We start from the raw sequence: 56151 nt of genomic DNA, 5'->3' as shown, positions 1-56151 counted from the left end.
TGTCCGGCAGTTCCCCCTGCTCGTACCAGTCGGCGACGTGGGGCAGCACGCGGTCGGCGGCCCACGAGCGGACGGTGTCCCGGACGGCGAGGTCCTCGGGGGCGAGCAGGTCGTCGAGGCCGAGGGGGTCGGCGGGGTCGAACGCGGGGGGCTTCGAGGACGAGGCCATGTCATATCCTCCCGGAACTTGTTAACTAGCACCGCTAGCTAAAGCGCTGGTCCCGACGTTACGGCGCCGACGCATCGCCCGTCCACTCTCCCCTTGGCCTCGTCCGTGGGGGTGCGCCCATCGCCGGCGGGTGCGGGCCGTCGGTCGTTCGCCTCGCCCACCCACGCCCACCCGTTCACCGCCAACCGGCAGGCCGGCCTCGCCCGTGGGGGCGGGGCATTCGTCGGCGGCTGCGGGCCGTCGGTTCGGGTCGTTGCTCGTCGCGGCCGCCCGCACGGTGCCGTCTCCCGTGTCCGTCGAGCGGGTGGGCCGGGTGCCCGGGGAGGATCGGTCGGCCTCCGCCGCCGCCCACGCAGCGCAAGCCGCCGGCGAGACGCGCGCCACCGCGGGCGACGGTTCGTTGCCGGATGGCGGTGAACGGGTGGTGCGCGGGTGGGAGAACACCCCGGCGGTCACACCGAGACGCGGGAGTCCACCGCGTCCCTGGGCGCCGGCACGCTCACCGCCGCCGCCTCGCACTGCATCGCCCGCGGCAACCGCAACGCCATCACCGCCCCCAGCAGCAACAACCCCGCACTCACCAGCAGCGTCACGTGCAGCCCGTGCACGAAGGAATCCCGCGCCGCCTCCCGCAGGGCGACCCCGACCGGCCCCCCGAGCTGCGCGGCGACCTCGTACGCCTCCCCCAGCGAATGCGCCGCCGAGGCGGACGCCGACGCCGGCACCCCGGCGACACCCGCCAGCCCGGGCGCGTACGCGGCGTTCATCACGCTTCCCAGCAGAGCAATGCCGATACCCGCTCCGAGCTGGTACGACGTCTCGCCGATCGCCGCCGCCCCGCCCGCCTGCTCCGGCGGCGCCTCGCTCAGCATCGACTCGTACGCGCCGAACAGCGTCGTCTCCAGCCCGAACCCCAGCAGCACGAACCCGGTCAGCAGCAGCGCGCAGTTGTCGTCCCGCCCCATCGCCGTCAGCAGCACCACGGCCCCCGCCGTCAGGCAGAACCCGGCGCACACCATCCGCCGCGGCCCGAACCGCCGCAGCATCCGCGCCCCGGCCAGCCCGGCCGCCATCGCCGCGAAGGTCAGCGGCAGCAGCCGCAGCCCGGTCTGGAGCGGCGACAGCCCGAGCACCAGTTGCAGGTACTGCGCCGCGATCAGCTCCAGCCCCACCAGCGCGAGCATCGCCAGCACGATGCACCCGACGGACGTGCTGAACGCGGCCCGCTTGAACATCCGCAGGTCCACCAGCGGATGCCGGCGCCGGCGCTGACGCCGTACGAACGCCGCCAGCAGCCCCGCGCCCGCCACCAGCGGCACCACCGTCAGCAGGCTCGCCACCGGCTCCCCGCCGCCGAGCCGCTTCACGCCCAGCACCACGCCGAACAGCCCGGCCGCCGCCATCAGCGCGCCGACCACGTCCCAGGGCCCCTCGCCGTCCCCCTTCGACTCGGGCAGCAGCAGCCGCCCGACCGGCAGGCTGACCAGCATCAGCGGGATGTTCACCAGGAACACCGAGCCCCACCAGAAGTGCTCCAGCAGGAAGCCGCCCAGCAGCGGCCCGACCGCGGCGCCCACCGCGGCGACCGCGCTCCAGATGCCGATGGCGAGCGCCCGCTCCCGCCGGTCGGGGAAGACCTGCCGCAGGATGGACAGCGTCGCCGGCATGATCATCGCCCCGCCGACGCCGAGCAGCGCCCGGGCCACGATGAGGACCTGCGCGCTGTCGGCCACGGCGGCCATCGCGGACGCGACACCGAAGAGGGCGTACCCCAGCAGCAGGACCCGTCTGCGGCCCACCCGGTCACCGAGCGTGCCGAACAGGATCAGCAGCGAGGCGCAGACGAGCGGGTAGACGTCGACGATCCAGAGCAGTTCGATCGCGCCGGGCCTGAGGTCCTCGGTGACGGCGGGCACCGCCACGTGCAGCACGGTGGCGTCGACGGCGACCAGCAGCAGGCTGACGCAGAGGACGACGAGCACCACCCAGCGGTTGGCACCGGCCCCGGCCGCCCGACGGCGCAGCCCGACGGCAGCCGTGGTCGTCCCGGACATGTACGTACCTCCCAGATGTCCCCTCGCGTCCGGCGGGGCGGTGCGGGGTGGGGACTCCCCGCCGCTCGCCCGGAGCGGAGCGGGGGGCTCCGGGCCGCGCACGCAACGCGAGTGACTCGTCAGCGTACGCGAGTCCGAGCGCCGCTCGCGTGGCGGACCTCTCACCGGTTGCGGGTGACGCGTGTGGTGTACGCCACTGCGCACATCGGTCCCGCGCTCCCGCGCGCGCCACCCGGCGCCACCCGGCCGACCGGCCGGTTCCGGGCTGCGCCGATAATCGGGGCCGTGACCGATCTTGACGCGCGTACGACGGCCGGCCGCCCCTCGGCCCTGCGCCGGGCCGCCCCGGCGCTCCTGGGCTACGCGGCCGTGCGCGCCCTGGGCCTGGTCGCCCTGGCCCTGTGGAGCGCCGCGCGCGACAAGAGCGCGTACACGCTGCTGACCGCCCGCTGGGACGCGCTCTGGTACACGAGGGTGGCCGAGCTGGGCTACGGCTACGAGGTGCGGCTGCCCAACGGCGACGTCCACTCCAACCTGGCGTTCTTCCCGCTGCTGCCCTGGCTGGAGCGGCTGGGCGCGGCGGTGTCGCCGCTGTCGCACGCGGACGCCGGTTTCGTCGTCGCGCTGCTCGCCTCGCTCGCCGCCGCGTGGGGGATCTACGCCGTGGCGGAGCACGTGTACGGCGGCCGGGCGGGGGTGTGCGCCGTGCTGCTGTGGGCGGTGCTGCCGGTGGGGATCGTGCAGTCGATGGCGTACAGCGAGTCGCTGTTCACGGCGCTGGCCGCCTGGTCGCTGTACGCGGTCCTGACGGGCCGCTGGGTGACCGCGGGGGTCCTGGCCCTGCTGGCGGGGCTGACCCGGCCGGTCGGTCTCGCGGTGGTCGCCGCGGTGTGGGCGGCGGGGATCGCCGCGTTCGTGCGCGAACGCCGCGGGGGTCCCGCCGGGGAGGTCCCTTCCCCCGGCGGGCGCGGCCGGCGCGTCACCGGCATGCTCCTCGCCCCCCTGGGTGCCGCCGGGTACGTCCTGTGGGTCGGGCACCGCACGGGCGGGGGCCCGCTCGGCTATCTCGACGTGCAGGCCGGCTGGCGCAACGGGTTCGACGGCGGGTACGCCTTCGCCCGCTTCGTCGCGGAGAAGTTCACGTCGTTCCCGTCCGCCCTGGCGGGGGCGGGCCTGGTGGCCGGCGTCGCGTTGGTGCTCTGGCTGTACGTCGTCTGCGTACGGCAGCGTCAGCCGCTCGCGCTGCTGGTGTACGCGGGGATCGTCACCGCGCTCGCCCTGTGCGCGTCGAGCTACTTCGGCTCCAAGCCCCGGCTGCTGCTGCCGGCCTTCCCGCTGCTGCTGCCCCTCGCCGTGGCCCTGGCGCGGCTGCGAACGCCCAGGCCCGCGCTGGTGCTGGGCGGGGCGGCGGTGGTGTCGGCGCTGTACGGGGCGTTCTGGCTGAACGGCTCGGGGCCGCCCTGACCCGCCGCCGCCCCGCCGGTGAGCAGCCGGTGAGCGGCCGGCGAATTCCGTCCCAGCATTCGGTGAACGAATTCATAAGGGCCGATAAACCCGTCGGCCGGAATGATCAGAATAAATGCGGGCCGTCGTCGGCCCGCATTACGGAATCCCGGGAATTGGTTCCGCCCTGAGAGGAATCCCACATCACATCGTCATCACAAAGCCGTTGATTCGTCGGGGTTCGCTCCTCACTCGCTGTAACGTCGATTGGGTGCGTACCGAACGGAAGCTCACCCGTCTGGACCGGGTGTTCGCAAGACTGGACCGGGAGCCCGAGCGCCCGGTCCTGCTCGATGTGCCGAAGATGAGCCGGCACAGGATTGCGTTGCTCGCCGGCACCCTCGCGTTCTATGTGGCGATCGTGTGGGCCGTGCTGATCACCTCCTGGCTCGTCCGGCTCGACTGGCAGGTCATGTTCTTCCGGCCCTACCAGCAGTGGCCGGAGCTCCACGCGTTCGTCGACTACTACGTGGTGCTGGGCCAGCGCGGCCCCACCGCCGTGATGGTCGCGGCCTGGCTGGGCTGGCGCTCCTGGCGCCAGCACACACTGCGGCCGCTGCTCGCGCTCGCCGTCTCCCTGCTGCTGCTGAACGTCACGGTCGGCGCCGCCAAGATCGGCATGGGCCGGCTGGGACCGCACTACGCGACCACGATCGGCTCGAACGAGATGTGGGCCGGCGGCGATATATTTCCGAGCGGTCACACCGCCAACGCCGTGGTGACCTGGGGAATCCTGGCCTATCTGGCCTCCACGCCCCGGGCCCGCCGCTGGCTGTCCGCTCTCTCGGCGGTCGTCTCGCTCGGCGTCGGGATGTCCACGGTCTACATCGGTACGCACTGGCTGAGCGACGTGCTCCTGGGGTGGGCCGCCGGTCTGCTGATCCTGCTGGCGCTGCCGTGGTTCGAGCCGCTGATCGCCCGCTCCGAGTCCTGGATCCTGGCCCTGCGGGACCGCGGATTCGCCCGGCTGCGCGGCGCGGCGCCGGCGAGACGGCCGGCCGGCGGCCCGGTGGTGTTTCCCCCGCCGGCCTCGGACCGGGCGGACGCCCCGGCCTGCGAGCCGGTGCCGGCGACCCGTGCCCGGACCCCGGCGTACCTGGCTCCGGGACCGCACACGACGCGTGCGGAGCGCACGCCGGTCACCCCGGCCGGCAGCCGTCGCCCGCAGCACGGCGACCGCCACCCGCGCAACTCCTCCCCCACCGCCCGGCACACGACCGGCTGATCCTCCTCGCGGTGCGGGCCCCGGTACGTCCGGTACGCACAGCCCGCCCCGCACCCGCACCCGCACGACGGCCCCGGCGCCCCTTCGGCGAGCCGGGGCCGTCGTCGTGTCAGCCCTTCCAGGCGCGGGCCACCCGGCCGTCCTTCACCTCGAAGTTCAGCCGGCCCACGCGGTACTCCATGGTGATGATCGCTCCCGGTGGCAGGGCCCGGACGGTCGCCCAGCCGCGCTCGCGCGCGAGCCGTTCCGCCGTGTCGGAAGCGAGGCCGACGTATGCGTCCGGGCTGTCCTGGGGTTCGGATGGGGGTGTCGGAATCGGCGCCATGCCGCCACGCTATGCGCTGCTCCGCGGCCGGGGAAGCCCGCTCCGGTAACAGGGGCGCGGAAGCCCGTCCCGTCACGCTTCTGTCACAGGTGCGCGACAGGCTTTGGCCGAAATCCGCTCACTCGGACGGGCGGTTCCTCGTGCGGGGGACGCCCTTCCCGCGGGGGCGGGAGAGAAATTCCCACCGGGGTGCGAACGGCTTTCGAAAGGCCGGGCGAAACGGCCGCGCAAAACGCCGACGAGTCATTCCGCGGGTTCCGGGCGAAGGGCACCCGGGATCGGGGTATTCACAGAAAGCACATCTTCGGATCGCACGATCTCCACACCGGATCACGGCACTTCCGGCGCCTGCGGCCCCTGCGGTTCCTCCGGCGCGCCCGGGTCCTCCGGTGCACCCGGGTCCGACCGGGCCAGCGCGCGGGCCAACCGGTCGCGGGCCGTCCTGACCGCCCCGGTCAGCTCGGCCGGCTCCACCACCTCGAACTCGAAGCCGAGCATCATCACGTGGAGGACCATGACGTCCAGGGTCGCCGCGCCGGTGCGCAGCAGGCAGCTGCGCGGCCCCTCGGGCTCCAGCACGCCCGCGGAGGGCGAGATCCCCTCCATGGCCTCCTGAAGGGGAACGAGCAGGCGCACGACGGCGTGCTCGGCGTACACGCGGGTGGACACGCCCCGGGAGACGTAGGCGGCAAGGTCCTCGGCGGGCGGCTCGCGCGGGGTGAAGCGCGGCCCGTGCGGTGGCTTGGGGGTGATGCGGTCCACCCGGAAGGTGCGCCAGTCCGCGCGGTCGAGGTCGAAGGCGACGAGGTACCAGCGGCGCTCGCTGCACACCAGCCGGTACGGCTCGACCGTGCGCCGGGACTCCGCGCCGTCGTGTCCCCGGTAGGCGAACCGCAGCCGCTCGGCGTCCCGGCACAGGTGGGCCAGTTCGGTGAGGAGGGCCGGGTCCACGGCGGAGGACCGCGGCTCGCGCAGCATCGGCACCGTGAAGGCGGTGAGCGCGCCCACCCGGCGGCGCAGCCGGTGCGGCAGCACCTGCTCGAGCTTGGCCAGGGCCCGCACGGAGGTCTCCCCGATGCCCTCGACGGCCTGCCCGGCGGCCGTGCGCAGTCCGACCGCGACGGCGACGGCCTCGTCGTCGTCCAGCAGCAGCGGCGGCAGTTCGGCGCCCGCGCCCAGCTGGTAGCCGCCGCCGGTGCCGGGGCTGGCGTTGACCGGGTAGCCCAGCTCGCGCAGCCGGTCCACGTCCCGGCGGACGGTGCGCGCGGAGACGCCCAGGCGTTCGGCCAGCTCGGTGCCGGACCATTCGCGGTGGGCCTGGAGGAGGGAGAGCAGGCGCAGGAGCCGTGCCGAGGTCTCGAGCATGAACCGAGTCTGCCAGTCGTCGCGGACAGGTTCTGTCCGCGATGGACTTCCGGCTCCGGCAGTCCACGAGCCGGCGGCCTGGACGGCCCGCTCCCATGGGGGAGGACCCGCCCCCGGCAGGACCCGCCCACGCGCCCCCTGCGGGCGTCAGGACGCCGGGCCGGTCACGGACACCGACAGGTCGTTGTCCCGTGTGTAGTACGGCCGGGCCTCCACGGGGCCGGACGGGGTGTCCACGCGCGCGGTGGGGAAGGTGAGGACCGGCTGCTTGTCGGCGACGTCGTCCAGCAGCCGGGCGACCCGTACCCGCTCGCCGCCGGCACCGGCGGGCCTGACCCACAGGTCCCACACGCCCGGCGCCAGGTCGCCGTACTCCACGGTGCAGCGGAACTCCGTCCGGTCGGCGACCACGTCGGCCCGGCGGACGCCGCCCGTGCCCGTGCCGGGCCGGACGTGCAGTTCGGCGTGGGCCCCGGCGCCGGGCTCGGCGCCGTAGAGCCGGCCGCGCACGGTCAGGCCGGTGGCGCCCGCCCGTACCTCGACGGCCTCGGCGTGCGGTGCCCGCAGCCAGGACCGGACGGTGAGGTTGCCCTGCCGGGTGGCGTACGGGATGCGGACGGCGACGTGGCCGAGCAGTCCGCCGGGGGTGCGATCGGCCAGGGAGCGCAGGTCGGTGGCGCCCGGCACCAGGCGGCGCGGTTCGTCGTCGGCCACGCGCGCGTAGGCGTCCCAGCGGCCCTCGGGCAGGGCGACGGTGCTGGGCAGGGCGGCGCGCAGCCGGTCCTGTGCGACCGGGGCCAGGGGCAGGCCGACCTCGTCGTCGCCGCCGCGGCGGCGCAGCAGCAGATGCGCCACGCCTGCGTTCCCGGGCGCGGCCACGTCGAAGGTCAGTCCGCCCGCGGAGTCGGCGATGCAGTCGGCGCGCAGCGGTGCGGCCTGCCGGGCCGGCGACGTCATGCGGTGCGGTTCCTCCCTGAGGTGTTCGTCGTCCGGTGAGACCCGGAACGCGGTCTTCTGGTTGCCTTCGGGGCGGTTGCGATGCGGTCACGGCTCGTAGGCCAGCAGCGGGACCTCGAAGCAGGTGCGGTTCATGTCGCCCTGGGAGACCCAGCCCCGCCCGTCCTTCCAGCGGGCCACCGACAGACAGGCCCGGCGCTGCTCCGGCGGCTCGGGGAGCCGGGCGAACTCCACCGGGAGCAGCAGGCCCCCGGCGGTGTAGCCGTCGCCGCGGTCGACGTGGGCGTCGACGCACGCGCGCGTGATGCCCGTCGCGGCGCAGGAGCGGGCGGCGTCGGCGAACCAGCGGGCGGCGGCCCAGCCCTCCAGCTGCCACTGGGAGTGCGTCTTCAGTCCCTCCGTGGCCGCGCGGAACTCCCGTACGGCCGGATGCCCGGTGTCGTCGAAGTTGCGGCTCGCCCCGGTCGCCCAGAGGGCGTTGCGGCAGCGCGGGGCGTTCCGGTAGTCCTCGGCGACGGCGGAGGTCCAGTTCTGCACGTTGGTGACCTTGGCGAGGACGTCCGCGCCGACCTGGTCCATGGCCTCGCACAGCCGGGCGTTGCCGTGCCGGTCGATGGCGTCGAACACCAGGTCGGCGCCCTGTTCCTTGAGGTCGGCGGCGACGGCCCGGAAGTTGGGCAGCGCGAAGTCGACCTGCGCGGTCACCACCCGGTAGCCCTCGGCGTTCAGGCCCCGCTCGACGAGCCGGGCGTAGGCGGCGGACGCGGACTGGTTGTAGGAGACGACGGCGGCGGTGCGGGCGCCGTGCTCGCGCTTGAAGTAGCGGTAGACCTCGGTGCCGCCGTACAGCTTCCCGTCCCAGCCCGGCGTGCCCCGCCGCGGCGCCAGGCTGCCGTAGATGCCGTACAGGTGCGGCCAGGTGTCGTAGGCGGGCCCGATGGGCTGGCCGCCGATGTCGGGCACGCCCGCGCGGGAGACGCGGGAGGCGCCGGCGTAGTCGAGGACGGTGGTCGCGACCAGCGCGACGACGTTCTTCTCGTCCACCAGTTCGTGCACGCACTCCTGGTTGCCGACGCCGCTGCCGCCGTCGTCGCACCGGTGCACCTCGACGCGGCGGCCGTCGATGCCGCCGCGCGCGTTGAGCCGGTCGACATAGGCCTGCGCGCCGTCGCGCGGCCCGGTGAACGCGTCGCCGCCCACCGGGCTGGTGGCGCTCGTGATGATGCCGACGCGGACCGGCCCGGCCTCGGTGCGGCCGGGCGCGGGCGTGCGGTCGTCGCGCTGGAAGTCGCCCTCGGGCAGGCGGCTGCCGCACGCCGCGCTCACGGCGAGCAGCAGCACGGCGGCGACGGCCTCAGCAACCCGGAATCGGTGACGCCGCCCCATTGCCGCTCATCTGCACCAGTGCGCACAGCGTCTTGGCGGACACCTTCCAGGTGCCGTCCTGTTCGACGGCGGTACCGGAGGCGTCGGGCAGGACGGTGGCGCCCTTCAGGGTCAGGTCGTACGTCACGTTCGCCTCGGTCGGCGAGGTGAACTCCACGCGGGTGACGTCGGCCTGGACCTGGCCGCCGCGTTCGTCGCCGCTGAACGCCTGGAGCACGGGCGCCATCCGCTCGCCGTTCTCCAGCACGGTCTGCTTGTCCTCCAGAGAGGTCTTCGGGTCGAAGAACTTCTGCCAGTTCTCCCTGATCTCCTGCTCGGCCGCGGCCCGGTCCGCGGGCGCGCTGGCCGGCGCGCTCGTCGTGGGCCGTTCGGCGGTCGGGGTCGGAGGCGGGCTGGTGCCTCCGCCGCCGTCGTCGTCACTGCACGCCGCGAGGGCGGGACCGAGGACCAGGACCAGGGCCGCGGCCAGCGCCGTGCCCCGCCCCGCGTTCCTCCGCCCGGGGAAGGTGCCGAGAACCATCTGGCTCACCCCACCGGATGTCGGTCCGGGCCATCCGCGCCCGGTGCTTTCAGGGTCAGCTTCCGCAGGGCATAGTGCAAGCCATCGGCGAGCTTGGACAGACGGACCGGAGACAGCCGCGGCGGCCCGAGGGCGGCCGGAGGGAGCCAGCGATGCGGACAGCCCGACCGGGGAGGGTGCATCCCGTCCTGTGGGCCGGCTGGGCCGCGCTCGCGGCGGGGGCCGTCCTGTGCGTCCTGGGCTGGTACGGCGTCTCCGGCGAGCGGTTCGCCGAGCGGCAGCTGCCCTACCTGGCGTCCTGCACGGTGCCCGGGGCCGCGCTGATCGTCGCCGGGGCGGTACTGCTCACGCACGGCCGTGCCACCGTCGCCGCCACGCGCGTGGAGGAGCTGTACGCCCTGCTGGTGGAGGCCGAGCCCGCCGACGTCGACGCCTCGGGGCGGGCGGCGGGCACGCCGGTCGCGGTCAGCGGGGAGCTGCGGGCGGTGCCGGGCGGGACGCTGTTCCACCGGGCCGACTGCCCGCTCGTCGCCGGGAAGCCGGAGGCGGTGCCGGTGGACGCCGGCCTGCCGGGCGGCGGTGAACTGGACCCCTGCCCGATCTGCGCGCCCGGCGACGCCACCGGCTGATGGGGTCGCTGACGTACGACCTCACCCTGGCCGGCCTGGCGGTCGGCAGCGCCGCCGCCCTCACCGGGATCGGCCTGATCGTGACGTACCGGGCGACGGGCGTGCTGAACTTCGCGCACGGCGCGATCGCGATGGTGTGCGCCTACGTGCTGCGGCAGCTGGTGGTCGAGTGGGGCTGGCCGCTGTGGCCGGCCGCCGCGCTGACGCTGCTGGTGCTGGCGCCGGGCGTCGGACTGGTCCTGGAGCGGTTCGTCTTCCGGCCGCTGTCGGTGCTCGGCAGCGGTCCGGCGCAGACGCTGGTGGCCTCGCTCGGGGTGTTCGTGCTGCTGGTGGGCGGGGCGGTGCTGCTGTGGGGGCAGGGCGCCCGGGACGACGCGCCGGAACTCCTCCCGCGCGAGCCGTGGGTCCAGCTGGGAGTGGTGCTGACGCTGGCCGCGGCGGTGGGGGCGGTGAGCCGCTTCGGACGGTTCGGGCGAGAGCTGCGGGCGGTGGTCGACGACCGGCGGCTCGCGGTGCTGAGCGGCATCGACGCGGACCGGGTCGCGGCGGCGGGGTGGGCGTTCGGCTCGTTCACGGCGGGTGTGACGGGGGTGCTGCTGGCGCCGTACGTGCGGCTGGACCCGTACGGGCTGCCGCTGCTGGTGATGGAGGTGGTGGCGGTCGCGGTGGCCGCGCGGATGCGCAGCCTGCCGGTCGCGGTGCTGGTGGCGCTCGCCGTCGGGGTGACGCAGAGCCAGCTGACGCGGCTGCACCCGGCCGGCTGGGCCGAGCCGCTGGTGCAGGCGCTGGGGGCGAACCTGTTCGTGGTGACGCTGCTGGTCGCCGCCCTGGTGCTGCCCGGCGTCGGCACGCGCGACGCGCTGCCGCGACCGGCCACGGCGCGCGTGCCGACGCCGGCGGGCGTCTGGGCCGTCGCCGCCGTCCTGTTCCTGCTCCCCCTCGGCTTCGCGGGCCCGGACCTGCACACGGCGGTCCAGGTCCCGGCGCTGGCCGTCGTCCTGCTGTCGCTGGTGGTCGTCACCGGACGCGGCGGCCAGATCTCCCTGGGCCAGGCGGCGTACGCGGGGCTCGGCGCCCTGTTCACGGCCCTGCTGGCGGCGGGCCGCTTCCCGGGCCTGCCCCGGCTGCCGGAGCTGGCGGCGCTCGCGGTGGCGGTCGCCCTGGTCGCTCCGCTCGGCCTGCTCACCGGCTGGCCGGCGATCGGGCGCCGGGGCCTGGCGCTGGCGCTGGCGACGTTCGCGGTCGGCGTCGGGGTCAGCCGGTTCGTCTTCGCCCAGCCGTACGCCACCGCCGGGCTGTCGCTCGGCCGCCCGGCGGGCTTCGCCGGGGACCGCGCCTACTACGTCCTGGAACTCGCCCTCCTCGGGCTCGCCCTGCTGGGGACGGCGGCGCTGCGCCGGGGCCGCGTCGGCCGCGCCCTGGCGGCGATGCGGGACCACGAGCCGGGCGCGGCGGCCGCGGGCGTCCCGGTGCCCGCGATGAAGCTCCTGGCGTTCGTCGCGGGCGCCGCGCTGGCCGCGCTCGGCGGCGCCATGCTCGGCATGGGGCTGCGCGCCTTCGACCCGGCGGCGTACGACCCCGTGCGCGGCCTGCTCTGGTTCGCCGCGGTCGTCGTCCTCGGCGCCGACAGCACCCTGGGCGCCCTGCTGGGTGCGGCGCTGCTCGTGGGGCTCGACGCGGGGGCCCGCGGCGGGGTGGCGGCGGCCCTGATCGGCGTCCTGGCCGTCCTGCTCGGCCGCTTCCCGGGCGGCCCCTACGAGGCCCTGCGCACGGCGGCGCAGCGACTCCGACTGCGCCACCGGACGACCCTGACACCGCGGGGCGCGCGGACGCGGGCGAGAATCCACCCACCCCACCCCCACCGCACGACCCAGCCGGTCCCATCAGGCCTGACGGCGACGGGAACGGGCGTCCCGGGGCCCGGGACCGGGCGGGGTGGGGGGTTGCAGAGGGGCGTGGGGCCGAGGGCTTCACGACAGAAGGGCGTGAGGCCGAGGGGTGCACGGCGGACGGGCGTGGAGCCGAGCGGTGCACGGCGGACGGGCGTGGAGCCGGGCGATGCACGGCAGGCGGGCGTGGAGCCGAGGGGCACGGACGCCGAGCCGGCGGCCGGTGCGGAGCACGCGGACGCAACCACCGGCGGCGGTCGCCGTGGCACAGGCACCCAGGCGCCGCCCGGTGCGGAGAACCGGAGCAGGGCCGCCACAACCAGTGAGCGGGAGGCCGGGCCACGCGGCACGGCCGCCGAGCCCGCCCCCGCCGCGGACGGCGACCGGGACGGTGCCGCGCGCGGCGGCGGGGCGGCGCGGGGTGCCGGGGGCCTCGCGAGCGCCGGGGGCGGTGCGGCGCCCTCGGCTGCGGTGGCGTCGGCGGTCCGTCCCGGTGACCCGGTGCTCGCCGCACGGCGACTGCACGTCCGCTACGGCGGCTTCGCCGCGCTCGACGGGGTCGGGTTCGATGTGCCCGCGGGACGGATCACCGCGGTGGTCGGGCCCAACGGGGCCGGGAAGAGCACGCTGTTCCACTGTCTGGCCGGCACCCTGCGGCCGACGCGCGGCGAGGTCCGCCTCGACGGGCGGGACATCACGCGGCTGCCCGCCCACGCCCGCACCCGACTCGGCATCGCCCGGACCTTCCAGCAGCTGGCCGTCTTCCCGACGCTGACCGTCACCGACAACGTCCGCGTCGGCGCCGAACAGGGGCGGGTCACCGACCCGGAGGCGGTGGAGCGCACGCTCCGGCTGCTCGGCCTGGACGGGCCGGCCCGGGCGCTGCCCGCGGCGGGGCTGCCGACGGGGACGCTGCGCCGCGTCGAACTGGCCCGTGCCCTGGCGGGCTCCCCGCGCGTGCTGCTGCTCGACGAGCCGGCCGCCGGGCTGGACGGCGCCGAAGTGGCCGCGCTGGCCAGGGTGCTGCGGGCGCTGGCCGCCGACGGCACGGCCCTGCTGGTCGTCGAGCACGACCTCGACCTCGTCGCCGGCCTCGCCGACGTGGTGCACCTGATGACGGCCGGCCGCATCGTCGCCTCGGGCCCGCCCGGGGACGTCCTCGGCGCGGCGGTCACGGGAGCCGGCCCGTGACCGCCCTCGCCCTGCGCCACGCGCGCGTGCGCTACGGCGCGCTGGAGGCCCTGCACGGCGTCAGCGTCACCGCGCCCGGCCCCGGCCTCACCGTCCTGCTCGGCCGCAACGGCTCCGGGCGGACGACCGCCCTGCACGCGATGGCCGGAATCGTGCCCCTGTCCGGCGGCGCGGTGGTGTGGGACGGCGAGGACATCACCCGCGTACCGGCGTACGAGCGTGCCCGGCGGGGACTGTGCCTGGTGCCGGAGCGGCGCGCGGTGTTCGCCTCACTCACCGTGCGCGAGAACCTCGGCCTCGCCGCCGCCGACCCCGCCCCCGCACTCGACGCCTATCCGCAGCTCGTGCCCCTGCTCGACCGCCGGGCCGGCACCCTCTCCGGCGGCGAGCAGCGGATGCTGGCGCTGTCGAGGGCGCTGCTGGCACGCGCGCGCGTGGTGCTCGTCGACGAGCCCGCACAGGGCATGTCGCCCGCCGTCGCGGCCCGCACCTACGAGGTGCTGGGCGCCCTCGACGCCTGTGTCGTCGTCGCCGAGCAGCGGCTGCCGGCCGCCCTGCACCGCGGGACGGTCCTGGTGCACGAGTTGCGCCGCGGCGCGGTGGTCTTCAGCGGCGAGGCGTCCGAACTGCGGGGCCGCTGAGAGGCCCTCCGGGACAGCCGACGCAGACCGCCGTCCCCCTCTGGCCGACCGCCGTCCCCCTCTGGCCGACCGTCGCCCCCCTCGGGCCGAGCCGTCGCCCCTGTCCGGGCGGGCCGTCGTCCCCCCTCCAGCCGAGCCGTCGTCCCCCCTCCGGCCGAGCCGCAGGGCCCCGCCCGGTCGGTGCGGACCGGACGGGGCTCGTCCGCGGTGCCGCGGTGCCGGGGCGCGGCTCAGAGTTCCAGGCGCTGCCCGGGCACGATCACGTCGGGATCGGAGCCGATGACGGCCCGGTTGACGGCGTACAGGCGCTGCCAGGTGGTGCCGTGCCGGGCGGCGATGCCGCTCAGCGTGTCGCCCTCGCGGACGATGTGGTCGCCGCGGGAGGAGCCGCGGTCGGTGTGGCCGGCCTGCCGCGTCGGTGCCGTGGCCGTCGCCTTCGGGCCGGCGGGCGTCCGCGGCCGCTCGGGCCCGGCCGCCCGCGCGGACGAGGCCGCCCCGGCGGACGGGGCGTCTCCGTACGCGCCCGCCCGCTGCGAACAGGTGGGCCACGCGCCCCAGCCCTGCGCCCGCTGCACCTTGGCGGCCACGGCGATCTGCTGCGCCTTGGTCGCCTTGTCGGCGGTCGGCGCGTAGGCGGTGCCGCCGTAGGCGCGCCAGGTCGAGGCGGCGAACTGGAGCCCGCCGTAGTAGCCGTTGCCGGTGTTGATGTGCCAGTTGCCGCCGCTCTCGCACCGGGCGATGCGGTCCCACACCCCTCCGTCGGCCGCGGCGGCCTGGCCGGCCCCGGTCAGCAGCCCCAGCGGTGCGAGCAGGACGGCGCCGGCCAGGGCGGCCGCCGTGCGCCTCCCGCGGGCGCCGGCGCGCGGGGCGGTCGGCGTGGTGGGCGTGGTGGGCGTGGTATCGGCACACTCGGACATGTGGGTCCCTCTCGACACACCCGGGGTCCCCCGGACGGGACGCGCTCCCCGCGCACCCGACGCGGTTCGCCGCGCTCCGCCCCGTCCGCCCGGGGAGGACCCCGTCGCAGGCCCGTCGTACGGGCCCGTGACGCGGCCGGGGTGGTGCGGTCGGCGGACGTACCCGAGCGGTGCTCGTTGCACACGGCGGAGGAATGTAGGGAGCACCGCCGAGGAGGATCAACCAACGCCTCGACACCGCAGGCCAGTTCGTCGTTACCGGAGGTATCGGCGATTTTCGGTCACCCACTTCATTCGCGGATTTCCTGATTTGTCGACCACCGGCACCGCCCGCCTGTGACCCACTTCACCGGATCAACCGCCGTACACCGACGCGCACTTGACGGTGAGTACGCGATTCCGCCCGACAGGTGACCGTGCGCGTCGGATGGTGCGATTCCGTTCGCCGTGGTGCGTGACTCCCGCCACAGCACGGCCGTTGTCCTTTCATGAGCCGGGGACCCACCCGGACCACGGGCCGGGAGCCACCCGGCCTCGCCACGCACCGCATCCCGAGGGAGCCACCCGTGCCGCGCATGCTCGACGTCAGCGACGAGGTACGCGCCGAGATCGGCGACGAAGAAGCCGACCGGCTGCTCGCCGGAGAGACCGCCCCGGGCAGTTACGACTGCACGTCCTGCCGCACCCCGGGCGACTCCGAGCAGGAGCGCACCAGCACCGTCCTGTTCATCGGGGACGAGACCGCCGTCCTCGCCTTCGCCCACGCCGGCTGCCTGCCCTCCCAGGTCGTCAAGGTCACCGAGGAGCAGCTCCAGGGAGCCGTGAAGTCCATCAGCGGCGACACCGTGGACCTGGAGCCCGACAAGGTCGTGCCCGAGCAGGCCGTGCTCGGGGTGACCAGCGGACTGGTCCTGATCGCCGGCGAGCTGCACCCCGCCCTGGTCGTGGAGCCGACCTCGCCCATCGCGCGCCCCGGCACGACCGGCGCCAACGGCGACGACTTCCTGCCGCTGCTCGTCGAGCAGGGCTTCACCCCGGCCGCGGACCTCTCCGCCGTACCGCCGGTGCTGCACGGCTGGTCGGTGCTGCTCGCCATGGGCCAGCTGCACGCCGTGCTCCAGCCCGGCCCGGACGGCGGGCAGCCGGTGGCCTGGTGGCAGGCCCACCAGCCCCTCCAGGTCACCGAGGGCTGGCGCACGGCGGCCAACAAGCACCAGCAGGTGCTGATGTACGCGGCGCCCACCGGCTCGATCGGCCGGCAGCCGCGGGAGGACCTGCTGCGGGAGGCGCTGGACAAGGCGGCGGCCAACGGCCGGCTCGTCGCGGCGGCACTGCCGCTGGCCGGCACCTGAGCTCCGGCCGCTTCCGGCACGGGGTAGCTGCTCAGCCGCATCCCTTCGGGCTTCGTGTCGTTTGCACAGATGTGCACGCATACGACGCCTTCCACCGCCAGGTCGGCCCATCGGCCACGCCGATCTACGACGCGCTCTACGCCGAGTACGTCAGGTCCTTCCGTTCGCTGCCGGGTGACCGCAGCGGCGAGGAAGAGCTGGTGTTCACCTCGTTCCGGAGCATCCCACGCGGCAGAGGCGCGTACAGCGCCTACAGCGCGGGGGCCCAGAGCGCCCGGGTCGGCATGCACCACGTTCCGGCGGCACTGCCGCCGGCACCGCGCAGAGGCCTCTGACGCCCCACGGCACGGAGAAGGGCGGTCCCGACCGGGACCGCCCTTTTCGATGCCGACGCCTGCTCGGTGCCGAGGCCTACGTGATCCCGAGGCCTACGTGATCCCGAGGCCTAGGTGATCCCGAGGCCTAGGTGATGCCGACGCCTACTTCTTCTTGGCGCCGCGCTTCTCGCGCACCCGCACCGAGATGTGGATCGGCGTCCCCTCGAAGCCGAACTCCTCACGCAGCCGGCGCTCGATGAAGCGGCGGTAGCCGGCCTCGATGAACCCGGAGGCGAACAGCACGAAGCGCGGCGGCTTGGTGCCGGCCTGGGTGCCGAACAGGATGCGCGGCTGCTTGCCGCCCCGGATCGGGTGCGGGTGGGCCGCGACCAGTTCACCGAGGAAGGCGTTGAGCCGTCCGGTGGGGACACGGGTCTCCCAGCCGGCCAGGGCCGTCTCGATCGCCGGGACCAGCTTCTCCATGTGCCGTCCGGTGCGCGCCGAGACGTTGACCCGCGGCGCCCAGGTGACCTGGCCCAGCTCCGTCTCGATCTCCCGCTCCAGGTAGTAGCGGCGCTCCTCGTCGAGGGTGTCCCACTTGTTGTAGGCGATCACCAGGGCACGGCCCGCCTCGACGGCCATGGTGATGATCCGCTGGTCCTGCACCGAGATGGACTCGGAGGCGTCGATGAGCACGACGGCGACCTCCGCCTTCTCGACGGCGGCGGCGGTGCGCAGCGAGGCGTAGTAGTCGGCGCCCTGCTGGAGGTGGACGCGCTTGCGGATGCCCGCGGTGTCGACGAACTTCCAGGTCGTGCCGCCGAGTTCGATCATCTCGTCGACCGGGTCGCGGGTGGTGCCGGCGAGTTCGTTGACGACGACGCGCTCCTCGCCCGCCACCTTGTTCAGCAGCGAGGACTTGCCGACGTTGGGGCGGCCGATCAGCGCGATGCGGCGCGGGCCGCCGATGCCGCCCCCGCCGAACGTCTCGCGCGGCGCCTCGGGCAGCACGGCGAGGACCTGGTCGAGCATGTCGCCGGTGCCCCGGCCGTGCAGGGCGGAGACCGGGTACGGCTCGCCGAGGCCCAGCGACCACAGGTACGCCGCGTCGGCCTCCCCGCTCGGGCCGTCGACCTTGTTGGCGCACAGCACGACCGGCTTGCCGGCCTTGCGCAGCAGCCGGACGACCGCCTCGTCGGTGTCGGTGGCGCCGACCTTGGCGTCCACGACGAAGACGACCGCGTCGGCCGCCTCGATCGCGTACTCGGCCTGGGCGGCCACGGAGGCGTCGATGCCCAGGACGTCCTGCTCCCAGCCGCCGGTGTCGACGACCTTGAAGCGGCGGCCGGCCCACTCGGCCTCGTAGGTGACGCGGTCGCGGGTGACGCCCGGCTTGTCCTCGACGACCGCCTCGCGGCGGCCGATGATCCGGTTGACCAGGGTCGACTTGCCGACATTGGGGCGGCCGACGACCGCGAGGACCGGCAGCGGGCCGTGTCCGGCCGCCTCGATGGCGCCCTCGACCTCCTCCAGGTCGAAGCCCTCTTCCGCGGCGAGCTCCATGAACTGCGCGTACTCGGCGTCGCCAAGCGCCCCGTGGTCGTGCTCCTCGCCCGAGCCCTCGGAGTGGATGTCGTCGTTCATGAAGTCCGTACCTCGTTCATCGTGGTGATCGGTGGAAAACCCCCGTACTGGGTGATCCACTACTCAAGTGTCGCCCGGCGGCCGGTGAGGCGCCTGGCGTTTTCCAGGTGCGCGGTGAGCTGCTTCTGGATGCGTTCGGTGGCCTCGTCCAGGGCCTTGCGGGTGCGCCGCCCGCTGCTGTCGCCCGCTTCGAAGGGGTCCCCGAAGACGACGTCGATGCGGGAGCGCAGCGGAGGCAGCCCCTTTATCAACCGCCCGCACCGCTCGGAACTTCCCAGGACGGCGACGGGGACGATCGGGGCGCCGCCGCGCACGGCGAAGTACGCCAGCCCGGCGCGCAGCGCGGCGAAGTCGCCCTCGCCGCGGGTGCCCTCCGGGAAGATGCCGAGGACCCCGCCGGCCGCCAGCACGTCCAGCGCCTGCGTGATCGCGCCGCGGTCGGCGGTGCTCCGGTCGACCTTCAGCTGGCCGATCCCGGTGAGGAACGGGTCCAGCGGGCCGACGAACGCCTCCTTCTTGATCAGGAAGTGCGTCGGCCGGGGCGCCACCCCCATGACCATCGGGCCGTCGATGTTGTGGGAGTGGTTGACGGCGAAGATCACCGGGCCACTCGCCGGCACCCGCCAGGCCCCGAGGACGCGCGGACGCCACAGCCCGTACATCAGGCCGACGCCGATGCGCCGTCCGACCTCGGCGCCCCGTTCGGAGGGCGGCTGGGACGGACCGCTCACTTCGCGGCCCGCTTCTCCTCGACGAGGGTCACCACGCACTCGATGACCTGCGCCAGCGTGAGGTCGGTGGTGTCCACCTCGACCGCGTCGCCGGCCTTGGCCAGCGGGGAGGTCTTGCGGCTGGAGTCGGCCGCGTCCCGCTTGATCAGGGCCTCGCGGGTGGCGTTGACGTCGGCGCCCTTCAGCTCCCCGCTGCGGCGGGCGGCGCGGGCCTCCGGGGAGGCCGTGAGGAAGATCTTGAGGTCGGCGTCGGGCAGCACCGTGGTGCCGATGTCCCGGCCCTCGACGACGATGCCGGTCACCGCGGAGGCGGCGATGGCCCGCTGGAGCTCGGTGATCCGGGTCCGGATCTCCGGCACCGCGCTGACCGCGCTGACCTTGGAGGTGACCTCCTGGGTGCGGATCGGGCCGGAGACGTCGACGCCGTCGACGGTGATGGTGGGGCTCGCCGGGTCGGTGCCGGAGAGGATCTCGGGCTTGTCGGCCGCGGCGGCGATGGCCCGGGGGTCGTCGGTGTCGATGCCGTTGGTGACCATCCACCACGTGATCGCCCGGTACTGGGCGCCGGTGTCCAGGTAGCTCAGCCCGAGCTGCGCGGCGACGGCCTTCGAGGTGCTCGACTTGCCCGTGCCGGAGGGGCCGTCGATGGCGACAATGACTGCCGGGGCGGTCCGGGCGGCGCCGTTTTCCACGGGGGGACACCTTCCTGGTGCGGTGTGGTGAGTGGTGTGCGGGACACGAACGCGCCCCGCACCAGGTTACTGGCTCCCCGGAGGCCTTCGGACAGCCGGACGGCCCGGCCCGGATCACTGCCGGATCGACCAGCCCCGTTCCCTCAGGGCGGCCGTCAGCACGGGCGCCGCCTTCGGCTCCACCATCAGCTGCACCAGGCCGGCCTGCTGCCCGGTCGCGTGCTCGATCCGTACGTCCTCGATGTTGACGCCGGCCCGGCCGGCGTCCGCGAAGATGCGGGCCAGCTGTCCGGGCTGGTCGTCGATGAGGACGGCGACCGTCTCGTAGGCCCGCGGGGCGCTGCCGTGCTTGCCGGGGACCCTGACCTGCCCGGCGTTGCCGCGGCGCAGCACGTCCTCGATGCCGGTGACGCCCTCGCGGCGCTTGTCCCCGTCGGCGGACTCCAGGGCCCGCAGGGCGCGCACCGTCTCCTCCAGGTCGGCGGCGACGTCGGTGAGCAGGTCGGCGACCGGGCCGGGGTTGGCGGAGAGGATGTCGATCCACATCCGGGGGTCGGAGGCGGCGATCCGGGTCACGTCGCGGATGCCCTGTCCGCACAGCCGTACGGCGGCCTCCTCGGCGTGCTCCAGGCGGGCGGCGACCATGCTGGAGACCAGGTGGGGCATGTGGGAGACGAGCGCGACGGCCCGGTCGTGGGCGTCGGCGTCCATGACGACCGGCACCGCGCGGCAGTGGGAGACCAGCTCCAGGGCGAGGTTGAGCACCTCGGTGTCGGTGTCCCGGGTCGGGGTGAGCACCCAGGGGCGGCCCTCGAAGAGGTCGCCGGTGGCGGCCAGCGGCCCGGACTTCTCGCGGCCGGACATCGGGTGGGTGCCGATGTACGAGGAGAGGTCGAGTCCGCGCGCCTCCAGCTCCCGGCGGGGACCGCCCTTGACGCTGGCCACGTCGACGTAGCCGCGGGCCAGGCCGCTGCGCAGGGCGTCGGCGAGCACGTCGGCGACATGGGCGGGCGGGGCGGCGACGATCGCGAGGTCGACGGGGCCCGCCGGGGTGTCGTCGGTGCCGGCGCCGAGCGCGGCGGCGGTGCGGGCCTGCTCGGGGTCGTGGTCGGCGAGGTGGACGGTGACGCCCCGCCGGGTCAGGGCCAGGGCGGCGGAGGTGCCGATCAGGCCGGTGCCGATGACGAGTGCGGTTCTCACTGGGCGATGTCCTTGCGCAGGGCCGCGGCGGCGCCGAGGTAGACGTGGGCGATGTCGGAGCGGGGTGTGTCGGACTCGATGTGGGCGAGCACCCGGACGACGCGCGGCATGGCGCCCTCGACGTCCAGTTCCTGGGCGCATATCAGCGGGACGTCGGTGATGCCGAGCCCGCGGGCGGCGGCGGCCGGGAAGTCGCTGTGCAGGTCGGGCGTGGCCGTGAACCAGACGCTGATCAGGTCGTCGCCGGTGAGGCCGTTGCGCTCCAGGAGGGCGGTGAGCAGTGCGGCGACCTGCTCGTTCATATGGCCGGCGTCGTCCCGCTCGAGCTGGACGGCGCCGCGTACCGCTCGTACCGCCACGGCGTTGCTCCTTGCTGACGTGCGTAGCTTCGCTGACGTGCGTAGCTGTCGTGTGCGTCAAGCCTAGTCAGCACGCGCCGGGCCGGTGCGGGGCGCCCGGTCACTGAGACGGCCGGCGGACCGGCACACCCGAGAGCGATTTGCCCGGTTAGCCGGGTTGCTTCCTCTTCGGCGTCTTCGATGCCAAGATGCACACCCCGGTCGGCTTCCCTTCCCCCTGCCCCTCCTCTCCCCCTTCTCCCCCTTCTCCCCCATCTCCCCCACGGAGTGACGACATGACCCACAGCGCGACGCGCCGGACGGTTCTCCTCACCACGGGCGCGGCGGCACTCGCCGCGGGCTGCGGCGACGGCGGCGGTGACGGCGGCACCGGCGACGGCGGCGACACCGCGACCGCGAGCCCGACCGGCTCGCCGGAGGCGGGCCCGCGGGAACTGGCGAAGACCGACGACATCCCGGTCGGCGGCGGCACGGTCTTCAAGGACGAGAAGGTGGTGGTGACCCAGCCGGAACAGGGCGACCTCAAGGCCTTCTCGGCGGTCTGCACCCACCAGGGCTGCATCGTGGCGGACGTCTCGGGCGGCAGCATCAACTGCACCTGCCACGGCAGCAGGTTCAGCATCACCGACGGCTCGGTGGAGCAGGGGCCCGCCACCCGGCCGCTGCCCGAGGAGCGGATCTCCGTGGAGGGAAATTCGGTCCGTCTGACCTGAGGGTCGCGCGTACGCTCCCGGCATGCTGCCGCAGACACTCGTACGCGATCACACCGTCTACGCCTGCGTGACGGGTTCGCGCGCCTTCGGCCTGGCGACGGAGGGCAGCGACACCGACCGCCGGGGCGTGTTCCTCGCCCCCACACCGCTCTTCTGGCGCCTGGACAAGCCGCCGGCCCATGTCGAGGGACCGGGCGAGGAGCGGTTCAGCTGGGAGCTGGAGCGCTTCTGCGAGCTGGCGCTGCGGGCGAACCCGAACATCCTGGAGTGCCTGCACTCGCCGTTGGTGGAGTACGCCGACGACACCGGCCGCGAGCTGCTCGCCCTGCGCGGGGCGTTCCTGTCCCGCCGCGCCCACGACACCTTCACCGGGTACGCCCACGGGCAGCGCCGCAGGCTCGACGCCGACGTCCGCACGCACGGCGCCCCGCGCTGGAAGCACGCGATGCACCTGCTGCGGCTGCTGACGAGCGCCCGCGACCTGCTGCGCACGGGCACGCTCACCGTGGACGTCGGCGACCGGCGGGAGCCGCTGCTCGCCGTCCGGCGCGGCGAGGTCCCCTGGCCGGAGGTCGAGTCGCGGATGGCCCGCCTGGTGGCCGAGTGCGAGGAGGCCGTCCGGCGCAGCCCGCTGCCGCCGGAGCCGGACCGGCGCCGCGTCGAGGACTTCCTGGTCCGCGTCCGCCGCGCCTCGGCGCTCCGGGCGGACCCGCACGGCGCGGAGGCGGGGGCCGGCGGTCAGGGCTGAGCGTCCCAGAGCGCCCCGAGGGCCAGCAGGTCGGCGCGGTACTCGATGCGGTCGGCCCAGTCGGCCGGCCAGGCGTCGGCGCCCAGGTGGGCACCGGCGAAGGCGCCCGCGAGGCAGGCGATCGAGTCGGAGTCGCCGGAGGTGCAGGCGGCGCGGCGCAGCGCGGTCAGCGGCTGGTCCACGAAGAGCAGGAAGCACAGCAGTCCGGTCGCCAGGGCCTCCTCGGCGATCCAGCCCTCGCCGGTGGCCAGACAGGGGTCGGTCTCGGGGGAGACGGTGCGCACGGCGTGCTGGAGGCGGTCCAGAGCCGCCAGGCACTCGTCCCAGCCGCGGGCGATGAAGTGCTCCGGGCTCGGGTCCTGGGCGCGCCTCCACAGGTCGCCGAGCCAGTGCTCGTGGTAGCGGGTGCGGTTGTCGTAGGCGTACGAGCGCAGCCGTCCGACGAGCCCGGCCGGGTCGGCGCCCGCGGCGAGCAGCCGTACGGCGTGCGCGGTGAGGTCGGAGGCGGCGAGGGCCGTGGGGTGCCCGTGGGTGAGCGCGGCCTGCAACTGGGCGGCGCCCGCGCGCTCTTCGTCGCCGAGACCGGGGACGAGACCGACCGGTGCGACCCGCATGTTGGCGCCGCAGCCCTTGGAGCCGGTCTGGCCGGCGTCCTGCCAGGGGCGGTCCGTCCGCTCCAGCAACTCACAGGCCCGCAGGCAGGTGGCGCCCGGGGCCCGGTTGTTCTCCGGCGACCGGTTCCAGGCGATGAACTCCCGCCGCACGGCCGCCGCCGTCGCCTCGGGGGTGAGGGGGCCCCGGCCCAGCGCCGCCCGCAGGCCCTTCCCCAGCGCCAGCGTCATCTGGGTGTCGTCGGTGACGAACGCGGGCCCGGGCAGGTCCATCTCCCGCCACGGACCGCACTTGGCGAGGATGGACGGGACGTCGTCGAACTCGGTCGGGAAACCCAGGGCGTCGCCGAGGGCGAGGCCGGTGAGCGTCCCGGTGGCGGCACGCTTGGTGGCGGTGGTCGTGGTCATGCGGGGCGTCCTTCCGGGGACGGTCGGAGCAGGGGCGGGCGCAGGGCGGTGGCGGGACCGGCGCGGTAGAGGGCGGCGGGTTTGCCCCGGCCGCCGGTGAGGCGGGCGGCGCCCGGGACCGGTTCGACGAAGCCGGGGGTGGCGAGGACCTTGCGCCGGAAGTTCGGCCGGTCCAGGGAGGTGCCCCACACGGTCTCGTAGACCTGCTGGAGCTCCCCCAGGGTGAACTCGGCCGGGCAGAAGGCGGTGGCCAGGCAGGTGTACTCCAGCTTGGCGCCGATCCGCTCCCGGGCGTCCCGCAGGATCCGGCCGTGGTCGAAGGCGAGGTCGCCCGCGGTGCCGTACGGCAGCCAGCGCGCCTGGGCGGCGTCGGTGCCCGCGTGCGGTTCGGGAGGGTCCGGCAGCAGCGCGGTGAAGGCCACCGACACGACCCGCATCCGGGGGTCGCGGCCGGGGTCGCTGTAGGTCCGCAGCTGCTCCAGGTGCAGCCCGCCCACGTCCGCGAGGCCGGTCTCCTCGGCCAGCTCGCGCCGGGCCGCCGTCTCCGCCGACTCCTCGGGCAGCAGGAAGCCGCCGGGCAGCGCCCAGCGGCCGGCGTACGGCTGCTGTCCACGCTCGACGAGCAGGACGTGCAGCGCGCCCGCACGCAGGGTGAACACGGCGAGGTCGACGGTGACGGCGAACGGTTCGTAGGCGTGCTTGTCGTAGCCGTGCACGACCGGCCACCCCCTTAATGGTCAGCACGACTATAAAAGGGGGTGGGGGTCTGCGCAACCGGTCCGCCGGGCGGCCGGGCCGGGGCTCAGGTCTTGGGCCGGTCCACGCAGGAGTGCGCGTCGATGAGGTCGTCCTCGGGCTTGTGCCGGCTGATCCAGTCCGGCTGCTCCCGCACCAGCAGCGGCAGCGCCTCCCGGAAGTTGCCCTGCCATTCGCGGCCGCCCACATAGCCCTTCAGCCACTCGGCCAGCCGCAGGCAGTCCTCCTCGTGGCCCTTGGCGAGCCCGATGCCGTAGTGCTGCGGTGCGCCCACGGTCAGGCCGGGCACCACGCGCAGCTTCATCTCGGTCTCGTGCTGGGCGAAGCCGTAGAGCAGCGCCTGGTCCGTGGAGACGGCGTCCGCCTGGCCGTCGCGCAGCCTCTGAAGGCACTGGTCCGCGTCCGTGCCGTCCACCGGGACGGTGTCCTTCAGCTCCGCCAGCACCGTCCGCGAGGTGGTGCCGTCCCAGGTGCAGATCCGCTTGCCGGCCAGGTCTGCATGGGTGCGGACGTCGGAGCCGGCCTCCACCAGGAAGCCCTGGACGGTGGTGAGGTACGGGCCGACGAAGTGGATCTCCTTCATCCGCTCGGGGGTGATGGAGAACGAGGCGACGACCAGGTCCGCGTCGCCGGACTGGAGCCGGGCGATCCGCGCCGCGGAGGACACGTCCGCGCTGCGGGTGACCTGGACGCCTTCCTCCGCCTCCAGCCACTTCTCGACGTCCAGGAACAGCGAGTTGTCGAAGCCGGAGTAGGTGTAGTTCTCGAACAGCGACATGCCGGGCAGGTCCTTGTGCGTCGCCACGTCGATCTCCTGGGACCCCAGGAACCGCCCGTCGGACTCCTCCGACGAGCACCCGGTGGCCACCAGCACGGCGAGGGCCACCGCCGCCGCCCAGCGCCGCGCCCGGCGCCCGGCACGGACCGGTCCCGTACCGCGCCCCCCTGGATGGTGCCTCACGTCACTCACGTCCCCTCAGTCGTGCAGTGCTGTTCCGGCTCAGTCGTGCAGGGCCGCCTTGGCCACCGAGACCTCCATGCGGCACCCCGGATCGGAGTGGAGGACGGCCTCCACCTGGACGTCGCCCCGGATGCCGCCCAGCGGCAGGGAGAACGTCTCCCCGCTGCGGAGGCCCTCGACCGTGCGGGCGCCGCCGCCCCTGAGCCTGGCGTCGTAGGTGGTGGCCGGGACGCAGGACTGCGCCCCGGGGGCGGCGTCGGTGAGCACCAGTCCGAGCCGCAGATGGTCCCGGTGCGGCTCGTTCGGCACGGTGACGACCAGCCGCTCGCCGTCCTCCAGGGGCTTGCCGGCAGCGATCCGGGCCCGTCCGGTGACGTCCGCCTCGCCGTGGTCGGCGTAGTGGCTCATGCCGGCGATGCTCAGGGACGCGAGGACCACGCAGCCGAGCGAGACGGACTGCGGCAGGAACGTCCGGCGCCCGCCCTTGCCCGCCAGGACGCCGACGAGCCCCGCCACCCGGCAGAAGGACAGCACCAGGGCCGTCACCATCGCGGCGTACACCCAGCCGAGCTGGCGGGCCGGGCCGTCGGGGGCCATGAGGAACGCCACGGTGTCCAGCAGCAGCACCAGGAAGAACTGCGGCCAGTTCCAGCCGTTCCAGCGCCGGACACCCTCGGCGACCTCCCGCCAGTCCCCGCCCAGCAGGCTCAGGGTCGCCCGGCCCACGCTGCCGATGCCGACCGAGCCGGCGCCCGCGACGTTGACGTTGACGTCCTGCCGGCTCACCGCCCGGTCTCCCCGGGCTCCTCTCTCGACTCCGTTCGGGGGCGGCCCCCGATGTGCAGGCCGCCGAGGTTGTGCACGACCCCGATGCCCACGGCGCCCTCGCCCGAGGCGTTGACGGTGACGGACCGGGGGACGCCGTGCTCCCCGCGCTCGGCCGCCCCGGCCTCCTGCCGGATCAGCGCCAGCAGATCCGCCGGCCGCTCACCGAAGCGCGCGTCCAGCCACTTGCCGACCGCGGTGTCCAGCGCCAGCCGCTCCTGTTCGGTCAGCAGCTCGATGCGCTCCACCGCGGCGGCGGCCTCCGGGTCCTCCGCCGCGGCGCCGGACCGGCGCGCCAGGAGGTTCTCCACCAGTTCGCGCCCCCGTTGCACCACGCCGTCCGCCGCCTGGTTCTGCGCCGACTGGACGACGGCTCCGCCGAACCCGGCGGCGACGGTGGCGATGACGGGCGCGATGGTGTCGGCGGCGGCCAGCAACTGCGACATAGGACTCCCCCAGTCCTCGAAGTGACGCGTGCCCTGGAGTCGGGGTGTCGGCGGACCGCGTATGACGGTCCATCACCCATGACGACAAGAATATCGTTCAACTACGGAGCGTGGGACACCAGTTACCGGCCAGTGACACATGCGCCACAAAGTCACCGCCACCGCACCGCGGCCGGGGGTCCACCGGTGGTCCACCAGAGGCCCACCGGGTTCTAGAGGTCGACCTCCTTCATCAGCATCCCGACCTCCGTGTTCGACAGCCGGCGCAGCCAGCCCGACTTCTGGTCGCCCAGCGTGATCGGGCCGAAGGCGGTGCGCACCAGCTTGTCGACCGGGAAGCCGGCCTCCGCGAGCATGCGCCGCACGATGTGCTTGCGGCCCTCGTGCAGGGTGACCTCGACCAGGTAGTTCTTGCCGGTCTGCTCCACGACCCGGAAGTGGTCCGCGCGCGCGTACCCGTCCTCCAGCTGGATGCCGTCCTTCAGGCGCTTGCCGAGGTCGCGCGGGATCGGGCCCACGATGTGCGCGAGGTAGGTCTTCTTCACGCCGTACTTGGGGTGGGTCAGCCGGTGGGCCAGCTCACCGTGGTTGGTGAGCAGGATGACGCCCTCGGTCTCGGTGTCCAGCCGGCCGACGTGGAAGAGCCGCGTCTCGCGGTTGGTGACGTAGTCCCCGAGGCACTGCCGCCCCTCCGGGTCCTCCATGGTCGACACGACTCCGGCCGGCTTGTTGAGGGCGAAGAACTGGTACGACTGCGTGGCGACGGTCAGGCCGTCGACCTTGACCTCGTCCTTCTCCGGGTCGACCCGCTTGCCCTGCTCGGTGACGATCTCGCCGTTGACCTCGACGCGGGCCTGGTCGATCAGCTCCTCGCAGGCCCGCCGGGAGCCGTAGCCGGCGCGAGCGAGCACCTTCTGGAGCCGCTCGCCCTCCTGCTCGGCGCCCGGGAAGGTCTTGGGCAGCTTGACGTCCTTCCTGCCCGCGTACCGCTCGCGGTTGCGCTCCTCGACCCGTGCCTCGTACTCGCGGGACCGGGCCGGGGCGCTGCGCCCGCGCTGCTGGGGCTTCTGCGGCCCGCCCTTGGTGCCGCCGCGGGCCGTGCCGCCGCGCCCGGACTTGGGGCCGTCCTTGGTCGCCCCGGGGCCCACGTCGTAGCGGCGCTCCTCGGGGCGGGGCTTGCGGGGACGGCCCTGGCCGCCCTGCTTCTGGTCCCTGTTGTTGCCGGCGCCGCGGTAGTTACCGCGCCCACCGCTCTTGCCGCTGCCGCTGCTTCGCATCAAAGTTCCGTCGTCGTCGTGTTGATCCTGGGACCGTCGTCCGTGTCCGGGGCGTCCGGATCGAACGACGGCACGCCTTCCTGGGTCTCGGCCTCGATCGCCTCCGCCTCCGGGAGGAAGGGCGCCAGCTCCGGTAGCTCGTCCAGGCCGCGCAGGCCCATCCGCTCCAGGAAGTAGTTCGTCGTCACGTACAGGATCGCACCTGTTTCGGGTTCCGTGCCCGCCTCCTCGATCAGACCCCGCTGAAGGAGCGTGCGCATCACGCCGTCGCAGTTCACTCCGCGCACCGCCGAGACGCGGCTGCGGCTGACCGGCTGGCGGTAGGCGACCACGGCGAGGGTCTCCAGCGCGGCCTGGGTGAGCCGGGCCTGCTGGCCGTCCAGGACGAAGCCCTCGACGGCGGCGGCGTACTCGGGGCGGGTGTAGAAGCGCCAGCCGCCCGCGACGAGCCGCAGCTCGAAGCCGCGGCCCTGGACGGTGTACTCGTCCGCCAGCTCGCGCAGCGCGTCCGCGACCTGGCGGCGGGGCCGCTGGAGTGTCCTGGCGAGCAGTTCCTCGGTCGCGGGCTCGTCCACGACCATGAGGACGGCCTCCAGGGCGGGCTTCAGATCGAGGCCGGCGACGGTGCGGGGGCCGTCCGCCGGTGCCTCGGTGACTTCCTCGCTCACGTCTTCCTCTCCTCCTCCTTCGGCTGCTCGGGCGGCCGGTCGAACTCGTCGGTCACCATCGGGGCGGCGTCGCCGTCCCCGCCGGTCCAGCGGACCAGCAGCTCACCGAGGGCGGTCTCCTGGTCCAGGGCGACGGCCTTCTCCCGGTACAGCTCCAGCAGGGCCAGGAAGCGGGCCACGACGGTCAGCGTGTCGTCGGTGTCGGCGACGAGCGCCCGGAAACTCGCCTCGCCCAGCTCCTTCAGCCGGGCGACGACGATCCCGGCCTGCTCCTGCACGCTCACCAGGGGCGCGTGGATGTGCTCGACGTACACCTGCGGCTTGGGCTTGGGCTGCATCGCCTTCACGGCCAGCCTGGCGAAGCCCTCGGGCCCGATGCTGATGACCACCTCGGGCAGCAGCTCGGCGTGGTGCGGTTCGAGGCCGACGGTACGGGGGTGGCGGCGGGCCTCGGCGTCGAGGCGCTCGCTGAAGATCTCCGCGATCCGCTTGTACGCGCGGTACTGGAGCAGGCGCGCGAACAGCAGGTCGCGGGCCTCCAGCAGCGCGAGGTCGGCCTCGTCCTCCACCTCGGCCGCGGGCAGCAGCCGGGCCGCCTTCAGGTCGAGCAGCGTCGCGGCGACGACGAGGAACTCGGTCGTCTCGTCCAGGTCCCAGTCCGGTCCCAGCGCCCTGATGTACGCCATGAACTCGTCGGTCACCCTGGACAGGGCGACCTCGGTGACGTCCAGCTTGTGCTTGGCGATCAACTGGAGCAGCAGATCGAAGGGCCCCTCGAAGTTCGCCAGCCGAACCGTGAACCGGGCGTCATCGGCTTCCCCCGCCTCACCGCCCTCGCCCTTGCCCTCACGACGCGGCTCCCCCGCGCCCTCGCCGGCGTGCACCGAGGAGCATCCCGGGCCGGACGGCTCCGGCGGGTCGAGCGGCTCCGGTGCGGCCGTCACCGGCTCGGCGGGCGCCGACGGCCGGGCGCCCTCAGGGGCCGGCTCGGGGGCGGGCGCCGACGGCCGGGCGAGTGCCTCGGAGGCGGGCTCCGCGTCCGAGGCGGGCGGCCGGGTGTCCTCAGGGGACGGCTCCGGGGTCGGCGAGGTGGCGTCGGCCGGCGGCTCCGGGGTGGCCGGCGGCGCCGTGCCCGGGCCCCGCCCCAGTGCGCGTCGGCGCCCGGTGGGCGTGCCGGCGCGGGGGCGGGGGGTGTCGTTCGAGGTCATGGCCCCCGCAGGCTACCGCTACCGCCCGCGCAGCCGTCGTACGAGGATGCTGGCGTCCCCGCGGGTCTCCAGGTCGGCGAGGACCACGGCGACCGCCTCGCGGACGATCCGGCCGCGGTCGACGGCCAGTCCGTGCTCGCCCCGCAGGACCAGGCGGGCGTGCTCCAGGTCCATCAGCTCCTCGGCGGAGACATAGACCGTGATCTTCTCGTCGTGCCGTTCCCGGCCGCTGGGCCGGCGGGTGGCGGCCCGGCCGCGCTTGCGGGGCTGGGCGGCGGACGCGGCCGAACCTTCCTGCGCACCCGCGCGGGCGGCCGCGCGGCGCGCCGAGCGCTCCGCGCCCCGGCTGCGCGACTCCCCGGACGCGGTCGCGTCCGCGTCCGCCGCCGCGACGTGCTCGGCGCCCTCGCCGTCGCCGCCCTGCGCGGGCACCGACTGCGGCGCGTCCTCGGCGGCGGCCTGGTCGCTCTCCCCCGCGGGCGCCGGCACCCGGGCCTCACCGTTCGCCTGGCGGCGCGGGGCGGACGGCTGAAGCCCCATTCCCCCTGTCGTACGGAAGAGTTCGTCGGCCCCCGGCAGACTCACTCGGCGTGACACCGGGCGAGCACCTCCCTGGCGAGCTGGCGGTAGGCGGCGGCGCCGACGGAGTTGGAGGCGTACGTGGTGATCGGCTCACCGGCGACCGTGGTCTCCGGGAAGCGGACCGTGCGCCCGATGACCGTGTGGTAGACGTGGTCGTCGAACGCCTCGACGACGCGCGCGAGCACCTCGCGGCTGTGCACCGTGCGCGAGTCGTACATCGTGGCGAGGATCCCGTCGAGCTCCAGCTCCGGGTTGAGCCGCTCCTGGACCTTCTCGATGGTCTCGGTCAGCAGCGCCACACCGCGCAGGGCGAAGAACTCGCACTCCAGCGGGACGATCACCTTGTGGGCGGCCGTCAGCGCGTTGACCGTGAGCAGGCCGAGCGAGGGCTGGCAGTCGATCACGATGTAGTCGTAGTCGGGCAGCAGCGGCTTGAGCGCGCGCTGGAGCGAGGACTCGCGGGCGACCTCGCTCACCAGCTGCACCTCGGCCGCCGACAGGTCGATGTTGCTGGGCAGCAGGTCCATGTTGGGGACCGCGGTCTTCAGCAGCACCTCGTCGGCCGCCATCCCCCGCTCCATGAGCAGGTTGTAGACGGTGAGGTCGAGTTCCATCGGGTTGACGCCGAGGCCGACCGAGAGCGCGCCCTGCGGGTCGAAGTCGACGAGCAGCACCCGGCGCCCGTACTCCGCGAGCGCGGCGCCCAGGTTGATGGCGGACGTCGTCTTGCCGACGCCGCCCTTCTGGTTGCACATCGCGATGATCTTCGCGGGACCGTGGTCGGTCAGCGGGCCCGGGATCGGGAAGTACGGCAGCGGGCGCCCCGTCGGGCCGATGCGCTCACGGCGCTGGCGGGCCGCGTCGGGCGCCAGCGTGGCCGCGTACTCCGGATCGGGCTCGTACTCGGCGTCGGGGTCGTAGAAGTGCCCCTCGGGCAGTTCGTCGTAGTCGGCGAAGTGGTTGCGGGGTGCGCCACTTCCGTCGCCGGACATGGCGTTCACGTGTTGGCCATCCATGCTCTGGTGTGCTGTCTGAGTTGCCTGCGGACTCTGGTGGGCTGCGAAGGTGCGTACCGCGACGGAGCCGACAGCCTCGTACCGCCCGGGACCCTGGACCCCGGTCGGCGTTCCTGGTTGACCACCCCCGGGAGTAAATGTCGACTCATTCACAAGTCGTCTTACCTCCTTGGTGACCAGGGAACTTCTAGACAGGTCAGCGTGGCACCATGCCGACGGTTGGCGACTCTATGGCGTGTCGAGGGTCCGCAGCAACACAATCCGCCGGACCCGGCCCGATGTGTCGGCAATGAAACACCCCTCTGTCAAGGGCGTACGGCCGTCGCACAGCAGGTTTCACCGGTGCGCGAATCGGTTGAAGCGTTACGTTCGAGGCGAGTTGGCCGAGAATCGCAAAGTGACCATACACACATCCGGCCGGACCTTGTCGGGCAAGGTCCGGCCGGATGTGCGGGGTTGACGACAGGTGTTGACGTATCGCCTTTACGCGATGACGACTTGGCCGGGTCGTCGGCCTCGGCGGGTCGTGCGCGGGTCAGCCGAGCAGGGTGGCCGGGTCGGTGTACTCCAGGCCGTGCGCCTCGGCGACCTCCTTGTAAACGACCTTGCCGTCGTGGGTGTTGAGCCCCTTGGCCAGCGCGGGGTCGCGGCGCAGCGCCTCGACCCAGCCGCGGTCGGCCAGCTCCACGATGTACGGCAGCGTGGCGTTGGTCAGGGCGTTGGTGGAGGTGTTGGGCACCGCGCCCGGCATGTTGGCGACGCAGTAGAAGACCGAGTCGTGGACCGGGAAGGTCGGCTCGGCGTGCGTGGTGGGGCGGGAGTCCTCGAAGCAGCCGCCCTGGTCGATCGCGATGTCGACAAGGACACTTCCCGGCTTCATCCGGGAGACCAGCTCGTTGGTGACCAGCTTCGGGGCCTTGGCGCCGGGGATGAGCACCGCGCCGATGACGAGGTCGGCCTCCAGGACGGCCTTCTCCAGCTCGAAGGAGTTGGACATGACGGCCTTGACCTTGGTGCCGAAGATCTTGTCGGCCTCGCGCAGCTTGTTGATGTCGCGGTCCAGCAGGGTCACGTCGAAGCCCATGCCGACGGCGATCTGGGTGGCGTTCCAGCCGGAGACGCCGCCGCCGATGACGACGGCCTTGGCCGGGGTCACACCCGGCACGCCGCCCGGCAGCACGCCACGGCCGCCGGCCGCGCGCATCAGGTGGTAGGCGCCGACCTGCGGGGCCAGCCGGCCCGCGACCTCGGACATCGGGGCGAGCAGCGGCAGGGCCCGGTTGGCCAGCTCGACCGTCTCGTAGGCGATGGCGGTGGTGCCGGACTCCAGCAGGGCGTCCGTGCACTCCTTGGAGGCGGCCAGGTGCAGGTAGGTGAAGAGGGTCTGGTCCTTGCGGAGGCGGTGGTACTCCTCCGCGATGGGCTCCTTGACCTTCAGCAGCAGGTCGGCGGCGGCCCAGACCTCGTCGGCGGTGTCGAGCAGCTGCGCGCCGGCGGCGGTGTACTCGGCGTCCGTGATCGAGGAGCCGACGCCTGCGCCGCGCTCGATGACGACCTGGTGGCCGTGGCGCACCAGCTCGTGCACGCCGGCCGGGGTGATGGCCACCCGGAACTCGTTGTTCTTGACCTCGCGGGGAATGCCGACCTTCACGTCGATCACGGTCCTTGGCTCAGACGATAGGGCTATTACAAGGCATACCCACTCATACGCGGGCACACCGGGAGAGACCGCAGGAGAACGTGCGGCAGAGCCAGTCTAATGAAGGTGTTCCCGCTGTCTAGCCTTTCAAAGCATTAATCTTGGACGGATGGACTGCGGATTTCGCAGGTCTCAAGCCGGTCTGCCTCCAGCATCCGCTCGGCAGCGCTCCGGTGCAGCCCGGCCGCCGCCGGATCGCCGAGGCGGTCCAGGGTGTCGGCCATCCTCAGATGCAGCGCCGCCTGGAGCCGGACGTCCTCCGCCGTGCGCGCCCAGTCGGCGGCCTCCTGGCAGGTGCACAGCGACTCCTCCAGGCGTCCGGCGTACTCCTGCACCCGGGCCAGTTCGCTCAACGCCCGCGCGTGGGCGGCCACATCGCCGGCCTTGCGGTGGCCGGCGACGGCCGCCCGCCAGTTGCGCAGCGCCTCGCCGTAGCGGCCCGCGTAGGTGTGGGCGGCGGCGATCCGGCCGTACAGCCGGGCGGCGTCCGTGCGCTCGTCCCGGGCGAGCCGCTGGGCGAGGGCCCGGCCGAACCAGTCGGCGGCCCGGTCGTAGTCGCCCAGCTCCAGGTGGGCGCCGCCTACGGATTCCATCGCGCGTCCGGTCGCGTACGGGTCGTTCGCCCGCCGTCCGGCGTCCAGCGCCGCCCGGTAGCGCGCCAGCGCCTCGGTGGTGCGGCCGGTCCGGGCGTCCAGGTCGGCCAGGTTCAGCAGGGCCGCCGCCTGCTCGCGGGGCAGGTCACGGCGCTCGGCCACGTCCAGTACGAGCCGGTGGATGCCGTACAGGTCGGGGGCCGCCGCCTGGGTGCCGAAGTGGGCGACCATGGCCCGCACCAGCTGGGACATCAGCCGCCGGGCGAGGGTGTCCAGCTCCCCGTCGGCGACCGCGAGGCGCGCCGCGGCCAGCAGGGCGGGCCGGCGCAGGCGCAGCCAGTCGGAGGCGGCCCGGGGGGTCGGGAACCGCACGGCGCGCGGCATGCCGAGCAGCTTCTCGCGGGCCCGGGGGCTGTCGGTCTCGGTGATCGCCCGGCAGGACTGGAGCAGCCGGACGTACCGCTCCAGCATGCGGGCCCGGGCGAGCTGGAGTTCCCCCGGCCGGTCGTGGGTCTCGGCGAGGGCCCTGAGCCGCGGTTGCAGGCAGCCGGGGACCTCGTACTGGGGCAGCGGGGAGTCCACCGCGCGCAGCAGCCCGAGCGCCGCGAAGTCGTCCAGCGCGGTGCGGGCGCTGTTCACCGAGCAGCCGGCGAGCGCGGCGGCGGTGTGCGGGTCGACCAGGCCGGCCGGGGCGAGGGAGAGCAGCCGCAGCATCCGGGCGGCGGCGCTGGGCAGGGACTTGTGGACGAGCCGGAAGACCCGGCCGACCGGGCTGCCCTCGTCGCCGCCCTCGGCCCGCAGATGCTTGGCGAGGTCGGCGACGGCGGCCTTCGGACGGGCGGCCAGCCAGCCGCCGGCCAGGACCAGCGCGGCGGGCTGCGCCTGGCACTCCTCGACGAGCAGCTCGGCGGCGCGCGGGTCGACGGTGACGCGGACGGAGCCGATGCGCCCGGACAGCAGCTCCACGGCGGACTTGGTGTCCAGGCCGCCGAGCGTGCACGGGCGGACGTCGGCGACACCGGTCAGCGGGCCCTCGGCGACGGCAACGACCAGGCAGTCCGGGGAGTCCGGCAGGAGGGCGTCGACCTGTTCGGAGTCGGCGGCGTCGTCCAGCAGGAGCAGGGCGCGGCGCTCGGCCAGGGCCGTCCGCAGCGCCTCGGTGAGGTCGTCCTCGGCGGCACCGGGCGGGGCAGGCAGTGCCAGCCCGGCGAGCAGCTCCCGGGCGAGCCGGCCGACGGGCACGCGGGTGCCGTCCGGTTCGCTCAGCCGGGCCCGCAGCACCCCGTCGGGGTAGTCGGCCGAGATCCGGGCGACGAGTTCCTCGGCGAGTGCCGTGCGGCCCGAGCCGGGCCGGCCCGCGATGAGCAGCACGCGCGCGCGGGGGGCCTTGCGGCCGGAGAGGGTGTCGAGTCCGGCGCGCTCGATGTCGGCGCGCAGCTCCTTCAGCTCCCGGGTCCGGCCCAGGAACCGGCACCCCTCGACAGCCTCGTCCGACAGCCGTACACCGTCCGTGTCCACCGCCTGATCCGTCACGGGCCACTCCCGATCCCACCGCGCACCGGCGCCCGCCGGAACCCCGGTTCGGGCGTTTCCCGAGCCTAGTTCAGGCGCGGGTGCGTTCCGGGAGGAGCGCGGCGGACACGTCGCCCGATCGGATCAGCAGATCGTAGGACCGACGGCCGGGTGAGCGGGCCCGCGAGCGCTACGCCTCGAACGGGCGCGCGGGCCAGGGCGCCTCCGCCGGGCGCAGCGCGTCGAGCCCGTCGCCGTGCTGCGCGGCGACGAGCGAGAGCACGCCCACCACGAGGCAGTTGTTGTGCAGCTCACCGGCGAGCACGCCCCGGACCAGGTCCTCCACCGGCACCCGCTCCAGCTCCATGTCGGCCTCTTCGTGCTCGACCTCGAAGCGCTCGCCCTCGGCCTCGGACAGCTGCCGGGCCAGGAAGATCCGCACCGCCTCGTCGCAGCCGCCGGGCGTGGTGTAGACGTCGGTCAGCACCCGCCAGTCCTCGGCCTTGACGTGGGCCTCCTCGTACAGCTCGCGCTGCGCGGCGTGCAGCGGGTTCTCGCCGGGGACGTCGAGCAGGCCGGCCGGGATCTCCCACAGCTTCTGGCGCACCGGGTGGCGGTACTGCCGGATGACCAGGACCCGGCCGGCGTCGTCGAGGGCGAGGACGGCCACGGAGCCGGGGTGGACCTGGTAGTCACGGGTGACGACACTGCCGCCGGGCATGACCACGTCGTCCGTGCGGACCGAGGTCTTGTTGCCCGTGAACGGGGTCCGCGTCGCCCGGATCTCCCACTCCTCCGGGGTGTCCTTGATCGTCATACGCTGCTCTTCGCCCTTCCCGACGTACCGACGTGCACAAAGAAAGCCGGGGCCCGCGCCGTTTGAATGCGCGCGCCCCGGCCACCGTACAACTGTTGTGCTACTTGGAACTCTTCCGCTCGACCGCGGCCTTCACCAGGCCGGCGAACAGCGGGTGCGGACGCGTCGGACGCGAGCGCAGCTCGGGGTGCGCCTGCGTGGCGACCAGGTACGGGTGGACCTCGCGCGGGTACTCCACGTACTCCACGAGCTTGCCGTCCGGGGAGGTGCCCGAGAAGACGATGCCGGCCTTCTTCTCCAGCTCCGCGCGGTAGGCGTTGTTCACCTCGTAGCGGTGGCGGTGGCGCTCCTCGACGTACTCCTTGCCGTCGTACACCTCGCGCACGATCGAGCCTTCGGCCAGCTTCGCCGGGTACATGCCCAGCCGCATGGTGCCGCCCATGTCGCCCTCGCCGGCGACGATGTCGAGCTGCTCGGCCATGGTGGAGATGACCGGGTGGGCGGTGGCCGGGTCGAACTCGGTGGAGTTGGCGTCCGAGATGCCCGCCAGGTTCCGCGCGGCCTCGATCACGATGCACTGGAGGCCCAGGCAGAGGCCGAGCAGCGGGATCTTGTTCTCGCGGGCGTACTTGATCGCGCCGACCTTGCCGAGCACGCCCCGGTCGCCGAAGCCGCCCGGGATGCAGATGGCGTCGACGTCGCCGAGCTGGGCCTTGGCGCCGGCCGGGGTCTTGCAGTCGTCCGAGGTGACCCACTTGATCTTCACGCGGGCCCGGTTGGCGAAGCCGCCCGCACGCAGCGCCTCGGTGACCGACAGATAGGCGTCGGGCAGGTCGATGTACTTGCCGACCAGCGCCATCGTGATCTCGTGCGCGGGCTTGTGGACGCGGTCGAGCAGGTCGTCCCAGGTCGTCCAGTCCACGTCGCGGAAGGGCAGGTCCAGCTTGCGGACGACGTAGGCGTCCAGGCCCTCGCCGTGCACGGTCTTCGGGATGTCGTAGATCGAACGGGCGTCGGGGCAGGCCACCACGGCGGCCTCGTCGACGTCGCACATCAGCGAGATCTTCCGCTTGATCGCGGTGGGCACCTCGCGGTCGCAGCGCAGCACGATCGCGTCCGGCTGGATACCGATGTTGCGCAGGGCGGCGACCGAGTGCTGGGTCGGCTTCGTCTTCAGCTCACCCGAGGGGCCGATGTACGGCAGGAGCGAGATGTGCACCACGAACACGTTGTCCCGGCCGACCTCGTGCCGCACCTGGCGGACGGTCTCCAGGAACGGCAGCGACTCGATGTCGCCGACCGTGCCGCCGACCTCGGTGATCACGACGTCGACCTCGTCGGTCGCCATCCGGCGGATACGGTGCTTGATCTCGTTGGTGATGTGCGGGATGACCTGCACGGTGTCGCCCAGGTACTCGCCGCGGCGCTCCTTGGCGATCACCGTCGAGTACACCTGTCCGGTGGTGACGTTGGCGGAGCCGTCCAAGTCGCGGTCGAGGAAGCGCTCGTAGTGTCCGATGTCCAGGTCGGTCTCGGCGCCGTCGTTGGTGACGAACACCTCACCGTGCTGGAAGGGGTTCATCGTGCCAGGGTCGACATTGAGGTACGGGTCGAGCTTCTGCATCACGACGCGCAGGCCCCGCGCCTTGAGCAGCATGCCGAGGCTGGAGGCGGTCAGCCCCTTGCCCAGAGAGGAGGCGACACCCCCGGTGACGAAGATGTGCTTGGTCGTCGACGATTTGGGCGGCATGGCCAAGAGGGGGCTCCCGTGGTCTCGGTATGGGGGTGCGGTGCGGCCTGCCGGAGATCTCCGGGGGTGGCGCCGCTGCGGTTCGGGGGTTTGCTTGCCCACCGGTCCACGGGCTACCAGCGTATCAGCGCCTCGGGGCGATGGCTTCCGGCCACGCTCCGGGCAGCCGTCCGCGCCGGGCGCCGGGCGCCCGTCCGCGCCACGCTCCGCGCACGGACCGACACGTACGCGCGTGCGTCACCGGATTCTCACCCGCCGCTCACTCGTTCGGCCCCCTCGCGTTGCCCGGAGCGGCTCACAGATCATCTACGTGCGTCGTATCCTGCTCGGACATTCACTGCCGAGCCCGCCGGCGTCGCGGCACCACCCCTCGTCCGTCAGCACCGGAACAACGAGAGCTCGTCAGTTCGTTGAGCAACAATTGTCGTTTGGTGTCACCTCATTTGGCCTCCGGGCCGGGCGACTGCTTTGCTTCATCGCTCAACGACGCACGACAACACGCTTGACCCCCCTGACCCCCCTTGACCGCACTAGCGACCGCCCCCCTGCGGGGTGACGTGGCCGTTCGACTGGAGATGCACGTGGCCGGGCGCATCGAAGACTACGCACTCATCGGAGACATGCAGACCGCCGCACTGGTCTGCCGGGACGGGACAGTCGACTGGCTGTGCCTGCCCCGCTTCGACTCGCATGCCATCTTCGCCGGTCTGCTGGGCACCGAGGAACACGGCTTCTGGCGGCTGGGCCCCGCCCACGCCGCGGAGAACGAGCCCCCGGCGGCGGCACGGCGCAGCTACCGCGGAGACTCGCTGGTCCTGGAATCCGAGTGGGACACCCCGCGCGGCACGGTCCGCGTGACCGATTTCATGCCCCCGCGTGACGGCGCCCCGCAGCTCATCCGGATCGTCGAGGGCGTCTCGGGCCGGGTTCCGATGCGCTCGGAGCTGCGGATGCGGTTCAGCTACGGCCGGGTGGTGCCGTGGGTGCACAAGCACGAGGGACGCACGGTGGCGGTCGCCGGCCCGGACTCCGTGTGGTTCGACACACCCGCGGAGACCTACGGCAAGGACCTGACGACGTACGCGGACTTCACCGTCGCTCCCGGTGACCGCCTCACGTTCACCGTCTCCTGGCAGCCCTCCCACAAGGAGCCGCCGCCGCTGCCGGAGCCGGAGCAGTCGCTGGCGGCGACGGAGGACTTCTGGCGCGAGTGGGTGGAGCACTGCACGTACCACGGCCCGTACCGCGAGGCCGTGATCCGTTCGCTGATCACCCTCAAGGCCCTGACCTACGCCCCGACCGGTGGCATCGTCGCCGCGCCCACCACCTCCCTGCCGGAGGAGATCGGCGGCGTCCGCAACTGGGACTACCGCTACACCTGGCTCCGCGACGCGGCGATCACCCTGTCCTCGCTGCTGCGCACCGGCTACCGCGAGGAGGCCCGCGCCTGGCGCGAGTGGCTGCTGCGCGCGGTCGCCGGCGACCCGGAGAACCTTCAGATCATGTACGGCATCGCCGGTGAGCGCGAGCTGGGCGAGGCGGAGCTGGACTGGCTGCCCGGTTACGAGAACTCCGCGCCGGTCCGGGTCGGCAACGGCGCCGCGCACCAGCTCCAGCTGGACGTGTACGGCGAGGTCACCGAGGCGCTGCACCTGGCCCACATGACGGGCCTGGCGCGCAACGACTACGCCTCACTGCTCCAGCTGAAGCTGATCCGCTACCTGGAGGACCACTGGCAGGAGCCGGACGAGGGCATCTGGGAGGTGCGCGGACCGCGCCGGCACTTCGTGCACTCCAAGGTCATGGCCTGGGTCGCGGTGGACCGCACCATCAAGCTGATCGAGTCCGGGGACGCCGACGGCCCGCTGGAGCGCTGGAAGCAGCTGCGCGACGACATCCACCGGGACGTGTGCGAGAAGGGCTACGACAAGGAGCGCAACACCTTCACCCAGTCGTACGGCTCCCGGGAGCTGGACGCGTCGCTGCTGCTGATCCCGCAGATGGGCTTCCTCCCGCCGGACGACAAGCGGGTCATCGGCACCATCGAGGCGATCCAGCGGGAGCTGTCCACGCCGGACGGGTTCATCCTGCGCTATCCGACGGAGGGCGCGGACGAGGGCGTCGACGGCCTTCCCGGCGACGAGGGCGCCTTCCTGGCCTGCTCCTTCTGGATGGCCGACGACCTGGCGATGATCGGCCGGGTCGACGAGGCCCGGAAGCTGTTCGAGAAGCTGCTCTCGCTCCGCAACGACCTGGGCCTGCTGGCCGAGGAGTGGGACCCGCGCCTTCAGCGCCAGGTCGGCAACTTCCCGCAGGCGTTCAGCCACGTGCCCCTGATCGACACGGCCCTGCGGCTGACGGCCTCGGGGGCGTACGGGGGTTAGCCGGGCCGGTCCTCACCGGAGAGCCGGCGGCCGGCCCGGCGTGGGCGCCGGCTTCACGCGCCGCGTCGGGGGCCCGTCGGCCGGTGGTCACCGGGGAGCGAGCGCGGTCAGCGTGCGCTCCCCGCCGGGGTCGCCCGCCGTGGCCGGGACGAGCGCGATCTCGTCGAGGCCGGCCGCCTCGTAGGCGTCGATCCGCTCCCGGACGGTGTCCGGGCCGCCGACGAGGCCGACCGTGGCCGCGGCCTCCTCGGGCAGCGCCTCCAGCAGGGCGCCGGGGCCGGCGCCGGTGCGGGCCAGCTCCACGGCCTCGCCGAAACCGGCCGCCGCGAACATCTCCCGGTAGCCGGGCACGGTGAGGTAGCCGGCGACGCTGCGCAGGATCTGCGTGAGCGCGTCGGGGCCGGGGTCGACGGCGGCCGGCACCCACGCGGCCAGCCTCGGCGCCGTCCGGCCGGCCTCCTCGGCCGCCGCATCCAGCTTGGCGCGCAGGACGGCGACCTGCTCCGGGGAGACGACGTCGAGCAGCATCCGGTCGGCGTGCGCGGCGGCGGTCGCGATCGCCCGGTCCCCGAACGCCGCCACGGTCAGCGGACCGCCCGGCGGCAACTGCCGGCGCCGGAAGCCGCTGCCGGGCGCGGCCGGATCCCCCGGTCCGGCGCGCAGCAGCTCCCGCAGCGCCGCCGCCGTCTCCTCCAGCAGCGCCGCCGGCCGCACCCGGGGCCGTCCGTGCACGCCCTCGACGACCCGTTTGCTGGACGTGCCCAGCGCGACGCCGACCTGGCGTCCGGTGACGGCGGCGGTCGAGGCGGCACCCCGGGCGAGGCTGTAGGCGTCCCGCACCGACACGGCGACCGGGCCGGCCGTCAGCGCCACCCGGCCCGTGACCCCGGCGGCGGCCGTGGCCAGCACGAACGCGTCCCACGTAGGTCCCTCGCCGAGCCACACCTCGTCGTATCCGAGCCGGTCGGCGACCGCGGCGATCCGCAGCGGCTCGTCGATCGGGCTGTCGTCCTCACGGGCGGCGGCGACCACACTGAAGTCCATGATCCGGCCCCTACCCCACCCGCCCTGCGCAAACCCGCGGTCCGCCGCCACCCCGCGGATGTACCCGGCGCACCGCCGCAGGTAGCGTCCGGTCATGGACAGCGGCAGGAACAGCAGGTCGGAGACTCAGGGCACCGGGATCACCGTGCAGCGGGCGCTGGAGCTGCCCGGGCTGCGCGGCGGGCTCCCCGAGGTCGTCGCGGGCGCCGACCGGTTGCGGCGCACGGTGCGCTGGGTGCACGCGGGGGAGGTGCCCAACATCGCGTCACTGCTCAAGGGCGGCGAGTTGCTGCTGACCACGGGCGTCGGGCTGGGCGCCCGCCCCGCCGACCAGCGGGCCTTCGTGCGCACCCTCGCCGACCGGGGCATCGCCGCCCTCGTGGTGGAGCTGGGCCCGCGCTTCACCCGGCTGCCGGCCGCCCTCGTCGACACCGCCCGCGCGGCGGGCCTGCCGCTGGTGCAGCTGCACCGCGAGGTGCCGTTCGTGACGGTCACCGAGGAGATCCACACCGAGATCGTCAACGGCCACTACGCACTGCTCCAGCGGGCCGAGGAGGTGCACCGGCGCTGCACGGAGGCGCTGCTGGGCGGCGGCGGGGTGCCGCAGGTGCTCGGCATCCTGGGCGACTTCGCCGGCAATCCGGTCTTCCTGGAGACACCGGACGGCCGGCTGCTGTACGCCGCGGGCGCCGGGCCCGAGGGCGCCGATCCGCTCCAGGTGTGGGAAGGACTGCGCGGCCCGCAGAAGGACGCCCCGCCCCCGGCGGGCTCGGTCCTGGTGGACGTGCCCGGCGGCGGGCCCGGCACCGGGTCGGTGCGCGCCCGGCTGGCCCTGCTGCCCGTGCGCTCCCCGCTGGCGCCGGTGCACCGGATGGCGGCGGAACGGGCGGCGGACATCCTCGCGGTGGTGCTGATGCAGGCACGGCAGGAGGAGGAACTGGCGGCACGGGGGCGCGGCGACTTCCTCACCGACCTCGCCGAGGGCCGGATCACCCCGGAGGACGCCCCCGCGCAGGCCCGGGTCCTGGGCTTCAAGCCGGGGAGCAGCCCGCTGCTGCCGGTGGTGATGCGGCTGGACGACTCCCTGAGCCCTCAGGGCGGCGGCTGGGCGGTGCTGGCCCGCGCGGTCGCCGAGGAGCTGGCGTCGGTCGGGGTGCCGGTGCTGCTGGGCGTACGACCGGTGGAGGGCCGGGTTCCGCTGCTGCTGGGCCTGCGCTCGGAGTCGGAGCGGCCGACGGTGGCCGACCGGGTGGCGGCGGCGCTGCGGGCGGGGGCGGAGCGGGCCGGGATGCGGCGGCCGGGAGCGCGGCCGCCGGTCGTGGTGGTCGGGGTGGCGGGCGGCTGGGCCGCGGCGGCGTCGGGGCTGCGGCACGCCGCGGAGACGGCGACCGCGGCGCAGGGGCTGACCGACCGACCCTGGTACGACGCCCGCCGGCTCGACATCGACCTGCTGCTGTGGCGGCTGCGGGACCATCCGGACCTGGCGGCGTTCGTCGACCGGGCGATCGGGCCGTTGCGGGACCACGACGACCGCTCCAGGCCGCCGCTGCTGCCCACCCTCGAGACGTATCTGGCGCACGCGGGCCGCAAGGCGGAGACGGCACGCGAGCTGCATCTGAACCGGCAGACGCTGTACAACCGGCTGGCCCGCATCGGCGAGCTGCTCGGCACGGACCTGGACGACCCGCAGACGGTGCTGGCCCTGAGCCTGGCACTCCGGGCCCGGCGACACGTCGGATGAGGCCCGCGGCCCGGCGGGGCCGATGGGCCGACGAGGCGACGAGGCCAACGGGACGGCGAGGCCGACGGGCCGACGAGGCTGGCGGGCCGACGAGGCCGACGGGCCGGGGGGCGAGGACCCGCGGCGCGGTCAGAGCATCGGCCGGTGCTGCGTCAACTCGTCGTAGACACTGAGCACCTGGGCCACGGTCGCGTCCTCGGTGGGCCAGGTGGCCGCCTGCCGCACGCCCCGCTCCCGCAGCAGTGCCTGCCGCTCGGGGTCGCCGAGCAGCCGCACGACGGCGTCGGCGAACGCCCCGGCGTCCGAGGGCGGGACGAGCTCGGCGGCGTCGCCGACGAGTTCGGGGATGCCGCCGGCGTGGGCGGCGACGAGCGGCACGCGCGCGTGGAGGGCCTCCTGCGCGAACAGCGAGCGGGCCTCCCGGCGGCTCGGCAGCAGCGCGAGATCGGCCGCCGCGAGCAGGTCGGAGACGTCGTCGCGGCGGCCGATGAGCGCCACCGGCAGCCCCTCGTCCTCGATCCGCCGCTGCATCTCGGCGCGCAGCGGCCCCTCGCCGGCGACGACGACCAGCGGCGGGGGGTCGAGGCGGCGCCACGCACGGGCGGCGTCGAGCAGGACGTCGTAGCCGCGGTGCCGTTCCAGGGAGCCGACGGCGATCAGCAAGGGGCGTCCGGTGGCGCCGAGTTCGGCCCGGATCTTGGGCCGCAGCCGGTCGGCCTCGTCGGCGTCGAGCGGCGAGCGGGGTCCGCCGGGCAGCGCGGCGGCGGCGAGCCGGGCGTCGCGTGCGCCGCTCGTGCGCGCCAGGTCGACCAGTTCCGACGTGGCGCCGAGCACCACGGTGGCGGCCTTCGACACCCGCCGCTCCAGCACCCGCAGCAGATGGGCGCGGGCGCCTTCGGCGTGGGCGCGGTCGTGCCAGGTGACGACGAGGGGGGTCCGCACCCGCCGCCCGCCGAGGGCGAGGACCGTACGGAAGGAGGCGTGCAGCCCGTGTGCGTGGACCAGGTGTGCGTCGGCGCACAGGGCGCGCAGGGCGGCGACGGAGACCGGGTCGCTGCTGCGCGGCACGTGGACGTGGTGGGCGCCGGCCCCGGAGAAGTCGTAGGTGCGTTCAGCCTCGGCGGGGGCGCACACCGTGACCTTCACGCCCCGTGCGACGAGCCCCGCGGCCAGGGAGCGCACGTGCGCGCTGCTGCCGGCGTTGCCTCCGCCCAGCACCTGCACGGTGCGCAGCGGCGACTGGCCGTGCGGTGAGGGGCTGCTCACGGGGGTCACGTGGCCGGGCTCCTGGTTCGGCGTCGGGCGGGACACGAAGAAAGTACAGAAGGATGGAGCGGTGGAGAGGCGCCGCGCGCTTTCCGGCGCGTACTCGGCCAAGGATGCCAGGACGCACGGGTGTTCCGGGAACGAAGCCGACGGCGACGACCGCTCCCCGCGGCAACCCCCCACCCGCATTCACCCACACGAGCGAGCCCGGCCCCACCGCCGACCACAACCCACAGCCCACGACCCGCAGACAGCCCCCCACCCCGCAGGCAGCCCGCAGCCCACGCCCCGCGGCCGCCGACGGCGCCGCACCCCACGGGCGACGCCCACCTTCCAAGAGACGGCAAACGGGCGGTGCCCGGGTGGGAGAACCCCGCTCAGCACAAGCCCCCCGCACCCGCCGACGGAGCAGCACCCACCCCGAACGGACGGCGACCAGCGGGAAACCCCTACACGTCCGCCCGAGCCGTGGCCAGCAACTCCTCCGCATGCGCCCGAGCCGTCTCGGAGTCCTCCTGCCCGGCCAGCATCCGCGACAGCTCCCGGATCCGGTCCTCCCCCTCCAGCACCTTCACACCGGACCGCGTCACCGACCCGTCGTTGGTCTTCTCGACCAGTAGCTGCCGATCGGCGAACGCCGCCACCTGCGGCAGGTGCGTGACGACGACCACCTGGGCGGTCCTCGCCAGCCGCGCCAGCCGCCGCCCGATCTCGACCGCCGCCTTGCCGCCGACACCGGCGTCGACCTCGTCGAAGAGATACGTCGGCACCGGGTCGGTACCCGCGAACACGACCTCGACGGCCAGCATCACACGCGACAGCTCACCGCCGGAGGCACCCTTGGCGATGGGCCGCGGCGGTGCCCCGGGGTGCGGGGCGAGCAGCAGCTCGACCTCGTCGGCACCGGACGGCCCGTAGGCGACGGTGCGCCCGCCGACCTCCACGCCGTCGGGGTCCTCGGTCTGCCGGATGGAGAACGACACGCGCGCGTGGGGCATCGCGAGCGAGGCCAGCTCCTCGGTGACCGCGGCGGCGAACCGCTCGGCGGCCTCGGTCCGCGCGTCCGTCAGCGCCTGCGCCAGCCCGCCCAGTTCCGTCCGCAGCGCGTCCCGCTCGGCGGTCAGCTCGCCGATCCGCTCGTCGTCGCCGTCCAGTTCGGTCAGCCTCGCGGCGCTCCGCTCCGCCCAGGCCAGTACGCCGGCGACGTCCTCGCCGTACTTCCGCGTCAGCGCGGTGAGCGCCGCGCGCCGCTCCTCCACGGCCGCCAGCCGCAGCGGGTCGGCGTCCAGGTCGTCGGCGTATCCGGCCAGCTCACCGGCCACGTCGCGCAGCAGGATGCCGACCTCGCTGATCCGGTCGGCCAGGGACGCCAGCGCCGGGTCGTGCGACCGCACGGCGTCCAGGGCCCGCTGGGCGCCCGCGACGAGGGTCGAGGCGTCGATGCCCTCCGGATCCTCCGGATCGCCGGCGAGCGCCCCGTGGGCGGCCGTCGCGGCCGACGCCAGCGCCTCGGCGTGCCCCAGCCGCTCGGCCTCCTCCGCCAGCTCCACGTCCTCGCCGGCCCGGGGCTCGACGGCCGCGATCTCCTCCAGCCCGTAGCGCAGCATGTCGGCTTCCTGGGCCCGCTCCCGCGCGCGCGTGGTGATCTCCTCCAGCTCGGCGGAGACGGCCCGCAGCCGCCGGTAGGCCTCGGCGTACTTGGCGAGCGGCCCGGCGACCGCGTCCCCGGCGTACCGGTCGAGCGCCTGCCGCTGCCGGGACTGCTTCAGCAGGCCCTGCTGGTCGGTCTGCCCGTGCACGGCCACCAGCTCGTCGGCCAGTTCCGCGAGCATGCCCACGGGCACCGACCGCCCGCCCAGGTGCGCCCGCGAGCGCCCTTCGGCGGAAACGGTACGGCTGATCAGCAGCGCCCCGTCGTCCAGTTCGGCCCCGGCCTCCTCGGCCCGTACGGCGGCCGAGGCGTCCTCGGGTACGGCGATCCGCCCCTCGACGACCGCGTTCTTGGCCCCGATCCGCACCAGGGCCGCGTCCGCGCGACCGCCCAGCAGCAGTCCCAGGCTGGTGACCACCATGGTCTTGCCCGCGCCCGTCTCACCGGTGACGGCGGTGAACCCGGGCGACAGCTCGACCACGGCGTCGTCGATCACACCGAGCGACCGTATCCGCATCTCCTCAAGCACGGACACGACCATACGAGGTCCGGGCCGGGGAGTGCGACCGGCCCACGCCTGTCACCCACAGGAGTGCATGCCGGTCACGGCACGGGGCCGTGCCGTGCCCCGCAGCGCGCCCGCGCCTCCACACCCGCCCGCGTTCCCCCGCACCCCCGCGGCGATCCCGTGTCAGTGCGGCGCCCCGCGCCACCCCGACACGGGCAACGCGAACTTCGCCACCAGCCGATCGGTGAACGACGCGTGGTGCAACCGGGCCAGCCGCACCGGCACGGCCCCCCGCCGGACCTCCACCCGCGCCCCCGGCGGCAGCTCGACGGTCCGCCGCCCGTCGCACCACAGGACCCCCGGCGGGACATGGGGCAGGACCTCGACGGCCAGCACGGAGTCCGGCGACGTCACCAACGGCTTCGCGAACAGCGCGTGCGCGCTGATCGGCACCATCAGCAGCGCCTCGACCTCCGGCCACACCACCGGCCCGCCCGCCGAGAAGGCGTACGCCGTCGACCCGGTCGGCGTCGACAGCACGATCCCGTCGCAGCCGAACCCCGTCACCGGCCGCCCGTCGATGGCCAGCACGACCTCCAGCATCCGCTCGGCGGACACCTTCTGCACCGCCGCCTCGTTCAGCGCCCAGTCGGCGTGCACGATGTCGCCGTTGCGGTGCACGGTGACGTCGATGGTCATGCGTTCCTCGACCTCGTAGGCCCGGCTGACCACCCGGTCGACGACCTTGTCGAGGTCGTCCCGCTCGGCCTCGGCGAGGAACCCGACCCGGCCGAGGTTGACGCCGAGCATCGGCACCCCGGAGGCGCGGGCGAACTCGGCACCGCGCAGCAGCGTGCCGTCGCCGCCCAGCACGATGAGCAGCTCGCACCCGTCGAGGCACTGCGGGGTGGCCTCCTTGACCAGCTCCACCTCGCTCGGAAGCGGCAGGTCGGCCGCCTCGGCCTCGAGCACCCGCACCCCGAGACCGGAGCGCAGCAGTCCCCTGACCACCAGCTCGGCGCTGCGCACGGCAGCGGGCCGCCCGGTGTGGGCCAGCAGGAAAACAGTACGAGCTCGGTTCTGTGTCAACGCGGCCCCTCCGCCACTGCACGGTCTGCGTCGGCCGGGTCCAGCTGTTCGGCCCCGGCCCGCAGCCACAGAAAGTACTCGACATTCCCGGACGGCCCGGGCAGCGGACTCGCGGTGACGCCCCGCACCCCGAGCCCCAGTTCCCAGGCGCTGGCGGCCACGCCCCGCACCGCCTCGGCACGCAGTTCGGGGCTGCGCACCACTCCGCCGCTGCCGAGGCGCTCCTTGCCCACCTCGAACTGCGGCTTGACCATCATCACCAGATCGGCGTCCGGCTTCGCGCACCGCGCCAGGGCGGGCAGCACCAGGGCGAGCGGGATGAAGGACAGGTCCCCCACGACAAGGTCCACCGGCTCTCCGTCGATCGCCTCCAGCGTCAACTCGCGTACGTTCGTACGGTCCTTGACGGTGACGCGTTCATCCTGCTGGAGCGACCAGGCCAGTTGTCCGTAGCCGACGTCGACGGCCACGACGTGGGCGGCGCCCGCGCGCAGCAGGACGTCGGTGAAGCCGCCGGTGGAGGCGCCGGCGTCCAGCGCCCGCCGCCCCTCGACGACCAGGCCCCGCGGCACGAACGCCGACAGGGCGCCGGCGAGCTTGTGGCCGCCCCGGGAGACGTAGTCGGGGTCGCTGTCGTCGGAGGAGACCACGATGGCCGCCGCGGTCTCCACCTGGGTGGCGGGCTTGGTCGCGACGGTCTTGCCGACGGTGACCCGGCCGGCGGCGATCAGCTGGCTGGCGTGCTCACGCGAGCGCGCGAGCTTGCGACGGACCAGCTCCGCGTCGAGACGGCGGCGTGCGACTCCTGCCACGTTCGGTTCAGCTCCTGTGTGTGTTACGGCGTCGGAGGGGCCGGGCGTGCGTCGAGCGCGGTGAGCGCGTCGCGCAGCCCCCGGTGTACATCCTCGTACACCTCCAGGTGTCCGTCCGTGGCGAGGTGGTCGGCGTCGGCCAGCCGCTCCAGGCGGGCGTCCACCCCGGCGTCGCCCGTGGGCGCCCGGACCACCCCCAGCGGGGCGGGGGCGGCCGGGCCGTCGTCCTCGGGCTCCACCGCGGGCCCGTTCTCCGCGACCGCGTCGTCCACCGCCGGCCGGTTCTCCGGGAGCACGTCGTTCATGCCCCGACGCTACCCCGAACCGCTGCGGTACCGTCGGTCGCGATGGCCACGATCGAGGAGTGCCGTGCCGCACTCGACAAGCTTTCGGACGACATGCGCAGCGCCGAGGGGGACGTGCGGGAGGCCGCGGCCCTGAACCGCTCGGTGAGCTGCCACATCACCGACCTCGACGTCACCTTCGTGGGGCGCATGGCGGAGGGCGGTATCGCGGTGGACGACACCGTGGCCGGCCCCCCGCCCGAGAAGGCCCAGATCCGGCTGGCCCTGACCGGTGACGACCTGGTGGCCCTGGTCGGCGGCGAGCTGAACTTCGCCAAGGCCTGGGGATCGGGCCGGGTGCGGCTGGAGGCCGGCCTGCGCGACCTGTTCCGCCTCCGGAAGCTGCTCTAGGCGCCCGTTCTAGGCGCCCTTGACCATCACCCGCTGCCGTGCCTTGCGCGCGGCGGGCACGATGAGGGGCGTGCCGGTCTCCGGGTCGTCGATGACCTGGCAGCGCAGCCCGAAGACCTCCTCCACCAACTCCGCGGTGACGATGTCGTTCGGCGCGCCCTCGGCGATGACCCGGCCGCCGCGCAGGGCGATGAGGTGGGTGGCGTAGCGGGCGGCGTGGTTCAGGTCGTGCAGCACGGCGACGAGGGTGCGGCCCTGCTCCTCGTGCAGTTCGGCGCACAGGTCGAGGACGTCGATCTGGTGCTGGATGTCCAGGTAGGTGGTCGGCTCGTCGAGGAGCAGCAGCGGGGTCTGCTGGGCGAGCGCCATGGCGATCCACACGCGCTGCCGCTGCCCGCCGGACAGCTCGTCCACGTAGCGGTCGGCCAGCTCGGCGACGCCGGTCTGCGCCATGGACTCCTGGACCACCCGCTCGTCCTCGGCCGACCACTGGCGCAGCAGGCCCTGGTGCGGGTAGCGCCCCCGGCCGACGAGGTCGGCGACGGTGATCCCGTCGGGAGCGATCGACGACTGCGGCAGCAGGCCGAGGGTGCGCGCGACCTGCTTGGCGGGCATCGACTGGATGGCCTGCCCGTCGAGGAGGACCCGGCCCCGGCTGGGCTTGAGCATCCGGGACAGGGCCCGCAGCAGCGTCGACTTGCCGCACGCGTTCGGGCCGACGATCACGGTGAAGGAGTGGTCGGGTATCTCCACCGACAGCTGCTCGGCGATGACGCGCTGGTCGTAGGCGAGGGTGACGTTCTCGGCGGAGAGGCGGTTCACGTTGCTCCTTCGGTTGTTCAGCCCGCTGCCGGGACGGGTGCCGGCGCTCATATCCGGCCGGCCTTGCGCTCGGAGACGAGCAGCCACAACAGGTAGACGCCGCCGAGGACCCCCGTGACCACGCCGACGGGCAGCTGGTCGGCGCCGAAGGCGCGCTGGGAGATCCAGTCGGCGGTGACCAGCAGGGCGGCGCCCATGCACAGGGCGGGCACCAGGTTGGGCCCCGGCGAGCGGGTCAGGCGCCGGGCGAGCTGCGGCGCGGTGAGCGCGACGAAGCTGACGGGGCCGGCGGCGGCGGTGGCCGTGGCGGTGAGCAGCACGGCGGCCACCAGCAGCAGCATCCGCACCCGCTCGACCCGCACCCCCAGGGCGTACGAGATGTCGTCGCCCATCTCCAGCATCCGCAGCCCGCGCGCGTTGCCGAGCACCAGCGGCACCAGGACGGCGCACAGCGCCAGCAGCGGCCAGACCTGGTCCCAGTCCCGGCCGTTGAGCGACCCGGTCATCCACACCACGGCACGGGAGGCGTCGACGATGTCCGACTTGGTGAGCAGATAGCCGTTGACCGCCGTGACGATCGCGGACATGCCGATGCCGACCAGGACGAGCCGGTAGCCGTGCACACCGCGCTTCCAGGCGAGCACGTAGATGCCGAGGCCGGTCGCCAGGCCGCCGACGAGCGCGCCCACGGTGACCTGCGTCGTCGTCCCGGAGAACAGGACGATCATCACCAGCGCGCCGGCCGTGGCACCCTGGCCGAGGCCGAGGATGTCCGGGCTGCCGAGCGGGTTGCGGGAGATGGCCTGGAACAGCGCGCCGCCCAGCCCGAGCGAGGCGCCGACCAGCAGCCCGACCAGCACCCGCGGCAGCCGCAGCTCCTGGATGATGAACTCCTGGCCCGCGTTCCCGTCACCGACCAGTGACTTCAGTACGTCACCGACCGCGATCGGGAAGTCGCCGGTGCCGATGAGCAGCACGCTCGCGGCACAGGCGGCGACCACGAGCAGGACGACGACCAGCAGGGCCCGGACGTCGAGGCGGACGGAGATCCCTCCAGGGGTCCGCACGGCACGGTTGCTCTTCGCGGCGGACGTGCTCCTCGCGGCGGGACGGGCCGTCCCGGCGCGGTCGTTCTTCGCGGCAGGCGTGTTCTTCACAGCTGGGCCGTCCTCCGCCGTCGTACGAGATAGATGAAGACCGGACCGCCGAGCACCGCCGTCACGATGCCGACCTGGAGTTCCGCGGGGCGGGCGACGATCCGTCCGAGGACGTCGGCGCCGAGCAGCAGCACGGGCGACAGGATCGTGGCGTAGGGCAGGATCCAGCGCAGGTCGGGGCCGGTGAAGGAGCGGACGACGTGCGGGACCATCAGCCCGACGAACACGATCGGCCCGCAGGCCGCGGTCGCCGCCCCGCACAGCATGACCGCGGCGAGCATGGACAGCGCCCTCGTCCGGTTCAGGTCGGCGCCGAGCGCCTTGGCGGTGTCGTCGCCCATCTCCATCGCGTTGAGCGGCCGGGCCAGCGCGAGGGCGAGGACCGTGCCGATCGCGAAGAACGGCAGCACCTGCATGATCATGTCGTTGGTCGCCGAGGACAGCGAGCCGACCGTCCAGAAGCGCATCCGGCCGAGCGCCGCGTCGTCCATGATCATCACGGCCTGGAGATAGCCGTAGAGGGCTGCGGAGATCGCCGTACCCGCCAGGGCCAGCCGCACCGGCGTGGCCCCCCGGCTGCCGCCCAGGAACCAGACCAGGGCGCCGACCGCCGCCGCGCCGAGGAACGCGAACCACACATAGCCGCTCAGCGAGGTGACGCCGAGGAAGGTGATGGAGGTGACGACGGCGGCGGAGGCGCCGGCGTTGATGCCGAGCAGTCCGGGGTCGGCCAGCGGGTTGCGGGTGAGCGCCTGGAGCACGGCGCCGGACAGTCCGAGCGCGGCGCCGGCGAGCAGTCCGATGACGGTCCTGGACAGCCGCTCGCCCACCACCACGTCGCCGAACGTGCCCGAGTCGTGGAACAGGCCGTGCCAGACCTGCTGGAGGGACAGGTCCTTGGCGCCGACGGCGATGCTCGCCAACGCGATGGCGACCAGGATCGCCACGGAGACGAGCAGCCCGACGGCGCGTATCGCCTGGCGCTTGGGGGGCGCGGGAGCGGTCTCCGCGCGCGGTTCTGGGGGACTGTCGACCAACACGCAGTTAGGTTAGCCTACCCTGCCATTCGATCTCGATCCCCGGACGGGCGCCGGAACCCCTCACCACCCCAGCCTGGCAAGGGCCTTCCCCGGGTCCTGTCCGCACACACCGTCGCCGGCCGCCGTCCAGGCCGCCGCGCACAGCGCCCGCAGCCCGTCCAGCCGCTCTCCGTCTCCCTCCAGCTCCAGTTGCTCCGGACCGGCCGCCGCCGTCCAGCCACCGCACCGGAAACCGCCGTCCACCCCGGTGACCTCCGGCTGCCCGGCCAGCAGGCCCCGCAGATCGGCGTCGACATACGTCGGCCGGTGCCGCGGCGGAGCGGCCAGCAGGTGCGCGGCGCCGGTCACGCCGGTGAGCACCAGCAGCGAGTCGACGCCGCCGTTGAACGCGCCCTCGATGTCCGTGTCCAGCCGGTCCCCGACGACCAGCGGCCGGCGGGCGCCCGTGCGCAGGACGGTCTCCCGGTGCATCGGAGGCAACGGCTTGCCCGCGACCCGCGGCTCGGCGCCGGTCGCGATCCGCACGACCTCCACGGCGGCGCCGTTGCCCGGCGCGATGCCGCGCGCGCCGGGGATCGTCAGGTCGGTGTTGGACGCGAACCACGGCACACCACGGGCGATCGCGTAACACGCCTCGGCGAACCGCCCCCAGGGCAGCTCCGGTCCCCCGTATCCCTGCACGACGGCCGCCGGGTCGTCGTCGGCGGACTCGACCGGTTCGAGGCCGCGCTCGCGCAGCGCGACCCGCAGTCCCTCACCGCCGACGACGAGGACCCGCGACCCCACCGGCACTTCTTCGGCGATCAGCCGGGCCACGGCCTGCGCCGACGTGACGACGTCCGCCGCGCCCGTGGCTATCCCCAGCTCCGTCAGGTGCGCGGCCACCACGTCGGGCGTCCGCAGCGCGTTGTTCGTGACGTACGCCAGGCGCATACCGCCCGCGCGGGCCGCCTCCAGCGACTCCACCGCGTGGGCGATCGCGTTCCCCCCGGCGTACACCACACCGTCCAGGTCGAGCAGCGCCGTGTCGTACGCCTCGCTCAGGGCCGGCCCACTGGCCTCGGGCCTCGTCCTGACGCTCCGGCTCATTGCACATCGCTCCTCGTCGCGCTGCTCGCACCGTCGTGCCCGTCCTGGCGGCCGTGCACGCCTTTCCCCCGATCATCCCTCATGGCACCGACACACGTACGATGCCGGGATGAACGCAGCAGGTCACTCGGAAGCAAAGGCGCGCCGGGGCCTGGAACTCACCCCGTTCCGAGGCCTTCGCTACGACCCCGACCGGGTCGGCAGCCTGGCCGCCGTGACATCACCGCCGTACGACGTCGTGGTCCGCCCCGACGGCCTGCACCAGCTCCAGTCGAACGACCCGCACAACATCGTCCGGCTGATCCTGCCCCAGGCCGCCACCCCGGACGCCCGCAACGAACAGGCCGCCCGCACCCTGCGCCGCTGGCTGTCCGAGGGCATCCTGACGGCCGATCCCGAACCGGGCCTGTACGTCTACGAACAGCGCGACGATGCGGGCATGCTGCAACGCGGCCTCATCGGCGCCCTCCGCGTCACCGATCCCGCGGAGCGGGTGGTGCTGCCCCACGAGGACGTCATGCCCCACGTGGTGGCCGACCGGGCGGCCCTCATGCGCGCCACCTCCGCCAACCTCGAACCCCTGCTGCTCACCTACCGGGGCGACGGCACGACGACCGCGACCACCACGGTGGTGGAGGAGACGGCCGAGCAGCCGCCGCTCCTCGCCACGACGACGGAGGACGGCGTCGCCCACCGCCTGTGGTCGGTCACCGACCCCGCCGCCGTGGCCCGCGTCCGCGCGGAACTGGCCCGGCAGCAGGCCCTGATCGCCGACGGCCACCACCGCTGGGCCACCTACCGCACCCTGCGCGCGGAGCACCCCTCCCCCAGCCCCTGGGACCACGGGCTCGTGCTGCTGGTCGACACCGTCCGCTACCCCTTGCGGGTCCGCGCCATCCACCGGCTGCTGCACGGTCTTGCGGTGGCCGACGCCGTCACCGCCCTGGAGGGCCGCTTCCGGGTCCGCCGCCTGGACACGCCGCTCCCGGACGCCGTTCAGGCGCTGGCGAAGGCGGCCGAGGACGGCAACGCCTTCCTGCTCGCCGGCGACGGCGCCTTCCACCTCGCCGACCGTCCCGACCCGGAGCTGCTGGCCCGCACGGTCCCCGCCGACCGCCCCGAGGCCTGGCGGACCCTGGACGCGACCGTCCTGCACGCCACGCTCCTCGCGGAGGTCTGGCGCATCCCGGAGGACTCGGCGGCACATGTGTCCTACATCCACGACACGGCGGCCACGGTGGAGAAGGCCGAGCGCGACGGCGGTACGGCGGTCCTGATGCACCCGGTCCGCGAGGAGGTCGTCCGCGACCTGGCCCGCCAGGGCGTCATGATGCCGCGCAAGTCCACCTCGTTCGGCCCGAAGCCCGCCTCGGGCCTGGTGCTGCGCGCGCTGGACGTCTGACGCCGGGGGCGTCGACGCGTGAAGGGGCGGAACCATGCGGTTCCGCCCCTTCACGGCGCGTCGGGCACCGACCGGTGTCAGTCCTTCTCCGGCTCCGCCGGCGGCTCCTCGCCCCCGGTCTCGTCCAGGGCGTCGACGAACTCCACGCCGTCCAGCTCGGCGAGCCGGTCGGAGGCGTCGGTGCTGCCGTCCCGGTCGGACTCCACGGCCTTCGCGAACCACTCCCGCGCCTCACGGTCCCGGCCGGCGGCCAGCAGCGCATCGGCGTACGCGTACCGGAGCCTCGCCGTCCACGGCTGTACGGCGTGGGAGGCCAGCTCGGAGCTCTGCAACGTGACGATGGCCGCGTCCAACTGCCCCATGTCGCGCCGGGCGCCCGCCGCCACGAGCCGCATCTCGACCTGGCCCGCCTTGTCGAGCCTCTGCACCTCCGGGGCACCGGCCATGTCCAGTGCCTTCTCCGGCCGGCCCAGCCCGCGCTCGCAGTCGGCCATCACCGGCCACAGGTCCGCGGTGCCCGTCATCCGCCGTGCGGCCCGGAACTCGGCGAGGGCCTCGGCGTACTTCTGGTTCGCGTACGCCGCGAACCCGGCCGCCTCGCGTACGGCGGCGACGCGGGACGCCAGCCGCAGCGCCACCCTGGAGTAGCCGTAGGCGCCCTCGGGGTCCTCGTCGATGAGCCGGGCGACCATCACCAGGTTCTTGGCGACGTCCTCGGCGAGCGTCTTCGGCAGGCTCTGAAGCTCCTGCCGTACGTCCTTGTCGATCTCGTCGCCCGTGATGTCCTCGGGGATCGGCAGCCGCTTGATCGGCTCGCGGTCCCGGTCGCGGTCCCGGTCCCGGTCGCCGCGGAAGCCGCCACCGCCGCGCCGGTCGTCACGCCCGCGGAAGCCGCCGGGTCGTCCACCGCGGTCGTCACGACGGGGTCCGCGTCCGCCGCGCTCGTCGCGCCCGCGGAAGCCTCCCGGACGCCCACCGCGATCGTCGCGGCTGTCGTCCCGACGGAAGCCGCCGCGCCCGCCCCGGTCGTCGCCGCGGCGGTGGTCGTCACGCCGGTCGTCGCGCCGCCGGTCGTCCCGGCGGTCATCCCGCCGGAAGCCACGGTCCCGGTCCCGGTCCCGGTCATCGCGACGGAAGCCACCGCGATCGTCACGGCGGTCGTCACGACGCCGGTCGTCGCGCCGGTCGTCCCTACGGTCGTCGCGACGGAAGCCACGGTCGCGGTCGTCCCGCCGGTCGTCCCGCCGGTCGTCCCGGCGATCGTCCCTGCGGTCGTCCCGGCGGAAGCCACCGCGCTGACCGCGGTCGTCCCCCCGGCGGTCGTCACGCCGGCTTCCGTAGCCGCCGCCACCGCGGTTGTCGTCCCGACGGAAGCCGCCGCGCTCTCCGCGCTCTCCGCGCTCTCCACGGTCGCCGCGCTCGCCTCGGTCGTCACGGTCATCGCGACGGAAGGAGGGCCGGCCGCCGCGGTCGTCGCGGCGGCCGTAACCGCCGCCACCGCGGTTGTCGTCCCGGCGGAAGCCGCCGCGAGGGCCACGCTGACCGCCCCGGTCACCACTGTCCCGTCGCCGCTGGTCGCGCTCCGGTCGGTCGTCGGGAGAGTTGGTGGACATCGGTGACTCCTGTCTTCGGTACTGCAAGCATATAAAAAAGGACCCCTGGTCCCAGCTGAACGCTGGTGACCAGGGGTCCTTCCAAAGATTGTTCGGCGGCGTCCTACTCTCCCACAGGGTCCCCCCTGCAGTACCATCGGCGCTGTAAGGCTTAGCTTCCGGGTTCGGAATGTAACCGGGCG

51 protein-coding genes, 1 rRNA gene and 1 pseudogene (1 of these 53 only partly in view) are annotated in these 56151 nt (G+C 74.0%); 13 read left to right on the top strand and 40 right to left on the bottom strand.

What is annotated here, in order from left to right:
* On the bottom strand, window positions 1–169 hold the 5' end (the start) of the coding sequence (locus tag ACZ45Q_RS26880; protein WP_468265892.1) for an acyl-CoA dehydrogenase family protein. 1022 nt of this gene lie to the left of the window's left edge; the window shows 169 of its 1191 coding nt (coding positions 1–169); the start codon lies at window positions 167–169; its stop codon lies off the left edge, out of view.
* A gap of 452 nt (window positions 170–621) precedes the next feature.
* On the bottom strand, window positions 622–2223 hold the full coding sequence (locus tag ACZ45Q_RS26875) for an MFS transporter (RefSeq protein WP_468265890.1): 1602 nt from the start codon (window positions 2221–2223) through the stop codon (window positions 622–624).
* 285 nt (window positions 2224–2508) lie between these two features.
* Between ACZ45Q_RS26875 and ACZ45Q_RS26870 the strand changes: the two genes are divergently transcribed.
* Window positions 2509–3687: a glycosyltransferase family 39 protein gene (locus ACZ45Q_RS26870; RefSeq protein ID WP_468265888.1), complete on the top strand. Its 1179-nt coding sequence runs from the start codon at window positions 2509–2511 to the stop codon at window positions 3685–3687.
* Between the two features lie 250 nt (window positions 3688–3937).
* Complete coding sequence (locus tag ACZ45Q_RS26865) at window positions 3938–4951, top strand: phosphatase PAP2 family protein (protein WP_468265886.1); 1014 nt, start codon at window positions 3938–3940, stop codon at window positions 4949–4951.
* A gap of 109 nt (window positions 4952–5060) precedes the next feature.
* Here the strand turns inward: ACZ45Q_RS26865 and ACZ45Q_RS26860 are convergent, their stop codons facing one another.
* From ACZ45Q_RS26860 to ACZ45Q_RS26840, 5 genes are all read right to left on the bottom strand, one after another.
* Window positions 5061–5276: an I78 family peptidase inhibitor gene (locus ACZ45Q_RS26860; RefSeq protein ID WP_468265884.1), complete on the bottom strand. Its 216-nt coding sequence runs from the start codon at window positions 5274–5276 to the stop codon at window positions 5061–5063.
* Between the two features lie 330 nt (window positions 5277–5606).
* Complete coding sequence (locus ACZ45Q_RS26855; protein ID WP_468265882.1) at window positions 5607–6641, bottom strand: helix-turn-helix transcriptional regulator; 1035 nt, start codon at window positions 6639–6641, stop codon at window positions 5607–5609.
* A 147-nt stretch (window positions 6642–6788) separates the two neighbouring features.
* Window positions 6789–7598 (bottom strand): hypothetical protein, encoded by an 810-nt coding sequence (locus ACZ45Q_RS26850; protein WP_468265880.1) that lies wholly within the window; start codon window positions 7596–7598, stop codon window positions 6789–6791.
* A gap of 87 nt (window positions 7599–7685) precedes the next feature.
* On the bottom strand, window positions 7686–8984 hold the full coding sequence (locus tag ACZ45Q_RS26845) for an ABC transporter substrate-binding protein (RefSeq protein WP_468265878.1): 1299 nt from the start codon (window positions 8982–8984) through the stop codon (window positions 7686–7688).
* The gene (locus ACZ45Q_RS26840; protein ID WP_468266075.1) at window positions 8953–9504 is read right to left on the bottom strand and encodes an MTB12 C-terminal domain-containing protein; all 552 of its coding nucleotides are present in this window, start codon (window positions 9502–9504) and stop codon (window positions 8953–8955) included. The genes ACZ45Q_RS26845 and ACZ45Q_RS26840 overlap by 32 nt, the downstream gene beginning before the upstream one ends.
* A 152-nt stretch (window positions 9505–9656) precedes the next feature.
* Between ACZ45Q_RS26840 and ACZ45Q_RS26835 the strand changes: the two genes are divergently transcribed.
* From ACZ45Q_RS26835 to ACZ45Q_RS26825, 3 genes are read left to right on the top strand one after another with little or no spacing between them, the layout of a single operon-like run.
* Window positions 9657–10133: a hypothetical protein gene (locus tag ACZ45Q_RS26835; protein WP_468265876.1), complete on the top strand. Its 477-nt coding sequence runs from the start codon at window positions 9657–9659 to the stop codon at window positions 10131–10133.
* Window positions 10133–13213, top strand: coding sequence for an ABC transporter permease subunit (locus ACZ45Q_RS26830; RefSeq protein ID WP_468265874.1), 3081 nt, complete (start codon window positions 10133–10135; stop codon window positions 13211–13213). The genes ACZ45Q_RS26835 and ACZ45Q_RS26830 overlap by 1 nt, the downstream gene beginning before the upstream one ends.
* The gene (locus tag ACZ45Q_RS26825) at window positions 13210–13854 is read left to right on the top strand and encodes an ABC transporter ATP-binding protein (protein WP_468265872.1); all 645 of its coding nucleotides are present in this window, start codon (window positions 13210–13212) and stop codon (window positions 13852–13854) included. The genes ACZ45Q_RS26830 and ACZ45Q_RS26825 overlap by 4 nt, the downstream gene beginning before the upstream one ends.
* A gap of 230 nt (window positions 13855–14084) precedes the next feature.
* Here ACZ45Q_RS26825 and ACZ45Q_RS26820 read toward each other — a convergent pair whose 3' ends face one another.
* Window positions 14085–14771 (bottom strand): LysM peptidoglycan-binding domain-containing protein, encoded by a 687-nt coding sequence (locus ACZ45Q_RS26820; protein WP_468265870.1) that lies wholly within the window; start codon window positions 14769–14771, stop codon window positions 14085–14087.
* A 566-nt stretch (window positions 14772–15337) separates the two neighbouring features.
* Here ACZ45Q_RS26820 and ACZ45Q_RS26815 point away from each other — a divergent pair.
* Together ACZ45Q_RS26815 and ACZ45Q_RS26810 are read left to right on the top strand one after the other, a co-directional pair.
* Window positions 15338–16123, top strand: a complete 786-nt coding sequence (locus ACZ45Q_RS26815; RefSeq protein WP_468265868.1) for a hypothetical protein — start codon at window positions 15338–15340, stop codon at window positions 16121–16123.
* Window positions 16124–16194: 71 nt separating this feature from the next.
* Entirely contained in the window at window positions 16195–16458 is a 264-nt protein-coding gene (locus tag ACZ45Q_RS26810; protein ID WP_468265866.1) for a hypothetical protein, read from the top strand.
* A 144-nt stretch (window positions 16459–16602) separates the two neighbouring features.
* On the opposite strand, the gene der is transcribed toward ACZ45Q_RS26810, so the two are convergent.
* The 5 genes from der to aroH all read right to left on the bottom strand — a co-directional run bounded on the left by der (window position 16603) and on the right by aroH (window position 21066).
* The gene (gene der, locus ACZ45Q_RS26805; RefSeq protein ID WP_468265864.1) at window positions 16603–18084 is read right to left on the bottom strand and encodes a ribosome biogenesis GTPase Der; all 1482 of its coding nucleotides are present in this window, start codon (window positions 18082–18084) and stop codon (window positions 16603–16605) included.
* Between the two features lie 59 nt (window positions 18085–18143).
* Window positions 18144–18854 carry a lysophospholipid acyltransferase family protein gene (locus tag ACZ45Q_RS26800; protein WP_468265862.1) on the bottom strand — a complete coding sequence of 237 codons (711 nt, stop codon included), beginning with the start codon at window positions 18852–18854 and terminating at the stop codon, window positions 18144–18146.
* Window positions 18812–19507, bottom strand: coding sequence for a (d)CMP kinase (gene cmk, locus ACZ45Q_RS26795; RefSeq protein WP_468265860.1), 696 nt, complete (start codon window positions 19505–19507; stop codon window positions 18812–18814). The genes ACZ45Q_RS26800 and cmk overlap by 43 nt, the downstream gene beginning before the upstream one ends.
* A gap of 114 nt (window positions 19508–19621) precedes the next feature.
* Window positions 19622–20707 (bottom strand): prephenate dehydrogenase, encoded by a 1086-nt coding sequence (locus tag ACZ45Q_RS26790; protein WP_468265858.1) that lies wholly within the window; start codon window positions 20705–20707, stop codon window positions 19622–19624.
* Complete coding sequence (gene aroH / locus ACZ45Q_RS26785) at window positions 20704–21066, bottom strand: chorismate mutase (protein WP_468265856.1); 363 nt, start codon at window positions 21064–21066, stop codon at window positions 20704–20706. Before aroH ends, ACZ45Q_RS26790 begins: the two co-directional genes overlap by 4 nt.
* Before the next feature lie 275 nt (window positions 21067–21341).
* Between aroH and ACZ45Q_RS26780 the strand changes: the two genes are divergently transcribed.
* Together ACZ45Q_RS26780 and ACZ45Q_RS26775 are read left to right on the top strand one after the other, a co-directional pair.
* Entirely contained in the window at window positions 21342–21779 is a 438-nt protein-coding gene (locus ACZ45Q_RS26780; RefSeq protein WP_468265854.1) for a Rieske (2Fe-2S) protein, read from the top strand.
* Window positions 21780–21801: 22 nt separating this feature from the next.
* Window positions 21802–22527, top strand: a complete 726-nt coding sequence (locus tag ACZ45Q_RS26775) for a nucleotidyltransferase domain-containing protein (RefSeq protein WP_468265852.1) — start codon at window positions 21802–21804, stop codon at window positions 22525–22527.
* Here the strand turns inward: ACZ45Q_RS26775 and ACZ45Q_RS26770 are convergent.
* The 14 genes from ACZ45Q_RS26770 to ACZ45Q_RS26705 all read right to left on the bottom strand — a co-directional run bounded on the left by ACZ45Q_RS26770 (window position 22518) and on the right by ACZ45Q_RS26705 (window position 37656).
* Entirely contained in the window at window positions 22518–23546 is a 1029-nt protein-coding gene (locus ACZ45Q_RS26770; protein WP_468265850.1) for an ADP-ribosylglycohydrolase family protein, read from the bottom strand. The two genes, ACZ45Q_RS26775 and ACZ45Q_RS26770, sit on opposite strands and share 10 nt — an antisense overlap.
* Window positions 23543–24262, bottom strand: a complete 720-nt coding sequence (locus ACZ45Q_RS26765) for an NUDIX hydrolase (RefSeq protein WP_468265848.1) — start codon at window positions 24260–24262, stop codon at window positions 23543–23545. Before ACZ45Q_RS26765 ends, ACZ45Q_RS26770 begins: the two co-directional genes overlap by 4 nt.
* Window positions 24263–24348: 86 nt before the next feature.
* The gene (locus tag ACZ45Q_RS26760) at window positions 24349–25272 is read right to left on the bottom strand and encodes a transporter substrate-binding domain-containing protein (RefSeq protein WP_468265846.1); all 924 of its coding nucleotides are present in this window, start codon (window positions 25270–25272) and stop codon (window positions 24349–24351) included.
* Between the two features lie 30 nt (window positions 25273–25302).
* Window positions 25303–26049 (bottom strand): hypothetical protein, encoded by a 747-nt coding sequence (locus ACZ45Q_RS26755; protein WP_468265844.1) that lies wholly within the window; start codon window positions 26047–26049, stop codon window positions 25303–25305.
* Window positions 26046–26534, bottom strand: coding sequence for a hypothetical protein (locus ACZ45Q_RS26750; protein WP_468265842.1), 489 nt, complete (start codon window positions 26532–26534; stop codon window positions 26046–26048). Before ACZ45Q_RS26750 ends, ACZ45Q_RS26755 begins: the two co-directional genes overlap by 4 nt.
* A 212-nt stretch (window positions 26535–26746) precedes the next feature.
* A complete protein-coding gene (locus ACZ45Q_RS26745; RefSeq protein WP_468265840.1) occupies window positions 26747–27811 on the bottom strand; it encodes a pseudouridine synthase in 1065 nt (354 codons plus the stop codon).
* Window positions 27811–28479, bottom strand: a complete 669-nt coding sequence (gene scpB, locus ACZ45Q_RS26740) for an SMC-Scp complex subunit ScpB (RefSeq protein ID WP_468265838.1) — start codon at window positions 28477–28479, stop codon at window positions 27811–27813. The genes ACZ45Q_RS26745 and scpB overlap by 1 nt, the downstream gene beginning before the upstream one ends.
* The gene (locus tag ACZ45Q_RS26735) at window positions 28476–29687 is read right to left on the bottom strand and encodes a segregation and condensation protein A (RefSeq protein ID WP_468265836.1); all 1212 of its coding nucleotides are present in this window, start codon (window positions 29685–29687) and stop codon (window positions 28476–28478) included. The genes scpB and ACZ45Q_RS26735 overlap by 4 nt, the downstream gene beginning before the upstream one ends.
* 18 nt (window positions 29688–29705) lie before the next feature.
* Window positions 29706–30284 (bottom strand): hypothetical protein, encoded by a 579-nt coding sequence (locus tag ACZ45Q_RS26730; RefSeq protein ID WP_468265834.1) that lies wholly within the window; start codon window positions 30282–30284, stop codon window positions 29706–29708.
* Entirely contained in the window at window positions 30269–31261 is a 993-nt protein-coding gene (locus tag ACZ45Q_RS26725) for a ParA family protein (protein WP_468266073.1), read from the bottom strand. The genes ACZ45Q_RS26730 and ACZ45Q_RS26725 overlap by 16 nt, the downstream gene beginning before the upstream one ends.
* A 559-nt stretch (window positions 31262–31820) precedes the next feature.
* Window positions 31821–32936, bottom strand: a complete 1116-nt coding sequence (gene ald / locus ACZ45Q_RS26720) for an alanine dehydrogenase (protein ID WP_468266071.1) — start codon at window positions 32934–32936, stop codon at window positions 31821–31823.
* Between the two features lie 143 nt (window positions 32937–33079).
* Entirely contained in the window at window positions 33080–35110 is a 2031-nt protein-coding gene (locus ACZ45Q_RS26715) for a tetratricopeptide repeat protein (protein ID WP_468265832.1), read from the bottom strand.
* Window positions 35111–35279: 169 nt separating this feature from the next.
* On the bottom strand, window positions 35280–35906 hold the full coding sequence (locus ACZ45Q_RS26710) for an NUDIX domain-containing protein (RefSeq protein WP_468265830.1): 627 nt from the start codon (window positions 35904–35906) through the stop codon (window positions 35280–35282).
* Window positions 35907–36006: 100 nt separating this feature from the next.
* Window positions 36007–37656, bottom strand: a complete 1650-nt coding sequence (locus tag ACZ45Q_RS26705; protein ID WP_468265828.1) for a CTP synthase — start codon at window positions 37654–37656, stop codon at window positions 36007–36009.
* A gap of 581 nt (window positions 37657–38237) precedes the next feature.
* Between ACZ45Q_RS26705 and ACZ45Q_RS26700 the strand changes: the two genes are divergently transcribed.
* Window positions 38238–40040 (top strand): glycoside hydrolase family 15 protein, encoded by a 1803-nt coding sequence (locus ACZ45Q_RS26700; protein ID WP_468266069.1) that lies wholly within the window; start codon window positions 38238–38240, stop codon window positions 40038–40040.
* A gap of 87 nt (window positions 40041–40127) precedes the next feature.
* Here ACZ45Q_RS26700 and ACZ45Q_RS26695 read toward each other — a convergent pair whose 3' ends face one another.
* Entirely contained in the window at window positions 40128–41084 is a 957-nt protein-coding gene (locus ACZ45Q_RS26695) for an LLM class F420-dependent oxidoreductase (RefSeq protein ID WP_468265826.1), read from the bottom strand.
* A gap of 94 nt (window positions 41085–41178) precedes the next feature.
* Here ACZ45Q_RS26695 and ACZ45Q_RS26690 point away from each other — a divergent pair, with 94 nt between their 5' ends.
* Window positions 41179–42825 carry a PucR family transcriptional regulator gene (locus ACZ45Q_RS26690; RefSeq protein ID WP_468265824.1) on the top strand — a complete coding sequence of 549 codons (1647 nt, stop codon included), beginning with the start codon at window positions 41179–41181 and terminating at the stop codon, window positions 42823–42825.
* A 129-nt stretch (window positions 42826–42954) separates the two neighbouring features.
* Here ACZ45Q_RS26690 and ACZ45Q_RS26685 read toward each other — a convergent pair whose 3' ends face one another.
* From ACZ45Q_RS26685 to ACZ45Q_RS26665, 5 genes are all read right to left on the bottom strand, one after another.
* On the bottom strand, window positions 42955–44100 hold the full coding sequence (locus ACZ45Q_RS26685) for a glycosyltransferase family 4 protein (protein WP_468265822.1): 1146 nt from the start codon (window positions 44098–44100) through the stop codon (window positions 42955–42957).
* A 440-nt stretch (window positions 44101–44540) separates the two neighbouring features.
* Entirely contained in the window at window positions 44541–46283 is a 1743-nt protein-coding gene (gene recN, locus ACZ45Q_RS26680; RefSeq protein ID WP_468265820.1) for a DNA repair protein RecN, read from the bottom strand.
* Between the two features lie 150 nt (window positions 46284–46433).
* Entirely contained in the window at window positions 46434–47339 is a 906-nt protein-coding gene (locus tag ACZ45Q_RS26675; protein ID WP_468265818.1) for an NAD kinase, read from the bottom strand.
* Window positions 47336–48151, bottom strand: coding sequence for a TlyA family RNA methyltransferase (locus tag ACZ45Q_RS26670; protein ID WP_468265816.1), 816 nt, complete (start codon window positions 48149–48151; stop codon window positions 47336–47338). Before ACZ45Q_RS26670 ends, ACZ45Q_RS26675 begins: the two co-directional genes overlap by 4 nt.
* A 23-nt stretch (window positions 48152–48174) precedes the next feature.
* Window positions 48175–48456: a hypothetical protein gene (locus ACZ45Q_RS26665; RefSeq protein WP_468265814.1), complete on the bottom strand. Its 282-nt coding sequence runs from the start codon at window positions 48454–48456 to the stop codon at window positions 48175–48177.
* 42 nt (window positions 48457–48498) lie between these two features.
* On the opposite strand from ACZ45Q_RS26665, the gene ACZ45Q_RS26660 reads away from it, so the two are divergent.
* Window positions 48499–48846 carry a sterol-binding protein gene (locus ACZ45Q_RS26660; protein WP_468265812.1) on the top strand — a complete coding sequence of 116 codons (348 nt, stop codon included), beginning with the start codon at window positions 48499–48501 and terminating at the stop codon, window positions 48844–48846.
* A gap of 9 nt (window positions 48847–48855) precedes the next feature.
* On the opposite strand, the gene ACZ45Q_RS26655 is transcribed toward ACZ45Q_RS26660, so the two are convergent.
* From ACZ45Q_RS26655 to ACZ45Q_RS26640, 4 genes are all read right to left on the bottom strand, one after another.
* Entirely contained in the window at window positions 48856–49719 is an 864-nt protein-coding gene (locus ACZ45Q_RS26655; protein WP_468265810.1) for an ABC transporter ATP-binding protein, read from the bottom strand.
* Window positions 49716–50735: a FecCD family ABC transporter permease gene (locus ACZ45Q_RS26650; RefSeq protein ID WP_468266067.1), complete on the bottom strand. Its 1020-nt coding sequence runs from the start codon at window positions 50733–50735 to the stop codon at window positions 49716–49718. The genes ACZ45Q_RS26655 and ACZ45Q_RS26650 overlap by 4 nt, the downstream gene beginning before the upstream one ends.
* 86 nt (window positions 50736–50821) lie before the next feature.
* Entirely contained in the window at window positions 50822–51865 is a 1044-nt protein-coding gene (locus tag ACZ45Q_RS26645) for a FecCD family ABC transporter permease (RefSeq protein ID WP_468265808.1), read from the bottom strand.
* A gap of 60 nt (window positions 51866–51925) precedes the next feature.
* Window positions 51926–52954 (bottom strand): HAD hydrolase-like protein, encoded by a 1029-nt coding sequence (locus ACZ45Q_RS26640; protein WP_468265806.1) that lies wholly within the window; start codon window positions 52952–52954, stop codon window positions 51926–51928.
* A gap of 109 nt (window positions 52955–53063) precedes the next feature.
* Here ACZ45Q_RS26640 and ACZ45Q_RS26635 point away from each other — a divergent pair, with 109 nt between their 5' ends.
* The gene (locus tag ACZ45Q_RS26635) at window positions 53064–54356 is read left to right on the top strand and encodes a DUF1015 family protein (RefSeq protein WP_468265804.1); all 1293 of its coding nucleotides are present in this window, start codon (window positions 53064–53066) and stop codon (window positions 54354–54356) included.
* Between the two features lie 77 nt (window positions 54357–54433).
* On the opposite strand, the gene ACZ45Q_RS26630 is transcribed toward ACZ45Q_RS26635, so the two are convergent.
* The 3 genes and pseudogenes from ACZ45Q_RS26630 to rrf form a co-directional block, all read right to left on the bottom strand.
* Window positions 54434–55156, bottom strand: a complete 723-nt coding sequence (locus tag ACZ45Q_RS26630) for a tetratricopeptide repeat protein (RefSeq protein ID WP_468266065.1) — start codon at window positions 55154–55156, stop codon at window positions 54434–54436.
* A gap of 15 nt (window positions 55157–55171) precedes the next feature.
* Window positions 55172–55969 (bottom strand): annotated as a pseudogene (locus ACZ45Q_RS26625) (tetratricopeptide repeat protein); the annotation flags it as partial.
* 90 nt (window positions 55970–56059) lie between these two features.
* Window positions 56060–56151, bottom strand: a 5S ribosomal RNA gene (gene rrf, locus ACZ45Q_RS26620); the annotation flags it as partial.

The sequence above is a fragment of the Streptomyces sp. NPDC031049 genome (genome assembly GCF_055571015.1).
Note: the sequence above shows the minus strand (reverse complement) of the source record. Positions and strands in the feature narration are given on the sequence as shown.

Excerpts from the sequence above, each read along its gene's own strand:
- ACZ45Q_RS26830 (WP_468265874.1), top strand. The coding sequence starts at position 10,133 with ATGGGGTCGCTGACGTACGACCTCACCCTGGCCGGCCTGGCGGTCGGC.
- ACZ45Q_RS26840 (WP_468266075.1), bottom strand. The coding sequence starts at position 9,504 with ATGGTTCTCGGCACCTTCCCCGGGCGGAGGAACGCGGGGCGGGGCACG.
- ACZ45Q_RS26690 (WP_468265824.1), top strand. The coding sequence starts at position 41,179 with ATGGACAGCGGCAGGAACAGCAGGTCGGAGACTCAGGGCACCGGGATC.
- ACZ45Q_RS26635 (WP_468265804.1), top strand. The coding sequence starts at position 53,064 with ATGAACGCAGCAGGTCACTCGGAAGCAAAGGCGCGCCGGGGCCTGGAA.
- ACZ45Q_RS26710 (WP_468265830.1), bottom strand. The coding sequence starts at position 35,906 with ATGACGATCAAGGACACCCCGGAGGAGTGGGAGATCCGGGCGACGCGG.
- recN (WP_468265820.1), bottom strand. The coding sequence starts at position 46,283 with ATGGTCGTGTCCGTGCTTGAGGAGATGCGGATACGGTCGCTCGGTGTG.
- ACZ45Q_RS26640 (WP_468265806.1), bottom strand. The coding sequence starts at position 52,954 with ATGAGCCGGAGCGTCAGGACGAGGCCCGAGGCCAGTGGGCCGGCCCTG.
- ACZ45Q_RS26770 (WP_468265850.1), bottom strand. The coding sequence starts at position 23,546 with ATGACCACGACCACCGCCACCAAGCGTGCCGCCACCGGGACGCTCACC.
- ACZ45Q_RS26725 (WP_468266073.1), bottom strand. The coding sequence starts at position 31,261 with ATGTCCGGCGACGGAAGTGGCGCACCCCGCAACCACTTCGCCGACTAC.
- ACZ45Q_RS26695 (WP_468265826.1), bottom strand. The coding sequence starts at position 41,084 with ATGGACTTCAGTGTGGTCGCCGCCGCCCGTGAGGACGACAGCCCGATC.
- ACZ45Q_RS26660 (WP_468265812.1), top strand. The coding sequence starts at position 48,499 with ATGGCCACGATCGAGGAGTGCCGTGCCGCACTCGACAAGCTTTCGGAC.
- ACZ45Q_RS26705 (WP_468265828.1), bottom strand. The coding sequence starts at position 37,656 with ATGCCGCCCAAATCGTCGACGACCAAGCACATCTTCGTCACCGGGGGT.
- ACZ45Q_RS26850 (WP_468265880.1), bottom strand. The coding sequence starts at position 7,598 with ATGACGTCGCCGGCCCGGCAGGCCGCACCGCTGCGCGCCGACTGCATC.
- ACZ45Q_RS26845 (WP_468265878.1), bottom strand. The coding sequence starts at position 8,984 with ATGGGGCGGCGTCACCGATTCCGGGTTGCTGAGGCCGTCGCCGCCGTG.
- der (WP_468265864.1), bottom strand. The coding sequence starts at position 18,084 with ATGAACGACGACATCCACTCCGAGGGCTCGGGCGAGGAGCACGACCAC.
- ACZ45Q_RS26665 (WP_468265814.1), bottom strand. The coding sequence starts at position 48,456 with ATGAACGACGTGCTCCCGGAGAACCGGCCGGCGGTGGACGACGCGGTC.
- ACZ45Q_RS26835 (WP_468265876.1), top strand. The coding sequence starts at position 9,657 with ATGCGGACAGCCCGACCGGGGAGGGTGCATCCCGTCCTGTGGGCCGGC.
- ACZ45Q_RS26775 (WP_468265852.1), top strand. The coding sequence starts at position 21,802 with ATGCTGCCGCAGACACTCGTACGCGATCACACCGTCTACGCCTGCGTG.
- ACZ45Q_RS26735 (WP_468265836.1), bottom strand. The coding sequence starts at position 29,687 with ATGACCTCGAACGACACCCCCCGCCCCCGCGCCGGCACGCCCACCGGG.
- ACZ45Q_RS26860 (WP_468265884.1), bottom strand. The coding sequence starts at position 5,276 with ATGGCGCCGATTCCGACACCCCCATCCGAACCCCAGGACAGCCCGGAC.
- ACZ45Q_RS26750 (WP_468265842.1), bottom strand. The coding sequence starts at position 26,534 with ATGTCGCAGTTGCTGGCCGCCGCCGACACCATCGCGCCCGTCATCGCC.
- ACZ45Q_RS26855 (WP_468265882.1), bottom strand. The coding sequence starts at position 6,641 with ATGCTCGAGACCTCGGCACGGCTCCTGCGCCTGCTCTCCCTCCTCCAG.
- ACZ45Q_RS26655 (WP_468265810.1), bottom strand. The coding sequence starts at position 49,719 with ATGAGCGCCGGCACCCGTCCCGGCAGCGGGCTGAACAACCGAAGGAGC.
- ACZ45Q_RS26820 (WP_468265870.1), bottom strand. The coding sequence starts at position 14,771 with ATGTCCGAGTGTGCCGATACCACGCCCACCACGCCCACCACGCCGACC.
- ACZ45Q_RS26875 (WP_468265890.1), bottom strand. The coding sequence starts at position 2,223 with ATGTCCGGGACGACCACGGCTGCCGTCGGGCTGCGCCGTCGGGCGGCC.
- ACZ45Q_RS26780 (WP_468265854.1), top strand. The coding sequence starts at position 21,342 with ATGACCCACAGCGCGACGCGCCGGACGGTTCTCCTCACCACGGGCGCG.
- ACZ45Q_RS26745 (WP_468265840.1), bottom strand. The coding sequence starts at position 27,811 with ATGCGAAGCAGCGGCAGCGGCAAGAGCGGTGGGCGCGGTAACTACCGC.